At 64.9% G+C, this 57671-nt stretch carries 52 protein-coding genes (2 of these 52 cut by a window edge); 22 read left to right on the plus strand and 30 right to left on the minus strand.

What is annotated here, in order from left to right; translation table 11 throughout:
* On the plus strand, positions 1-858 hold the final stretch of the coding sequence (locus tag HYH08_RS22650) for a hybrid sensor histidine kinase/response regulator (RefSeq protein ID WP_220012036.1). The gene continues 2514 nt to the left of window position 1, outside the view; only the last 858 of its 3372 coding nucleotides appear in the window; its start codon lies off the left edge, out of view; it ends in the stop codon at positions 856-858.
* On the plus strand, positions 842-1768 hold the full coding sequence (locus HYH08_RS22655) for a response regulator (RefSeq protein WP_220012037.1): 927 nt from the start codon (positions 842-844) through the stop codon (positions 1766-1768). Before HYH08_RS22650 ends, HYH08_RS22655 begins: the two co-directional genes overlap by 17 nt.
* 239 nt (positions 1769-2007) lie before the next feature.
* Here the strand turns inward: HYH08_RS22655 and HYH08_RS22660 are convergent, their stop codons facing one another.
* Together HYH08_RS22660 and HYH08_RS22665 are read right to left on the minus strand one after the other, a co-directional pair.
* Entirely contained in the window at positions 2008-3510 is a 1503-nt protein-coding gene (locus tag HYH08_RS22660) for a flavin-containing monooxygenase (RefSeq protein ID WP_220012038.1), read from the minus strand.
* Between the two features lie 125 nt (positions 3511-3635).
* Positions 3636-4391: a S1 family peptidase gene (locus HYH08_RS22665; RefSeq protein ID WP_220012039.1), complete on the minus strand. Its 756-nt coding sequence runs from the start codon at positions 4389-4391 to the stop codon at positions 3636-3638.
* An 87-nt stretch (positions 4392-4478) separates the two neighbouring features.
* On the opposite strand from HYH08_RS22665, the gene HYH08_RS22670 reads away from it, so the two are divergent.
* On the plus strand, positions 4479-5114 hold the full coding sequence (locus HYH08_RS22670) for an HAD-IA family hydrolase (protein WP_220012040.1): 636 nt from the start codon (positions 4479-4481) through the stop codon (positions 5112-5114).
* Between the two features lie 107 nt (positions 5115-5221).
* Here HYH08_RS22670 and mtnA read toward each other — a convergent pair whose 3' ends face one another.
* The 3 genes from mtnA to HYH08_RS22685 form a co-directional block, all read right to left on the minus strand.
* The gene (gene mtnA / locus HYH08_RS22675) at positions 5222-6328 is read right to left on the minus strand and encodes an S-methyl-5-thioribose-1-phosphate isomerase (RefSeq protein WP_220012041.1); all 1107 of its coding nucleotides are present in this window, start codon (positions 6326-6328) and stop codon (positions 5222-5224) included.
* Between the two features lie 13 nt (positions 6329-6341).
* Complete coding sequence (locus HYH08_RS22680) at positions 6342-7220, minus strand: S-methyl-5'-thioadenosine phosphorylase (protein WP_220012042.1); 879 nt, start codon at positions 7218-7220, stop codon at positions 6342-6344.
* Between the two features lie 184 nt (positions 7221-7404).
* A complete protein-coding gene (locus HYH08_RS22685) occupies positions 7405-7677 on the minus strand; it encodes a phosphopantetheine-binding protein (protein WP_220012043.1) in 273 nt (90 codons plus the stop codon).
* A 358-nt stretch (positions 7678-8035) separates the two neighbouring features.
* On the opposite strand from HYH08_RS22685, the gene HYH08_RS22690 reads away from it, so the two are divergent.
* From HYH08_RS22690 to HYH08_RS22705, 4 genes are all read left to right on the plus strand, one after another.
* Positions 8036-9253 (plus strand): acyl-CoA dehydrogenase family protein, encoded by a 1218-nt coding sequence (locus HYH08_RS22690; RefSeq protein WP_220012044.1) that lies wholly within the window; start codon positions 8036-8038, stop codon positions 9251-9253.
* A 39-nt stretch (positions 9254-9292) separates the two neighbouring features.
* Entirely contained in the window at positions 9293-10273 is a 981-nt protein-coding gene (locus HYH08_RS22695) for an amino acid--[acyl-carrier-protein] ligase (protein WP_220012045.1), read from the plus strand.
* 94 nt (positions 10274-10367) lie between these two features.
* A complete protein-coding gene (locus HYH08_RS22700) occupies positions 10368-11243 on the plus strand; it encodes a GNAT family N-acetyltransferase (protein WP_220012046.1) in 876 nt (291 codons plus the stop codon).
* 223 nt (positions 11244-11466) lie between these two features.
* Entirely contained in the window at positions 11467-14334 is a 2868-nt protein-coding gene (locus HYH08_RS22705; RefSeq protein ID WP_220012047.1) for a PAS-domain containing protein, read from the plus strand.
* A 108-nt stretch (positions 14335-14442) separates the two neighbouring features.
* Here the strand turns inward: HYH08_RS22705 and HYH08_RS22710 are convergent, their stop codons facing one another.
* Complete coding sequence (locus tag HYH08_RS22710; RefSeq protein WP_220012048.1) at positions 14443-16137, minus strand: bifunctional diguanylate cyclase/phosphodiesterase; 1695 nt, start codon at positions 16135-16137, stop codon at positions 14443-14445.
* 222 nt (positions 16138-16359) lie between these two features.
* Between HYH08_RS22710 and HYH08_RS22715 the strand changes: the two genes are divergently transcribed.
* Positions 16360-16620 (plus strand): hypothetical protein, encoded by a 261-nt coding sequence (locus HYH08_RS22715; RefSeq protein WP_220012049.1) that lies wholly within the window; start codon positions 16360-16362, stop codon positions 16618-16620.
* 176 nt (positions 16621-16796) lie between these two features.
* Here HYH08_RS22715 and HYH08_RS22720 read toward each other — a convergent pair whose 3' ends face one another.
* Both HYH08_RS22720 and HYH08_RS22725 read right to left on the minus strand, forming a co-directional pair.
* Positions 16797-17195 carry a hypothetical protein gene (locus HYH08_RS22720; protein ID WP_220012050.1) on the minus strand — a complete coding sequence of 133 codons (399 nt, stop codon included), beginning with the start codon at positions 17193-17195 and terminating at the stop codon, positions 16797-16799.
* Entirely contained in the window at positions 17192-18214 is a 1023-nt protein-coding gene (locus HYH08_RS22725) for an NADP-dependent oxidoreductase (protein WP_220012098.1), read from the minus strand. Before HYH08_RS22725 ends, HYH08_RS22720 begins: the two co-directional genes overlap by 4 nt.
* Positions 18215-18319: 105 nt before the next feature.
* On the opposite strand from HYH08_RS22725, the gene HYH08_RS22730 reads away from it, so the two are divergent.
* The gene (locus HYH08_RS22730; protein ID WP_228748011.1) at positions 18320-19225 is read left to right on the plus strand and encodes a LysR family transcriptional regulator; all 906 of its coding nucleotides are present in this window, start codon (positions 18320-18322) and stop codon (positions 19223-19225) included.
* Positions 19226-19505: 280 nt separating this feature from the next.
* Here HYH08_RS22730 and HYH08_RS22735 read toward each other — a convergent pair whose 3' ends face one another.
* The 3 genes from HYH08_RS22735 to mtgA form a co-directional block, all read right to left on the minus strand.
* Positions 19506-20153: a hypothetical protein gene (locus HYH08_RS22735; RefSeq protein WP_220012052.1), complete on the minus strand. Its 648-nt coding sequence runs from the start codon at positions 20151-20153 to the stop codon at positions 19506-19508.
* 158 nt (positions 20154-20311) lie between these two features.
* On the minus strand, positions 20312-20494 hold the full coding sequence (gene rpmF / locus HYH08_RS22740) for a 50S ribosomal protein L32 (protein WP_007598106.1): 183 nt from the start codon (positions 20492-20494) through the stop codon (positions 20312-20314).
* Between the two features lie 167 nt (positions 20495-20661).
* Positions 20662-21336 (minus strand): monofunctional biosynthetic peptidoglycan transglycosylase, encoded by a 675-nt coding sequence (gene mtgA, locus HYH08_RS22745; RefSeq protein WP_220012053.1) that lies wholly within the window; start codon positions 21334-21336, stop codon positions 20662-20664.
* A 140-nt stretch (positions 21337-21476) separates the two neighbouring features.
* Here mtgA and HYH08_RS22750 point away from each other — a divergent pair, with 140 nt between their 5' ends.
* Both HYH08_RS22750 and HYH08_RS22755 read left to right on the plus strand, forming a co-directional pair.
* Entirely contained in the window at positions 21477-22400 is a 924-nt protein-coding gene (locus HYH08_RS22750; protein WP_220012054.1) for a polyprenyl synthetase family protein, read from the plus strand.
* A gap of 249 nt (positions 22401-22649) precedes the next feature.
* On the plus strand, positions 22650-23339 hold the full coding sequence (locus HYH08_RS22755) for a DUF1345 domain-containing protein (RefSeq protein WP_220012055.1): 690 nt from the start codon (positions 22650-22652) through the stop codon (positions 23337-23339).
* A gap of 47 nt (positions 23340-23386) precedes the next feature.
* Here HYH08_RS22755 and HYH08_RS22760 read toward each other — a convergent pair whose 3' ends face one another.
* The gene (locus HYH08_RS22760) at positions 23387-25204 is read right to left on the minus strand and encodes a caspase family protein (RefSeq protein ID WP_220012056.1); all 1818 of its coding nucleotides are present in this window, start codon (positions 25202-25204) and stop codon (positions 23387-23389) included.
* 156 nt (positions 25205-25360) lie between these two features.
* Positions 25361-25798 carry a GFA family protein gene (locus HYH08_RS22765; protein WP_220012057.1) on the minus strand — a complete coding sequence of 146 codons (438 nt, stop codon included), beginning with the start codon at positions 25796-25798 and terminating at the stop codon, positions 25361-25363.
* 92 nt (positions 25799-25890) lie between these two features.
* On the opposite strand from HYH08_RS22765, the gene HYH08_RS22770 reads away from it, so the two are divergent.
* From HYH08_RS22770 to HYH08_RS22790, 5 genes are all read left to right on the plus strand, one after another.
* Positions 25891-26265, plus strand: a complete 375-nt coding sequence (locus tag HYH08_RS22770) for a nuclear transport factor 2 family protein (protein ID WP_220012058.1) — start codon at positions 25891-25893, stop codon at positions 26263-26265.
* A 126-nt stretch (positions 26266-26391) separates the two neighbouring features.
* On the plus strand, positions 26392-27249 hold the full coding sequence (gene bla / locus HYH08_RS22775; RefSeq protein ID WP_220012059.1) for a class A beta-lactamase: 858 nt from the start codon (positions 26392-26394) through the stop codon (positions 27247-27249).
* A gap of 67 nt (positions 27250-27316) precedes the next feature.
* Positions 27317-28927, plus strand: a complete 1611-nt coding sequence (locus HYH08_RS22780) for a Na+/H+ antiporter (RefSeq protein ID WP_228748005.1) — start codon at positions 27317-27319, stop codon at positions 28925-28927.
* Between the two features lie 38 nt (positions 28928-28965).
* The gene (locus HYH08_RS22785; protein WP_220012060.1) at positions 28966-29196 is read left to right on the plus strand and encodes a hypothetical protein; all 231 of its coding nucleotides are present in this window, start codon (positions 28966-28968) and stop codon (positions 29194-29196) included.
* A complete protein-coding gene (locus HYH08_RS22790) occupies positions 29193-29474 on the plus strand; it encodes a type II toxin-antitoxin system RelE/ParE family toxin (protein ID WP_220012061.1) in 282 nt (93 codons plus the stop codon). The genes HYH08_RS22785 and HYH08_RS22790 overlap by 4 nt, the downstream gene beginning before the upstream one ends.
* Before the next feature lie 12 nt (positions 29475-29486).
* On the opposite strand, the gene HYH08_RS22795 is transcribed toward HYH08_RS22790, so the two are convergent.
* From HYH08_RS22795 to HYH08_RS22820, 6 genes are all read right to left on the minus strand, one after another.
* Positions 29487-30308 carry an N-acetylmuramoyl-L-alanine amidase gene (locus HYH08_RS22795; RefSeq protein WP_220012062.1) on the minus strand — a complete coding sequence of 274 codons (822 nt, stop codon included), beginning with the start codon at positions 30306-30308 and terminating at the stop codon, positions 29487-29489.
* Between the two features lie 3 nt (positions 30309-30311).
* Entirely contained in the window at positions 30312-31649 is a 1338-nt protein-coding gene (locus tag HYH08_RS22800; protein ID WP_220012063.1) for a Rieske 2Fe-2S domain-containing protein, read from the minus strand.
* Between the two features lie 199 nt (positions 31650-31848).
* Positions 31849-32745 (minus strand): TauD/TfdA dioxygenase family protein, encoded by an 897-nt coding sequence (locus HYH08_RS22805; RefSeq protein ID WP_220012064.1) that lies wholly within the window; start codon positions 32743-32745, stop codon positions 31849-31851.
* Positions 32746-33012: 267 nt separating this feature from the next.
* Entirely contained in the window at positions 33013-34296 is a 1284-nt protein-coding gene (ispG, locus tag HYH08_RS22810; protein WP_220012065.1) for a flavodoxin-dependent (E)-4-hydroxy-3-methylbut-2-enyl-diphosphate synthase, read from the minus strand.
* Between the two features lie 12 nt (positions 34297-34308).
* Entirely contained in the window at positions 34309-35262 is a 954-nt protein-coding gene (locus HYH08_RS22815) for a DMT family transporter (RefSeq protein ID WP_220012100.1), read from the minus strand.
* 219 nt (positions 35263-35481) lie between these two features.
* Positions 35482-35976, minus strand: coding sequence for a Fur family transcriptional regulator (locus HYH08_RS22820; protein ID WP_220012066.1), 495 nt, complete (start codon positions 35974-35976; stop codon positions 35482-35484).
* A 155-nt stretch (positions 35977-36131) separates the two neighbouring features.
* Between HYH08_RS22820 and HYH08_RS22825 the strand changes: the two genes are divergently transcribed.
* The 3 genes from HYH08_RS22825 to HYH08_RS22835 are packed head-to-tail and all read left to right on the plus strand — an operon-like array spanning position 36132 to position 39345.
* Positions 36132-36614: a MarR family winged helix-turn-helix transcriptional regulator gene (locus tag HYH08_RS22825; RefSeq protein WP_220012067.1), complete on the plus strand. Its 483-nt coding sequence runs from the start codon at positions 36132-36134 to the stop codon at positions 36612-36614.
* On the plus strand, positions 36607-37773 hold the full coding sequence (locus HYH08_RS22830; protein ID WP_220012068.1) for an HlyD family secretion protein: 1167 nt from the start codon (positions 36607-36609) through the stop codon (positions 37771-37773). The genes HYH08_RS22825 and HYH08_RS22830 overlap by 8 nt, the downstream gene beginning before the upstream one ends.
* A 15-nt stretch (positions 37774-37788) precedes the next feature.
* Entirely contained in the window at positions 37789-39345 is a 1557-nt protein-coding gene (locus tag HYH08_RS22835) for an MDR family MFS transporter (RefSeq protein ID WP_220012069.1), read from the plus strand.
* 148 nt (positions 39346-39493) lie between these two features.
* On the opposite strand, the gene HYH08_RS22840 is transcribed toward HYH08_RS22835, so the two are convergent.
* The 6 genes from HYH08_RS22840 to pcaF all read right to left on the minus strand — a co-directional run bounded on the left by HYH08_RS22840 (position 39494) and on the right by pcaF (position 46265).
* A complete protein-coding gene (locus tag HYH08_RS22840; protein WP_220012070.1) occupies positions 39494-40582 on the minus strand; it encodes a phosphotransferase in 1089 nt (362 codons plus the stop codon).
* 49 nt (positions 40583-40631) lie between these two features.
* Entirely contained in the window at positions 40632-42323 is a 1692-nt protein-coding gene (locus HYH08_RS22845; RefSeq protein WP_220012071.1) for a methyl-accepting chemotaxis protein, read from the minus strand.
* 231 nt (positions 42324-42554) lie between these two features.
* Positions 42555-43157, minus strand: a complete 603-nt coding sequence (pcaG, locus tag HYH08_RS22850; RefSeq protein WP_220012072.1) for a protocatechuate 3,4-dioxygenase subunit alpha — start codon at positions 43155-43157, stop codon at positions 42555-42557.
* 1 nt (position 43158) lies between these two features.
* Positions 43159-43860 (minus strand): protocatechuate 3,4-dioxygenase subunit beta, encoded by a 702-nt coding sequence (gene pcaH, locus HYH08_RS22855; protein ID WP_220012073.1) that lies wholly within the window; start codon positions 43858-43860, stop codon positions 43159-43161.
* A 119-nt stretch (positions 43861-43979) separates the two neighbouring features.
* On the minus strand, positions 43980-44873 hold the full coding sequence (locus HYH08_RS22860; RefSeq protein ID WP_220012074.1) for a dioxygenase family protein: 894 nt from the start codon (positions 44871-44873) through the stop codon (positions 43980-43982).
* Positions 44874-45056: 183 nt separating this feature from the next.
* Positions 45057-46265 carry a 3-oxoadipyl-CoA thiolase gene (pcaF, locus tag HYH08_RS22865; RefSeq protein WP_220012075.1) on the minus strand — a complete coding sequence of 403 codons (1209 nt, stop codon included), beginning with the start codon at positions 46263-46265 and terminating at the stop codon, positions 45057-45059.
* Between the two features lie 216 nt (positions 46266-46481).
* On the opposite strand from pcaF, the gene mutS reads away from it, so the two are divergent.
* On the plus strand, positions 46482-49217 hold the full coding sequence (gene mutS, locus HYH08_RS22870; protein ID WP_220012076.1) for a DNA mismatch repair protein MutS: 2736 nt from the start codon (positions 46482-46484) through the stop codon (positions 49215-49217).
* Positions 49218-49356: 139 nt separating this feature from the next.
* Complete coding sequence (locus tag HYH08_RS22875) at positions 49357-50583, plus strand: ABC transporter substrate-binding protein (RefSeq protein WP_220012077.1); 1227 nt, start codon at positions 49357-49359, stop codon at positions 50581-50583.
* Between the two features lie 239 nt (positions 50584-50822).
* Here the strand turns inward: HYH08_RS22875 and HYH08_RS22880 are convergent, their stop codons facing one another.
* Positions 50823-51248: a DUF1330 domain-containing protein gene (locus HYH08_RS22880; RefSeq protein WP_220012078.1), complete on the minus strand. Its 426-nt coding sequence runs from the start codon at positions 51246-51248 to the stop codon at positions 50823-50825.
* Between the two features lie 167 nt (positions 51249-51415).
* Here HYH08_RS22880 and HYH08_RS22885 point away from each other — a divergent pair, with 167 nt between their 5' ends.
* Positions 51416-53632, plus strand: coding sequence for a transglycosylase domain-containing protein (locus HYH08_RS22885; protein ID WP_220012079.1), 2217 nt, complete (start codon positions 51416-51418; stop codon positions 53630-53632).
* Positions 53633-53969: 337 nt separating this feature from the next.
* On the opposite strand, the gene HYH08_RS22890 is transcribed toward HYH08_RS22885, so the two are convergent.
* The 4 genes from HYH08_RS22890 to HYH08_RS22905 form a co-directional block, all read right to left on the minus strand.
* Positions 53970-54809, minus strand: coding sequence for a M48 family metallopeptidase (locus HYH08_RS22890; protein WP_220012080.1), 840 nt, complete (start codon positions 54807-54809; stop codon positions 53970-53972).
* A 216-nt stretch (positions 54810-55025) separates the two neighbouring features.
* Positions 55026-56354 carry a polyhydroxyalkanoate depolymerase gene (locus HYH08_RS22895; protein ID WP_220012081.1) on the minus strand — a complete coding sequence of 443 codons (1329 nt, stop codon included), beginning with the start codon at positions 56352-56354 and terminating at the stop codon, positions 55026-55028.
* 121 nt (positions 56355-56475) lie between these two features.
* Entirely contained in the window at positions 56476-57294 is an 819-nt protein-coding gene (locus HYH08_RS22900; RefSeq protein WP_220012082.1) for an ABC transporter permease, read from the minus strand.
* A gap of 229 nt (positions 57295-57523) precedes the next feature.
* Positions 57524-57671, minus strand: the end of a protein-coding gene (locus HYH08_RS22905) for an ABC transporter ATP-binding protein (RefSeq protein ID WP_220012083.1). The gene runs 650 nt beyond the window's last position; the window shows 148 of its 798 coding nt (coding positions 651-798); its start codon lies off the right edge, out of view; it ends in the stop codon at positions 57524-57526.

Genomic DNA, 57671 nt, shown 5'->3' on the forward strand with positions numbered 1-57671 from the left:
CGTATCTTCGCACCGTTCGAGCGCGGCGCACTTGGTGTCTCACAGCCCCAGACCGGGACGGGCCTCGGCCTGACCATCAGCCGGCTGCTCGCCGGCGTGATGGGCGGCGACATCAAGGTAACGAGCACGGTCGGCGCCGGCAGCACTTTCAAGGTCAAGATCCTGCTGTCGGAGGTCATCAATCCGCAGCGCATCGCGCCAGTGGAGGCGCCGGTCTCCGGCTATCACGGTGCGCGCAAGACCATCCTCATCACCGACGACGACCCCGTGCATCGCGACCTCCTGCGCGAGGTGCTGACGCCGCTCGGCTTCATCCTGCTCAGCGCTCCCGACGGCGCCGGCTGCCTCGCGCTGGCGCAGCATTGCAGGCCCGACCTGTTCCTGCTCGACATCTCGATGCCGGCCATGGACGGCTGGGCTGTGGCGGAAGCTCTGCGCGCGAGCGGCCATCACCAGGCCCGCATCCTGATGGTCTCGGCGAGCGCGCTGGAGGCGCACGGCACGCCGCTGGCGCAGCCTTTCCACGACGGCTACCTGATGAAGCCGATCGACATTCCGCGGCTGCTGGAGACGATCCGTCAGCTCCTCAAGCTCGAATGGCAATACGGCTCGGACGAGATCACGGTGCCGTTCTGGCGGCCGGAGAGCGGATCCAGGCCGCCGGTGCGGCACATCGAGGCGCTGATCGGGCTCGGCCAGATCGGCTACGTCAGGGGTATTCAGCTGAAGTTGGACGAGATCGGCAGCGAGCATCCAGAGCATGCCGACTTCGTCGCCGAAATGCGGTCGCTTGTCGATCGCTTCGATCTCGACACCTACATGGCCACATTGAAAACACTGCATGCTTATGAGCATTGAACCAAAGAAGCGCGACGTCGCGCTCGTTGTCGATGACTCGCCCGAGACGCTACGGCTGCTCACCGATGCGCTCGACGGCGCCGGGATGACGGTGATGGTAGCGCTGGACGGCGCAGCCGCCATGCGCATCGTCGACCAGATCACGCCCGACATCGTGCTGCTGGATGCCGTGATGCCCGGCATTGACGGGTTCGAGACCTGCCGCCGCCTCAAGCGCGATGCCGGCCTTGCCAATGTCCCCGTGATCTTCATGACCGGCCTTGCCGAAACCGAGCACATCGTGCGCGGGCTCGACGCCGGCGGCGTCGATTACGTCACCAAGCCCATCGTGATCGAGGAGATGCTGGCGCGCATTCGCGTTCATCTCGGCAATGCCCGCCTGACCCAGAGCGCGCGCGCCGCGCTCGACGTCTCCGGCCGCTTCCTGTTCGCGGTCGACCGGCAGGGGCATCTGCTCTGGGCGACGCCGCAGGCGCAAAAGCTGCTGGCCGACCATCATGGCGCCCAAGCAGACGATTTCGTGCTGCCGCCATCGCTGCTGCAATGGCTGGAGCAGGCCAAGGGCAAGGGCAGCGCAAAGTCACAAGCCGCGTCCCTGCCCGACAGTCCGCAGCTCCGGTTCTATTACATGGGCGAAACCGCGCCGAACGAGTTCCTGCTGCGGCTGTCCAAGGAGGCCGGCACCGCGCTGCCTCCGGAGTTCACCAGCGAGCTCGGCCTCACCACGCGCGAAGGCGAGGTGCTGGCCTGGCTGAGCAAGGGCAAGACCAACCGCGACATCGCACAGATTCTGGGATTGAGCCCGCGCACGGTCGACAAGCATCTGGAACAGATCTACGCGAAGCTGGGCGTGGAGAATAGAACCGCAGCGGCGGCGATTGCGGCGAATGCGACGCGAAGGAATTCGTGAGCGCACCGTGGATGAGCTGAGCCTCCGTCAGCCCCACAAAGGCTGTCGTCCCGGACAAGCGCAGCGAAGCGGAGCGTAGATCCGGGACCCGTAACCGCAGGGAGAAATTTGTCGAAGACTCGGAGTGATCTTCTCGCCCCATAACCACACCCTGTGGTTATGGGTCCCGGGTTCGCTTCGTGCCCCGGACGACAGTTGAGAGTGTGGCGAGAGCCCCGCAACTCACGCCGACGGGCGCCTCACCCATACACAAACGCCGCGTCATCCAGGTCCGTCTTTGGAATCTCGTCCTTCTCGGTCCAGTAATCCTGGCTGTGCTGCCATTCCGGCTTGTCGCCGCGCTTCGGCAGCAGGTTCATGTTGCGCATGATGTAGCCGGGGTTGAAGTTTTCCGGATCGATCCAGGGCAGGATCGGCATGTTGTGATCTTCCGGCCGCAGCTTGACCTCAACCTTCTTGCTGCCCTTCGCCTTCATATGGGCGAGCAACCGGCAGACGAAGTCCGCGACGAGATCGACGCGCAGCGTCCAGCTGGCGCGGAAATAGCCGAACACCCAGACCATGTTCGGCACGCCCGTGAACATCATGCCGCGATAAGTGACGGTGTCTCCGAACGCGAGCGGCTTGCCGTCGATCTCGAAGGCGATGTCGCCGAGCGCGGAGAGATTGAAGCCGGTCGCGGTGACGATGACGTCGGCCTCGAGCAGCTTGCCGGATTTGAGCTGGATGCCGTTCTCGACGAAGCATTCTATCTCGTCGGTGACGACGGAGGCCTTGCCGCTGGCGATGCCCTTGAACAGGTCGGCGTCCGGCACGAAGGCGATGCGCTGGCGCCACGGCCGGTAGCTCGGCGTGAAATGCGTCTCGACGTCGTAGTCGGGACCGAGCACGGCGCTGATCTGGCCGATCAGCTCCTTCTTCACCTGCTCGGGCTTGGCGAGGCAGAGCTTTGTGAACGCGTCCTGCTCGAAGAGGATCTTGCGGCGAACGATCTCGTGAATCCAAGCCTCATCCACCTGAAGCCGGCGCAACTCCTCGGCAATCTCGATGGCATTGCGGCCGAGCCGGAAGTAGGTCGGCGAGCGCTGCAGCATGGTAACATGCGCGCATTTGTCCGCGATGTTGGGCACCAGCGTTGCCGCCGTCGCGCCCGAGCCGATCACGACGACCTTCTTGTTTGTGAGATCCATATCGTCGGGCCAGGTCTGCGGATGAACGATGCGCCCCGTGAAGCGATCCATGCCCTTCCATTCCGGCGTGTAGCCTTCGGAATGACGATAGTATCCCTGGCACATCCAGAGGAAGTTGGCGGTGAAGACCTTTGCCTCACCCGTATCGGTCGTGATCGCTTCGATGGTCCAGAGATTCTGCTCGCTCGACCAGCTCGCGGAATTGATCTTGTGCTTGTAGCGGATGTGGCGGGCGATATCGTTGTCGTCGATCACCTCTTTCATGTAGGCGAGAATCTCCTCGGCGGTCGCGATGGGCGGCCCGACCCAGGGCTTGAAACTGTAGCCGAAGGTGTGGAGGTCGCTGTCCGAGCGGATGCCGGGATAGCGATGCGTGCTCCAGGTGCCGCCGAACGTCGCCTGCGTTTCGAGGATGACGTAGCTGGTGCCGGGCAACTGTTTTTGGATGTGATAGGCGCTGCCGATGCCGGAGATGCCGGCGCCGACGATCAGCACGTCGAAATGTTCCGTGGCCTGCTGGGTGGTGGCGTGACTGCGAACAGCGACATTCATTGTTGCTTCTATGCCTTGGTTGTTTTTATGGCCGCCCTTGACCGGACGGCGCGTTTCCTCCGCGACGGACATGCTCGCCCATCGCGCTTCCGCATTAAAATGACATAGATCAATTCGCGATCAAACTACAACGTCGCGCCCCAGCTCCGCGCGGTCTGCAAGATCCAGTCGCGATAGAGCGTGAGCGGCGTGACCCCGGTCAACCCGCCGCAACCGGCCGCGCCGTTCGGCCCGGTGGACCAGCTGATGACGCCGACGAGCACCGCGCCGTTCGGCTTGTCCTCGAACACGGGACCGCCGGAATCGCCGGTGCAGGCGCCAATTCCATCGCGAACACCGTTGGTTACGGGATCGACCAGGCGAATCTGCAGCGTGCCAGGCTGCCCCGTGGCAACGAGGCCGGCAAGGCGAATCGTGCCGCCACTCTTGCCGTCACCGCGCACGGTGACGCCGATCCCGGCGATGACGAAGCGGCCGCCGACCTGGATCGGAATATTCGGTGCACCGACCAGCACCGTGGATTTTCCCTTGAGTGGAATTTCCAGTTGCAGCAATGCCACGTCGGCGGTGGCGCGATGTGCCTGCATCGCCTGCATGTTGAAATTCGGATGGATCGCGACGGTGCGCACGTTCAGCAGTAGCGGTGCGCCGTCGGCGCCGCGGTCGACGATCTTGTATTCGGCGCCGGGCTGCACGCAGTGGGCGACGGTCAGCACCAGCTTCGGCGCGATCAGGGTGCCGGTGCAGAAATTGCCGCGCGAGCCGACGATGGTGACGACCGCACGCGCAACGCCATCGCTCTGCGGCGTGCCGCCGCCGACGATGGCGCAAGCCGGAGTCGCGAACAGCGCGACTGCGATGAGAGTTGCAAGCTTCTTCATGGGAACACGCTTCTATCGTCGGCGGGACTGGCCCTTGCCGATAGCGCATGCTAGCCCTCTTGGAAAGGAATTGACGAGGGCGGGATAGTGGCGATCGAGGCTGTGATCTTTGATTTTGGCGGCGTGCTGACGAGTTCACCGTTCGAGGCGTTCAAGCGCTACGAGACGGAGCGTGGCCTGCCCGCCGACATCATCCGGCGTACCAATGCCGCCAATCACCTTGAGAATGCCTGGGCGAGGTTCGAGCGCGCCGAGGTCGACATCGAGACGTTCGACAAGCTGTTCGCCGCGGAGTCACGCGCGCTCGGCGCGGAGGTGCGCGGCCGTGACGTGCTGCCGCTGCTGCAAGGCGACCTGCGTCCCGAGATGGTCGAAGCCCTGAAGCGCATCAAGGCGCAGTTCAAGACCGGCTGTATCACCAACAATCTCCCCGCCAACGCGATCGGCAGCATGACAGGGCGCTCGCTCTACATCGCCGAGGTGATGGTGTTGTTCGACCACGTCATCGAATCCGCCAAGATCGGCCTGCGCAAGCCGGATCCGCGCATCTATCAGCTGATGGTCGAGACGCTGAAGGTCGATCCGAAGAAGTGCGTTTATCTCGACGATCTCGGCGTCAATTTGAAGCCCGCGCGCGAGATGGGCATGACCACCATCAAGGTCGCGAGCGGCACGCAGGCGATCGCGGAGCTCGAGGCGGCGACGGGGCTGAAGCTCGGCTAACTCGTTCTTGCGAGGAGCGCTGCTGTAGCGGGGGGCAAAGCGTAGCGTGCCCACCGCAAGCGGACGGTGGGCACGGCGCTTCCGCGCCTTTGCCCACCCTACGAAACTTACCCCGCTGCGGCAGCAATGCGCTCCGGAAACGCTGCCGCCAGTGAGGCACGATCCGGCTTCAGCACGCCGCGCTCGGTGATGAGGCCGGTCACCAGCCGCGCCGGCGTCACATCGAACGCATAGTTCGCGACCGGGGACCCCTCCGGCACGATGCGCACCGTCTCCAGACGCCCGTCGGCAGTACGCCCGGTCATGTCGGTGACCTCCACGCCGCTGCGCTGCTCGATCGGGATGTCGCGGATGCCGTCATTGACGGTGAAATCGATCGTTGGCGATGGCAGCGCGACGTAGAACGGCACGTTGTTGTCGTGCGCGGCGAGCGCCTTGAGGTACGTTCCGATCTTGTTGCAAACATCGCCATTGGCGGCGACGCGGTCGGTGCCGACGATGGCGAGGTCGACCATGCCATGCTGCATCAGATGCCCGCCGGTGTTGTCGGGGATCACGGTATGCGGTACGCCGTGATGGCCGAGCTCCCACGCGGTGAGCGAGGCACCCTGGTTGCGCGGACGGGTCTCGTCGACCCAGACATGAATCTTGATGCCGCGCTCATGCGCGAGATAGATCGGCGCCGTCGCCGTGCCCCAGTCGACAGTGGCAAGCCAGCCGGCGTTGCAATGGGTCAGCACGTTGATCGTCTCACCCGGCTTCTTCGCCGCGATCGCCTCGATCAGCTTCAGGCCGTTTCCGGCGATGCCGCGGTTGATCTCGACGTCCTGCTCGACGATCTCGTCGGCGCGGGCATAGGCCGCCTCCGCCCGTTCGATCGGATCGATCGGCGCGAGCGCCGTGCGCATCTCATCGAGCGCCCATTTCAGATTGATCGCAGTCGGCCGCGCCACAACGAGCGTGTCGTAAGCGCGCTTCAGGCCGGCGTCGGAGGCATCCTCGCGCATCGCAAGCGCCATGCCGTAGGCTGCGGTCGCACCGATCAGCGGCGCGCCGCGCACCAGCATATCGCGGATCGCGACCGCCGCGTCGTCGCATGACGTCAGCTTTGCAACGACGAACTCATGCGGCAGCCTGCGCTGGTCGATCGCGCCGACCGACCAGCCGTCTCGCTCGCGCCAGATGCTGCGGAAATGCTTGCCGTCGACCTTCATGGCGCTCTGCCTCTCACTTCGCGCGCAGCACGCGGCCGGCCACCGCATCGAGCTTTTTCAACAGCTCGGGATCGCGCGCCTCGGGCGCCGTGATCAGCGCGGTGTCGAGCGCACGGTCCGATCCGATCGGGCACGGCTCGTGCTCGCGCGGAAAATCCTTGGCCAGCCGCGCCACCAGCGCTTTCGCCTTGTCGGCGTTGGACGTCAGCACGCGGATGATGTCCTGCACGGTGACGGCGTCGTGATCGGGATGCCAGCAGTCGAAATCCGTCACCATCGCGACGGTCGCGTAGCAGATCTCCGCCTCACGCGCGAGTTTCGCTTCGGGCATGTTGGTCATGCCGATCACCGAATAGCCCAGCGTCTTATAGGTCATGCTCTCCGCATAGGTGGAGAATTGCGGCCCCTCCATGCAGACATAGGTGCCGCCGCGCGCGATCGCGATGCCCTCGGCTTCGGCCGCCGCCGCAAGATGGATACGCAGCCGCGGCGATACCGGATGCGCCATCGACACATGTGCGACGCAGCCTCGCCCGAAGAACGAGCTTTCGCGCTTGTGGGTGCGGTCGACGAACTGGTCGACGAGCACGAAAGTGCCGGGCGGCATCTCCTCCTTGAAGGAACCGCAGGCCGACAACGAGATCAGATCGGTGACGCCCGCCCGCTTCAACACGTCGATATTGGCGCGGTAGTTGATGTCGGAGGGCGACAGGCGGTGCCCCTTGTCGTGCCGCGGCAGGAACACGATCGGAAGGCCAGCGATGGTGCCACGCCGAAGCGGCGCTGACGGCTCGCCCCAGGGGCTCTCGATCACCTCTTCGTGTGCGCCCTCGAGACCCGGCAGGTCATAGATGCCCGAGCCACCGATGATGCCCAATACCGCTTGCGTCATGCCTGCTCCACCCTGTCCCCTACCTGCGACATGGTTAAGCTATGCCAGTTTTGGGGCGGTTTTGGAACGGGGATGGTGCCGATTGGCGCCATTGCGAGGAGCGCAGCGACGAAGCAATCCAGGCTGCGACTGCGGAGGCAGTCTGGATTGCCTCGCTCGCAATGTCTGAGGAGAAGGGTCCGGCTTAAGCCGCGGTCGCCGGCTGCAGCTGGGTGGCGACCATGCGCTCCAGCGTCTCGATGGACTGGAAGTTCTCCGGCGTGATCTCGGCTTGCGGGATCGTGAAGTCGAACTCGGCTTCGACGCCGAGCATCAAATTGACCATGTCCATCGAGGTCAGCCCGACGTCGACGAGCCTGGCCTGCGGTGTGACATCCGCAGTGAGCGAGTTCTGTTCGAGGATGCCCTTCACCAGCTTGATGATGCGATTGCGCACGTCGGTGTCGAAGGCCTGCATGGTTAAATTCCCATCTGTCTACAAAGGTCGGACCTGTCGCCGGCTACGATGGGCGCGACGGGTCGATCCCACAATGGGCGCGACCATTACTTCATGCTTCTTAGTAAACGATGACTCAGATTGTCTGGATTCCGCCCTTCTTCCAGATCCCTAACGCGATCGCGGAAATACGGGAGATGCAAACAACCGGACCTTAACTGTTCATTCGGAATTGGAGTTCGTTTACCCTCTATTTCATCGACGAATTTGAATTAAATCCGTAGCCTCATCTCACAAGCAAAGAGGGTCGGAGGATCGCTTTACACGGCATCGCGAATGGCGCCGGCGATCCCGAACGACAAACCGGAGGCGGACGAGCATGAACGTGCGTGAAGCAGTCCTCACTGTCGACGAAGCGCAAACGAGCCTGCTCGGGCAGGGTCCCTCTTTGATCGAGCGCGCGGCCCGAACCGCCACCGCGGCGGCCGCCGACGCGGACGGCGTCGATCGCGACGCCCGCTTCCCTCACAAGGCTTTCGACGTCGCGCGCGAGCAGAAGCTGCTCGGCGTCATGATCCCGGTCGAGTTCGGCGGGCTCGGCGCCTCGATCTACGACGTCACCGACATCTGCTACACGCTCGGACGCGCCTGCGCTTCGACGGCGATGATCTACGCGATGCACACGACCAAGGTCGCCTGCGTCGTCAGGCATGGCCACGGCATTCCCTGGATGGAAACCATGATGCGCCGGGTCGCCCGCGACCAGTGGCTGCTCGCCTCCTCCACCACCGAAGGCCAGAACGGCGGCAACATCCGCGCCAGCGCCGCAGCCGTCGATCACGCCGGCGACACCGTCTCGCTGGTGCGCGATGCCACCGTGATTTCCTACGGCGCCGAGGCCGATGGCCTCGTCACCATCGCGCGCCGCGCCACCGAGGCGGCCGCCTCCGACCAGGTGCTGCTGGCGCTCGCCAGGGGCGATTATTCGCTGAAGCAGACCCAGGGCTGGGAAACGCTCGGCATGCGCGGCACCTGCTCGACCGGCTTTGAGCTGAAGGTCGACTGCCCCGCCGACCGCGTCTTCCCGGAGGCCTATGACAAGATCCACGCCCAGACCATGACGCCGTTCGCGCATCTGTGCTGGTCGTCCGCCTGGGCCGGCATCGCCGCCGCTTCCGTCGCTCGCGCGCAGGCTTTCGTCCGCAAAGCCGCCCGCACCTCCGGCGGCCAGATGCCGCCGGCTGCCGCGCATTTCACCGCCGCAAAAATGTCGCTTGCAAAGCTGCGCGCGCTGATCGCGGCGAATATCGACGCCTTCGCCGGCGCCGAGCATGACGAACGTGCGCTCGGTTCGCTCGACTTCCAGTCCGCGATCACGCTGCTGAAGGTGCAGGCCTCCGAGCTCGCGGTCGAGACCGTGATGCACGCGATGCGCACCGCTGGTCTGTCCGGCTATCGAAATGACGGCGAGTTCACGATGGGCCGCCATCTGCGCGACGTGCTGTCGTCGCCGATCATGATCAACAACGACCGCATTTTGGCCAACGCCGCAACCTCGACACTGATGAGCGGCGTGCCGGCAAGCCTTCGCGACTGACCAACAAGAACAATTTTTCAGATAGCAGGACACCATCCCATGAACATTGCCGTCCTCCCCGATTCGCCCGAGACTGCGCCGCAGATTGCGGATCCGCTCGACCATCTCGCCGACAAGCTGTTCCACCGCATGGGCTCGGACGGCGTCTACGCCCGCACCGCGCTCTATGAGGGCGTCGTGGAGAGGCTTGCCGCGCTGATCACCAGCCATCGCGAAGCCGGCACCGAGGCGCTGCGCTTTCCGCCGGTGATGAGCCGCGCCCAGCTGGAGAAATCCGGTTATCTCAAGAGCTTCCCGAACCTGCTCGGCTGCGTCTGCGGCCTGCACGGCACCGAGCGCGAGATCAACGCCGCGGTAAGCCGCTTCGATGCCGGCGGCGATTGGACCAGCTCTCTGTCGCCGGCCGATCTCGTGCTGTCGCCCGCCGCCTGCTATCCCGTCTATCCGATCGCCGCGAGCCGCGGCCAGCTGCCCAAGGGCGGCCTGCGTTTCGACGTTGCCGCCGACTGCTTCCGCCGCGAGCCGTCAAAACATCTCGACCGGCTGCAATCGTTCCGGATGCGCGAATATGTCTGCATCGGCACGCCCGACGACGTCGCCGACTTCCGTGAGCGCTGGATGGTGCGGGCGCAGAAGATCGCGACCGATCTCGGCCTCACCTTCCGCGTCGACTATGCCAGCGATCCCTTCTTCGGCCGCGTCGGCCAGATGAAGGCCGTGAGCCAGAAGCAGCAGCAGCTGAAGTTCGAGCTGCTGATCCCGCTGCGTTCGGAAGAGCAGCCGACCGCCTGCATGAGCTTCAACTATCACCGCGAGCACTTTGGCACGACCTGGGGCATCCAGGACGCCAATGGTGAGGCGGCCCATACCGGCTGCGTCGCCTTCGGCATGGATCGCCTCGCCGTCGCCATGTTCCACACCCACGGCACGGATATTTCCGCCTGGCCCGCCAAGGTCCGGGAAATGCTGGGCTTGCAGCCGCAGATCGCGGCTGACGCTCACGGCGAAGGTTGGCGCTAGAGCATGATCCGAAAAAGTGTGAAGCGGTTTTCCGGAAAGACCACGCTGAAAGACAGACTGTAAGAGGCCGACCATTTCTACGGGCAAGACGAGCGTGATCCACACCAAGGTCCGATGTCGCGAGATCACCGAGTCCGATGTTGAAGCCATCGCGGACTTGCTGACGCGCGGCTTCGTCGGCCGCTCGCGCAATTACTGGATCCAGGGCCTGCGCCGGCAGGCTTTCCGGCCCGTGCCGGAAGGCTATCCGCGCTTCGGCTATATGCTCGACAATGACGGCACGCCGGTCGGCGTGCTGCTGCTGATCTACACGGCGCGCAAGTTCGGCGAAGAAACAGCCATCCAGTGCAATCTGTCGAGCTGGTATGTCGATCCCGCCTATCGCAACTACGCGCCACTGTTGACCAAGATCGCGCAGCGGCACAAGGACGTCACCTATCTCAACATCAGCCCAGCGCCATGGACATGGCCAATCATCGAGACGCAGGGTTTTCGCGCCTATTGCCGCGGCATCTTCTTCTCGGTGCCCGCGCTGGCGCGTGCTCCGCGCTGGAGCAAGATCGAGGTCATCCCGCCCCACGCCAAGACGATCGATGGGCTCACCGAAGCCGAGACCGAGTTGCTGACGCGGCATGCGCGCTACAATTGCCTCAGCCTCGTCTGCCGTACGCCGAAGGGCGCGTTCCCGTTCATCCTGCAACCGGTGCGAATCCGACGCGGCTTCATCGCACCGCCGGCGATGAAGCTGATCTACTGCCGCAACGCCGCCGAATACGCCGCCTGCGCCGGCCGCATCGGCCGGCTGCTGCTGCGGCTCGGCAAGATCGCGGTGGCGGTCGACGCCAACGGGCCGGTTCCCGGCCTCGTCGGTATTTATACCGAGCGGCGCGGCCGCAAATATTTCAAGGGCCCGCATCGGCCGCAGCTCGCCGACCTCACCAATACCGAGCTGGTGTTGTACGGGCCGTAGGCCTTGTGGCTCGGATCGGACGCTGCGCAACTCCGGGCTATGGAACTCGGCCAACTCTGGCGTGCAGACACTTTGAAGCTCACGCGCCAACGCGGGCATCTCTGCATCCCCGGTCACCCTCCGTAAACTACCGCGCTTAAGGGAATTTTCCGCCCTCTTCGCTAGGCTCGGCAGCTGAATTACGTTGCGTTAAGTCTATTGCCGGCGAGACCCTGTCGATCCCATGACGTCGACCCGCGACAACGAACCTGGTGCACGCCACGAAGAGGCTCCGCAGGCCCTGGTCGTGCTCGGCCAGCTTGCGCTCGACCACATGGAACAGGGCGTCTGCGTCTACGACGCCGACAACAGGATCGTGCTGGTCAACCGGCGCTATCTCGACCTGTTCAACATGTCGGCCGAGATCGTGCAGGTCGGCACGCGCTATCGCGACGTGCTCGGCCACAGCGTTGTGCTCGGCAATATCCCGGCAAGCGAAGTCGATGCGCTCTACGCCTCGCGGATCGCATTGATCGCGGCCGGCAAACCCTTCCGTACCCGCCAGACGCTGCCAAGCGGCCTTGTCATCACGCTCGAGCTGAAGCCGCTTCCCGGCGGCGGCTGGATGACGATCTGCGACGACGTCAGCCGCCTCGCCCGGCTCGAGGCGGACTTGCGCGTACAGACCGAGCGCAGCCAGCATGCGCTCGCCAACATGTCGCACGGTCTCATCATGTATGACGCCGACAGCCGCATCGTCGTCTGCAACCAACGCTTCCTCAACCTGTACAACCTCGACCCCGAGATCGTGAAGCCGGGCGTCTCGCACAGTACCGCCCTCGATCACTGGCTGTCGCGCGGCAATTTGCCGGGCATGTCGGCGGACGAATTCCACGAGATGCGGCTGGAGGACGTGCGCGGCAGGAAGGCAAAGACCCTGCTGGTCATGCGCTATGACGGGCGGATGGTGCAGTCGGTTTCCCGCTTCCTGCCGGACGGCGGCTGGGTCACCGTACACGAAGACGTCACCGAGCGGTTGCAATACGAGGAGACGCTGCGGCAGCAGAACGTCCTCCTCGACGCGGCGCTGGAGAACATGGCGCACGGGCTCGCCTTCTACGACAGCGACATGCGCCTGCGCATCTGCAACACCACTTATCGCAAGATCTACCGGCTGTCGCCGGAGGAGACCAGGCCCGGCACGCATCTCGGCGAGCTGATCGAGCGATCGATGGCGAATGGCGCGTTCTCGTCGGAATACACCCCGCAGCAGATCCTGGAATCTGCTCGCGCCCGGATCGCGAGCCGCGATTCGTCTCCGATACGCCGGAACATGACCAACGACACCGTGATCTCGGTGCGCTATTGCGCGCTGGCCGAGGGCGGCTTCGTCGCCACCTACGAGGACATCACCGACCGCGAGCACGCGATCGAGGAGCTGAGCGAGCAATATCGCCGCTTCGACGCGGCGCTGAACAACATGAGCCAGGGCCTGTGCATGCTCGATTCGAGCCTGCGCGTGATCGTCTGCAACCGCCGCTACATCGAGATGTACGGCCTGTCGCCCGACATCGTGAAGCCCGGCGTCTCGATGCGCGAGATCATGGAGCACAGCTGCTCGCTCGGCATCCATCCGAACATGACGGGTGCAAAACTCTATGCCGATTACGTCGAGCGGCTCCGCGAGGGCGAGCACACGCTGCACCGCCATTTGAGCGATGGCCGCATCATCAAGCTCAACCACAAGCGGATGGAGCTCGGCGGCTGGGTCGTCACCTATGAGGACGTCACCGAGCGCCACAAGGCGCAAGCCCGCGTCGCGCACATGGCGCGGCACGATTCGCTCACTGACCTGCCCAACCGCACGCTGTTCCGCGAGAAGATGGGCGAGGGACTGAACCAGGTCGCGATCGCCGGCGGCGCGATGGCTGTGCTGTATTTCGACCTCGACAATTTCAAGACCGTCAACGACCGCCTCGGCCATGCCGCCGGCGACCGGCTGCTGCGCTGGGTCGCCGCGCGGCTGAAGGAGAACGTCGGCGAGCACGACACCGTCGCGCGCCTCGGCGGCGATGAGTTCGCCGTGCTCCAGCGCGGACCGCAGCCGCAATCGGCAGAACGGCTCGCCCGCCGCCTGGTCGACATCATCGGCCATCCGCCGCTGCTGGAAAACCAGTCGGTCCATGTCGGCGTCTCCGTCGGCATCGCGATCGCACCCGATCACGGCCTGGATGCCGACGAGCTGATGAAATGTGCCGATCTTGCGCTGTACCAGGCCAAGGCCAGGGGACGCGGTGTCTATCAGCTGTTCGAGCCCGAGATGGAGGAACAGGCGCGCAGCCGGCACGCACTGGAGCACGATCTGCGCGGCGCGCTGGAGGCCAACCAATTCCATCTGGTGTTCCAGCCGCAGGTGCGGCTCGACACTACCAAACTCACCGGCTTCGAAGCGCTGCTGCGCTGGAAGCATCCCTCGCGCGGCTTCGTCTCGCCGGCCGAATTCATTCCGATCGCCGAAGAGAACGGGCTGATCGTCCCGATCGGCGAATGGGTGCTGCGCACGGCCTGCGCGATGGCCGCCTCATGGCCTGATGTCAGCGTCGCCGTCAACCTGTCACCGGTGCAGTTCCGCTCGCGCGGGCTGGTGACGATGGTCACGAGCGCGCTCGCGGAGGCCGGCCTGGCGCCGCAACGGCTCGAGCTCGAGGTCACCGAGACCGCGCTGCTCGACGACAGCGAGGCGACGATCGGGATCCTGCACCAGCTCCGCGCGCTCGGCGTGCGCGTCAGTCTCGACGATTTCGGCGTCGGCTATTCCTCACTCAGTTACTTGCGCAAGTTTCCGTTCGATCGCATCAAGATCGACCGCTCCTTCGTCGGCACGCTCGGCGAGAGCCCGGAGAGTGTCGCGATCGTCCGCACCATTGCCAGCCTCGGCTCGGTGCTTGGGGTCGAGACGACGGCGGAAGGCGTCGAGACGGCCGAGCAGCTCGACTTCGTCCGCGAATGCGGCTGCACCGCGGTGCAGGGCTATTATTTCGGCAAGCCCTGCCCGGCGGCCGAAGTCGGACGTACGATCGAGACGCTGAACGCAGTCCGCCGGGTGGCCTGAATTTGAAAACAACCCCATGCACAGTAGAGCGGGGATTGATTTCAAAGGAGAAATTCATGGAGGCGGCGGGCGCCGCGGAGCCGCGCGCTTGCCGGTGCCCATGACCGCTCAGCTTGCCGCCGGCAGCGCGCTGTCCGGCGCCGCGCCCCACGGACGCTCGGCCGAGGCGAGGCCGATCAGGCGGCCCTGGATGTAATCGCAGCCCCAGTCGCGCAGCATGCTCGCTGCTTCCTCATCCTGCACCCATTCGGCCACGGTCTTGATGTCGAGGCGGCGGGCGAGGTCGATCAGGGTCTGCACAAAGGCGCGATCGTCGGCGGACCGCGGGATGTTCTGCACGAAGGCGCCGTCGATCTTGACGATGTCCACGCCGAGCTTGCGCAAGTTCCGGAATGAGGTGTAGCCGGCGCCGAAATCGTCGATGGCGATGCGGCTGCCAAAGTTCTTCAGCCGGGTGACGAAGCCGCGGACATCGTCGATGTCCTGGATCGCGACAGTCTCGGTGATCTCGACGATCAGACGTTCGGCAACGCCGGGATGCGCCTGCATGAGCGATTCGATTCCGGCCCACCAGTCCGGATCCATGGTGGTGTCCGGCGAGATGTTGAGGCTGAGACTGACATGCGGCGCCGCCGCGAGTTCGGCAACGACGAGCTCGAGCACGCGGTGATCGACCAGGCGGATCAGACCGAGCCGTTCGGCGACCGGCACGATGTCGGGTGCGAGCAGCACCTGGCCGTCGCCCTGGTCCATCCGCACGAGGCATTCGTGGAAGGCGCGCTCGCGTGAGGCGGCCGTGACCACCGGCTCATAGGCGAGCTTGATGCGGCGCTCGTTCAGCGCGGTGACGATCTCATCGGTGACGCGGATGTTGACGCGGCGCTGCGCATCGCGCGCGGGATCCGGACGCCACGCCGCAAACGAGCCGGCGCGGCGACGCTTGGCGGCGTCCAGCGTCTCATGGGCGCGGTTGACCGCCTCGTCGGTGTTGCGTGCATAGCGCGGCAGGCTCACCGCGCCGATCGAGGCCGTGACCGAGACCGGACCTGATCTGGTCGGCACCACCTCGTCGCGGATGCCGGCGAGGAAACGCTCGGCGGCGACATTCATGTCGTCGATCGTGCAGTTCTTCAGGATCAGGCCGAACTTGTTGCCGGAGAAGCGCCCGAGCACGTCGCCGCCACGCAGGCGTGCACGGATGCGCTTGGCGATATCGAGGATCACGGCATCGGCGACATCGAAGCCGAAGGCGTCGTTGACGCGGGCGAGATGATCGATGCCGACCAGCATGAAAGCTGCGGTCGAGCGGAAACGGCTGGTCTCCTCGATCGCCTCGGCCAGCGCCGCGATCAGATGCGAGCGGTTGAGCTCACCGGTGAGCGGATCGAGCCGGGCTTGCTTGCTCAGCTCTTCGTCGCGGGCGTGGCGCTCATTGTTGATGCGGACGGAGCCGATCGCGCGCGTGGGGCGTCCGTCGGGGCCGGCGAACCAGCGGCCGGTCTCCTCGATCCAGATCACGGGATCGGAGGCGCTCATGCGCACGCCGTACTCGACCCGGTAGGGCGTGCCGTCGGCGCCGTGCACGGCGGAAGTCTGCGCCAGCGCCGCGGTCCGCAAGCCTTGCGCGGGCTCGATCAGCTTGGCGAATTCGGCACCGGTCGCGAACCGCTCGGCGGGGATGCCGGGGAAGACCGCGCCGAGCTGCTCGCCCCAGACGATGACGTCGCTGGCGATGTCCCAGGCAAACACGGCCTGACCGAGCGCGGCGAGGATGTCGGAGGCTTGCGGCAATGCAGGGGTCAAAATCGCCTCGTTTCGGGACAGCGGAGAGTCCTGAGCCGGCACAGGATACGGCCAGATTCGCCCTTGACCCTAGGCAAAGTTGATAAACAATTTGGAAACCACGTTGTGAACGGCCCCGGGAACCAAGCCGGCCCGTCCGGCATAGGCCTTGCGAGTACTGACACGCACCGGCGGCGCGCGTCCCGAAACGCGACAGGCCTCGCCGGATCAACGGTGATTGCGATGTTGGGTACGGATCAAGCAGACGAGACGGCAGGCAGCATGGGCACGGCCCTGGTGCCGATGGTCCCGATGTTGCAGTGGGTGAACAAGGGCCCGTTGCCCCGCCCCAATTCGAGCTTCGTCACCCAGCTCATCGCCAATGCCGAACACGTGCCGCAGACGACCCGGCTCCGCCGTGCCTCCTCCGCGGATGCGCTGTTGGCCTATGGCAGCAGGCGCCCGCTCGGAAGCGTCAGCGCGCGCACGCGGCAGGTGGCTTAAGAGCGATTTGAGGCGCTCCTTGGCCGCTCGGCAGGCTCGAAGTGCTTCCTGGCCACATGTGGTCGTTCGCCGAATTGTTGTGCCGGAAGGGACCGTTCTGCCGACTCGAGCGCGATGCCGAGCGTGATCAGCACTTAGCCGGCGGTAGGCAGCGGCAGCTCAGATTGTGCGCCTGACTATGCCGTCGTGGGCCATGTCCAAGATAGGTGCGAGCGGCCCCGGATCGCCGTGACCCGCAACTCACCTCGGTCAACAGCCTCGGCCAGCGTCCGGCGATAGATGGGGTCGGCGCTGAACAGCAGGTTGAGCCGCAGCGCGGTTGGACCGGTCACCTCAATCACGACGTCCGCTGTTTCGTCAGCACCGACGCCCGTTCGGCAGGCAAGGGCCCCGTCATCAACATCGACACGTAGACCTTGGCAAAACCCATTTTCGAGCTTTGCGCCGTTTATGTATCGCTCGATGATCGACATGCACAGGCTTGGGGGAAGCCCGCGTTGGGCTGCAGCCTTGACGATCTCGTCACCCACCATGTCGAACCAGACGAGGCTGCCCTGCGGCAATTTCCCGGTCACGCGCTGCGTACCGTCAGGACGATTTTGCCCTGGATGCTGCCTTGCATGGCGCGCCCGTGCGCGCGCCATGCCTCTTCCAGCGGGTAGCTGCTGTCCAACACGACACGCACTGTGCCATCCTCAAGCAATCGGCCAGCTTCCGCGAGCTGAGGGCCATTGGAACGAACCTGGGTCGATGAAACGGTAATACCCTGCGCGCGCGCCTGCTCGTGACCGGCAAAGCCGAGCGGGTTGACCAGGAACAGCGCGCCGCCCGGCTTCAGGATGCGCAGGAAGCGCTCCATGTTCACGCCGCCGACAGCGTCGACCACAAGGTCCGCATCACAAACCGACTCATCAGCCGCTTGCCTAGTATAATCTATGAATTGATCCGCCCCCAACTGCTGCATCAACGCCTCGTTCTTGGCCGAGGCCACGGCGATGACGCGCGCACCCTGCCATTTCGCGAGCTGTACAAGGAGGTGGCCAACACCGCCGCTGGCGCCATTCACCACCACCGTCTTGCCGGCGAGCAGCACCGGCTGGTGCGGGTATGGCTGAAACGGGTTGGGCGCATCGTGTCCGACCTCGATCAGAAACTGCCAGGCGGTCAGCAGCGACATCGGGGCGCCGGCCGCCTGCGCATGATCGACCGCGACGGGCTTATGCGCCAGCTCGGACGCCGCGACGGGCACGAATTCCGCATAGGCGCCACTGCCCTTCATCAGGTCTGCGGGGAAGCGCACCATCGAGAATACGGCATCTCCCGGAGCGAAGCCGGTTACGTCATCCGCGACCGCTTCGACCGTGCCCGACACGTCCGTGCCGATGATGAGCGGGAACACCGGGTCGGGACGCCATTCGGGCGGCAGGGCGCGGTAACCGTCGCGCAGATACAGATCGGGCGGATTGAGGCTGGCCGCGTGGACACGCACCAGCACCTCACCCGAGGCGATGGTCGGCTTTGGCGCATCTTCATACGTCAGCACCTCCGGCCCGCCGAACGCATGCAGCCGGACCGCCTTCATCAACTCGCTCATCATCTCGTCTCCGCGCTTGTAGCCGTCATTGCCGAGGAGGTAGCGCGTGGCAGGAAGCTTGATAATGCCGCGGCAACTCGCTTGAGTAGTGCCATGAAGGAACGAATGTCCTTGGACCGCCTCACCGGCCTGATTGCTTTCGCGCGCGCGGGCTCGCTTGGCAGCTATGCGGCTGCGGCTCGTGCGCTCGGGATCACGCCATCGGCGGTCAGCAAGAGCGTTCAACGCCTGGAGCACCAGCTCGGGGTCGCTTTGTTCACCCGCACCACGCGCTCGCTGGCGCTCACCTCCGAGGGACGCGATCTGCATGAGCGTGCTCTGCGCCTGCTTCGCGACGCCGAAGAGATCGAACAGGCGGCGGCGCGTACGCGGTCCGAGCCGGCGGGAATCCTGCGCATCGCCGCCTCATTCCCGGTCGGCCTGCACCTGATCGCACCGATGCTGCCCACCTTTCGCAGTCAATACCCCGCCGTCACGATCGACTTGCGGCTCGACGATCGCCACGTCGACTTGGTCGAAGAGGGGATCGACGTTGCGATCCGTATTGGCGAGCTGGCGGACTCACGGCTGCTGTCCCGCCGCCTCGCGCCATTGCGGCTTTGTGCCTATGCTTCTCCCGCTTACCTCTCCACACGAGGTACACCGCACCATCCGGACGAGCTGGCAGATCATGACACCGTCAACCTGCGGTATCAGAGCAGCGGGCAGCTGTTCCGTTGGCCCTTCCGTATTGGCGAGCGAGAGATCGAGATCGTGCCCGCTTCGGCCATCGTCGTTGACGCGAGCGATGCGGTGATTGCGGCAGTGGCAGCGGGCGGCGGAATCGGCATGGCGGCTAGCTTCGCTGCCGCGCGGTATGTTGCGCGCGGCGAGTTGGCGCCGGTGCTGGCGGCCCACGCCGTGGATGGTGACGCACTCACCGCCCTTTGGCCGGAGAGCCGGCGAGCGAACCCTGCTGTCCGGACATTCGTCTCGGCGCTGGCAAAGCACTCCCAGGCGCCTGCTGCCTGAGCGCAACGCTTGCCAACGGCGACAACCAATAGTCAGCGGCTAGAACTTGTCGAACCTCTATGTCCCACCTGCGCCTGTCGGCGGAGAGCGACCCAATCAACGCCGCTCGTTGGCGAAGGTCTGAACGGCGGCTCCCGTCCAGGCCCGCCAACTGTCTCATGCGCGGAGAGAGGCCCCTCACCCCAAACCCTCTCAGCGCGAGCGAAGCTCGTCGCGGCCCCCGTAAGAACGGGGCGAGGGAGCGCACCGGCGCCGGGGTGACAGAGCTAAGCTCGAAAGATCAGCGCGGCGCGTCGGGAGAGGACGGCGTGCCGTTGCCCGGCTGCAGATGCGGCGAGGGAATTTCCGGCGAGGGTGCGGGGACCGGCTTCGGCGCGGGATGATCCATCAGCACGGATTCGGCAACGGACTGCGCGGAAGGTGCGGGCGGCACCACGGGGGCGGCTTGCGGCGCGGGCACCGGCGCGAACTTGGGCTCGACCGCGGCTTCATCGGCCGGCGGTTCGGCCTGACGCCTGGACTTGCGCGGCACCGGCACTGTGGTCTCGGCAACATAAGTGATGCGGCGGCGCGTGCGCTGGGCGATGCCGCCGAGGAAATCGGCCATCGCGAGCAGCACCAGCAGGAAATAGGTGGAGTTGCCGAATTTGGGCCACATCACGAATTCGGCCGCGGCCGCGCCGAATATGATCAGCGACAGCAGATGGTCCATCAGGAATTTCGATCCGGGCCGCGCGCCTTTGACCACCTCGAGCAGCAGCAGCAAGATACCGAGCGCCAGCATCAAATCGGCGAGCGTGACCGGCCAGGCCTCGCCCGTGATCATCGGCACCTTGAACAGCACGTCCGTGAACGACACGCTGGGCATCAGGAAGGCGATGATGTTGTAGACCGCGAGCGGAATCAGGAGCAGCGGGAAACCGACCATCGGCGAAATGCCTTCTCGATCAAGATATCCAGACAGAACAATGCAGCGGCGAAGCATTCGCTCCGCCGCCGTCACCGTCATATCTCATGGGCTGGCCGAAATCAGGCAGGTCACGTCATCCTGATTGAGGATAACCCTGCCCGGAGAAGAGTCCGACCTCAGGACTCTTTCTTCTTCAGGACCTGACGGCCCTTGTACATGCCGGTCTTGAGGTCGAGATGGTGCGGACGACGGAGCTCGCCGGAGTCCTTGTCTTCCACATAGGTCGGCTTCTTGATGGCGTCTGCCGAGCGGCGCATGCCACGGCGCGACGGCGAAGTTTTTCGTCTCGGAACGGCCATTTCAATATCCTCTAGGGATTGGTGTTTCCAGGCATCGTCCGCAAGGGACGGCTCAGCACCCGCAATACGAGGCGAGCTGAATGCCGATCAAGGCCGGGCTTATAGAGGAAGGCTGTCCGTAAATCTAGGCTCTTGGGCCGGAAAATATGCCCGAAAAGGGCCCGAAATCAGCGATTTTCCCGCCAGCAGGTCAAAAGCGAGTTCGCCTGCCCCCGCGCCATGTAGGTCGCCGCCAGGCGCCGCACGCCCGGCCCGGGGGTGCGGGCGCTGCGTTTGACCGGATTCGGCAGGATCGAGGCCAGAAGCGCCGCTTCCCGGGGCGAGAGGTCCTCGGCTGATCTGCTGAAGGCATAGGCGCTGGCGGCCTCGACGCCAAACTGGCCCTGCGGGCCGAGCTCGGCGATGTTGAGGTAAATCTCGAGAATTCGCGCCTTCGGCAGGACGAGATCGATCCACAGCGCCAGCGGGAATTCCAGCGCCTTGCGGACGAAATCCCGCCCCTGCCAGAGGAACAGGTTTTTGGCGACCTGCTGGGTGATGGTGGAGGCGCCGCGGAACGGGGTGCCATCCTCCTTGGCGTCGTCGATAGCTTCGCGCAGCGCGCCCCAGTCGATGCCATGGTGCTTGCAGAAATGGGCGTCCTCCGCCGCCACCACCGCGCGCGGCAGATAGGGCGACATCGCCGCGAGATCGATCCATTCCCGCTGCATCGGCGCGCCTGTCAGCGAACGCCAAGCCATCAGTGTCGAAACCGGATGGCCAGTGCGGTAGAACGGCGTGATCACATAGGGCGCGAGCACCACGATCGCGAACACGACCAGCAGGATTTTGACGATGCGCAAATCGGCCTTTCCACGGATCCCGGCATTAAGTCTGTGATAATTCGGGCCTTTTCCAGCACTTTTTAGGCCTTCCAAACGATTGACTGGGGCGGGCGCATAAAGGATTGTCCCGCCGAATTTTAGTTCTGGAGCCCTTCTTGATGACCGGCACGTCCCCGTCCGATTTCGCCAAACGTCTGGACAAGACCGCTGATGATACCGAGGCCCTGCTCGCCCGCCTGCTGTCGGACGACATCCTGCACGATGAGATCGCCCGGCCCAAGCGACTGATGGACGCAATGCGCTATTCGAGCCTGAACGGCGGCAAGCGTCTGCGGCCGTTCCTGGTGGTCGAGAGCGCCGCCGTGTTCGGTGTCTCCCGCGAGGCCGCGCTGCTCGTCGGCGCCGCGCTCGAATGCATCCACTGCTATTCGCTGATCCATGACGATCTGCCGGCGATGGACAATTCGGACCTGCGCCGCGGCCGCCCCACCCTGCACAAGAAGACCGATGACGCCACCGCGATCCTCGCCGGCGACGGCCTCTTGACGCTCGCCTTCGACATCGTCACCCGCGACGAGATCCATCGCGACGCCAATGTTCGGCTGCTGCTGACGCGCGCGCTGGCGCGCTGCGCCGGCATCGGCGGCATGGTCGGCGGCCAGATCCTCGATCTCGCCGGCGAAGGCCGCTTCGGCGGCAACGAGCCGATCGACGTCGCCCGCATTCAGCAGATGAAGACCGGCGCGCTGTTGCGCTTCGGCTGCATCGCCGGTGCGATCCTCGGGCAGGCCTCGCAAAAGGAATATCAGGCGCTCGATGATTACGGCCGCGCGCTCGGCGAAGCCTTCCAGATCGCCGACGATTTGCTCGACGTCGAGGGCGATGCGGCAGCGCTCGGCAAGCCGGCCGGCGCCGATGCCGCGCTCGGCAAGACCACGTTCGTCACCCAGCTCGGCATCGACGGCGCCAAGCAGCGCGTCCGCGACCTGCTGGCGCGCGCCGACAGCGCGGTGTCGATCTTCGGCGAACGCGCCGCCGTGCTGCAGGCCGCCGCGCGGTTTGTGGCCGAGCGGAAGAACTAGCAGCTGCGGGCTCCCTCACCTCTCCCGCTTGCGGGAGAGGTCGGATCGCGACAGCGATCCGGGTGAGGGCTCTCTCCTCTTGGGGGTTCTCGACTGCGGAGACACCCTCTCCGTAGCCGATGCTTCGCATCGGCGTTCTAATTTTAAGAACGGCGGCCGAAGGCCGCCTACCCCTCCCCCGCAAGCGGGGGAGGGAGCGCACCTGCGATGCGGCAACGACGAGAGTTGAGCGAGAGGGCCGGAGCCACCATGGCCACTGACAAAGACGATCCCGTCCTCGTCCGCTTCCGCAAGATGTCGCGGCCGGTGCGGCTGATCTATGCGCGGCCGCGAACCTTCATCGCGCTTGCTGCCGGCATCCTGGTCAGCCTGTTGCTGCCGGGCTCGCATCGGCTGGTGACGCGGCTCCTGTTCGGCTGGGATGCGCTGATCGCGGTCTATCTCGTGCTGGTCTATGCGATGATGCTGTGCAACGACCATCTGCATATCCGCCGCGCCGCCGCGATGCAGGACGACGGCCGCTTCGTGATCCTGCTCGTGACGGCGATCGGCGCGTTCGCAAGCATCGCGGCGATCATGTCCGAACTCGGCACGCCGCATCGCGGTGTGTTGGAGCTGAGCATCGCCATCACCACCATCGCGCTGTCCTGGGCCGCCGTGCACACGACTTTTGCGCTGCATTACGCCCACGATTATTACAGAGGTGCCAAACCGGGCGGCCTGCAATTCCCGAGCGGCGACAAGGACGATCACGCCGATTATTGGGACTTCGTCTATTTCTCGTTCGTGATCGGCATGACCGCACAGGTCTCGGACGTCGGCATCTCCGACAAGATCATCCGCCGGACCGCCACCGCGCACGGCATCGTGTCCTTCATCTACAACACAGCCTTGCTGGCGCTCACGGTGAACATCGCGGCGAGCGCGATCTCGAGCTGATCTGCCCTTCCTGCTTTCGCAGGGGCGAGAGGCACAGGTCTCCGGCGCTAATTACACACCTCGACATTGGCGTCGTTGGCCGGGCCGCCGCCGCCGCGATATTCGAGATGACAGCCCCGATTGACGGCGCGGCAGACACCGCCGTTGCTGCAGTAAACCTGTCCGCTGCTCGACGCACGACCGCCCGCCGCGGCAGCAGCAATGCCGGCAGCGGCACCATAGCCGCCCGCCGCGCCGCCAGCCTGCCGGCGCTGCCGCGCGGGACGCTCATCGCTGTCGTCACGCTTCGCAGTCGCAGGCTTGGCCGGCTTGGCAACGCGCTGCTTCTCGCACTCATTGTCGTCGTTGATCGCATAGCCTTCACGGCAGACGATCTTGCTGCACTTGTCGCCGTCAGCCTTGAAGCCGTGCTCGCAGACCAGCGGACAGACCCGCGACGGCTTGGCCTTGACCGCATCGAGCGCGTCGGTGCTTGCCACCTTCACGTCCAACTTGGTGCCGGCATAGCGGTTGAACTGCGACAGCGAGCGCTGCGAGGATGTAGTCCAGTTGCCGTCGGCAGCACCCGAGAAGCAGCCGACGCGGCCGAGCTCTGTCTGCACCGAACGGGTGAGATCGGCCGGTTTCGTCGCCGGCGTCAATGACGCGACGCTGGTCCCGGCCGGGGCCGCCGTGCTGGCCGGCGCGGCATTCGGCGCGGCGGCGGCGAGATTGACGCGCTGCTGTTCAGCGGCGGCCGCCTGCTGCTGCGCCTGCTCCTTGGCTTTCTGCGCAGCAAGCTGGGCCTGCTCGGCGGCCTTGGCATCAGCCGCAGCCTTGGCCTGCGCTTCCTTCTGCGCGCCGAGGGCAGCGAGACGATCGCGTTCGGCCTCGGCTTGCCTCGCTTTTTCGGTCGCGGCCGCATGAGCCTGTTCGGCGCCGATCTTTTCGAGCTGGAGCTTGGCAAGGCTTGCATAAAAACCATCAGCGTGCTGCGCGAGGAAGGCTTCCCACGCCGCCCTGTTGCCGACCTGAAGCGCGAGCTCGTAGTCGCGGCGGATATCCGCCTGCGGGTTCGCCACAGGTGCCGCGGGCGCGGCAGCCACGACCTTGACCGGCACCAGCGGCACGTCCTCGCCGCCGAGAGAGCCGTAGACGAACGGCTCCTGCTTGTTGCCGGTCGATTTCAGCACGTCGTCGCGGACGAAGCCGAAGGCGCGGCGGACGTCGAGGCCCGGCGTCGTCAGGTGCTTCGTGAGCGCGACCGTGAAGGGGCTGTTGGCGCCGTCACCGTCCTGCGCCGTGAAACCGGCCTTGGCGGAATAGGCGATCAGCGTATTGGGACTGGACGGCTCGACCTGGGCGAGGCCGCGACCGATGCCGCGCGATGCAAGGGTACGCTTCATGGTCTTGCCGAACGGATTGTCACGGCAAGCATCCAGAATCACGAGGCGCAGCTGTTTTGCGGGCTCGACGGCGACCAGGATGCGGTCGAGTGACAGCGCCTCGTCATAAACGTCGGTGTCGCGCTCGAGCCTGGCATCGACAGGGATCAGATAGTTCGAGCCTTCGACCTCGATGCCGTGGCCGGCATAATAGACCAGGGCGATATCGGCATCGCGGGTCGCATCGGCGAAGTCGCGCAGCACGCGCCGCGTATCGAGGGCCGACAGATCATGTCGGGAATCGACGATATCGAAGCCGGCATCCTTCAGTGTCTTTGCCATCACCGCGCCGTCATTGACGGGATTGGCGAGCAGTGGTGCGTGTTGATAGGCCGAATTGGCCAGCACCAGCGCGACGCGCTTTCCGGCGAAGGCAGGCGCAGCGCCAAACAGCAGCGCGGCGGCGAGGAAAAGCGGACAAAGCCTGAGCAGGTTGCGCATGACACGACTTCCGAAGTTCTTTGAGGCCGCTTTAGCAGGACCGGCCACCGGCGCTTGTGATGGAGGTCACAAGACGGCACCGAGGCCAGGCCGAGAGATCCTCTCTATTTGTCGCGCCAGCGCGGCAGGGGTTCGCCGATACAGGCGCGGGTTCCCTTAGCCGTCCCCGACATGTCCCCGGTGCTGTGGCAGATCGTCCGTAATCTCGTGCCAGGGCGCCTTCGAGCCCACGAAAATATGGGCGCTCGGCCGAATCGAGGGCACATCGACCAGGGTTCCCATGGCGACATGGACCCATTTTCCCTCGCGTACACGGGAATAAAGCAGCGAGCCGCAGTGGGCGCAGTGGGCGCAGTGGGCATCATGGGTGGTGTCGTCGCCGTAGATGAGGCGCTGATCCTCGCCATGGACGATACGGAGCTTGTCCTGCGGAATCCCGGCGAATGGCTTGAAGGCCGAGCCGGTGGTGCGGCGACAGTTCGAGCAGTGGCAGTTCATCGCATAGGCGAACGCGTCGGCAACCTCGTAGCGGACGGCGCGGCAATAGCATTCGCCGGTGAGGATGCGGGCGTTCGAATTGTCCGATACGGTCATGGCGGTGCCTTCGCATAGGGCCGACACACCCATAGCGCATTTCGATGTGTACGACTAAGTTCCGCCCGAGCCATCAGCCAAAGGGAGGACCCATGAGCCCAAAACATTCGAGCGTCGAAGCGGTCGTGCAAACCTATTTCGACGGACTTTACGAGGGCGATGCCGACAAGCTCGGTGCCGCCTTTCATCCGTCCGCAGATCTGCGCTGGGTCGAGAAGGGCGAACTGAAGATTCTGACCGTGCCGGACTGGCTCGCCTGGGTCCGCAAGCGTCCCTCCGCCAAGGCCGAAGGCAAGCCGCGCGACGATTTCATGGTCACTATCGACCGGTCCGACGAAAACACTGCCTTCATCAAGGTCAAATGCCAGCTGCCGCCGCGCTTCTTCACGGATTATCTGGTGGCGATGAAGCTCGCCGACGGCTGGAAGATCGTGTCGAAATCGTACAGGTATGATTTGAGAGAGTGAGGGGGCGCTTCTGCAAGAACAATGACGGTGGGACTCGCGGAGAGTCCCCATCACCCGTATCGCGCCTATCGATGCGATACGGCCTCTCCCCGCAAAGCGGGGAGAGGCGAAGAAAAGAAAGACCCCATGCCACTCGATCGCCGTTCCCTGCTCGCCTCGCTTGCCTACATAGCAGCCTCCCCTGCGCTCGCAGCGGAGGCGCCACAAGAGCTCGAATCCTACGAACGTGACAGCGGCGGGCGGATCGGCGTCTACGCGGAAAACCTCGCAACCGGCGCAAAGCTCGCATGGCGTGCCGACGAGCGCTTCGTCATGTGCTCGACCTTCAAGGCTTCGCTCGCGGCTAACGTGCTCGCGCGGGTCGACCGCGGCGAGGAGCAGCTCGCAGCCGTGATCCCCTACGGTAAGGCCGATTTGCTGGACTACGCGCCGGTCGCCAAACAGAATCTCGTCGCCGGCAAGATGTCGGTCGGCGAGATGTGCAAGGCCATCGTCGAGCTCAGCGACAACACCTGCGCCAATCTGCTGCTGGCGCGGATCGGCGGCCCCAAAGCACTCACCGCATTCTGGCGATCGGTCGGCGACACCACATCACGGCTCGACCACAACGAGCCCGAACTCAACCGTTCGCCGCCCGGCGATGTCAGGGACACCACGACGCCGGCGGCGATGGCCGGCAATCTGAAGCGGCTGGTGGTGGGCGAGGCGCTGTCGCCGGCCTCGCGCGCCCAGCTCACCGAATGGATGGTCGGCTGCAAGACCGGTGCGAACCGGCTGCGTGGCGGCCTGCCGGCGAGCTGGAAGATCGGCGACAAGACCGGCAACAACGGCAAGGACGCATCGGGCGATATCGCCGTCGCCTGGTCCAAACCGGAGACGCCAATCCTGATCGCGGCCTACACCCAGGGCGGCACGCCGACCGCAGCACAAATCGAGGCCGTGTTCGCGCGCATCGGACGCATGGTGACCGAGCGGCTGGCGTAAGGCCGCCGCATCGACCTCATGTTGACCTCATGTTGACCTCTTGGCCGCTTCCGGGCCAAGAGAGGCCATGATCGCAGCGAAATTCCAGACCTTTCTCATCTTGCTCGCGGTGCTGGCGGGCACGGCGCTCGTCGCCCGCCGTTTCAACATCGCACCTGCCATTCTGCTGATGCTGTCGGGCGTCGGCCTTGCCTTCGTGCCGGGCATGCCGCCGGTGGAACTGCCGCCGGAGCTGGTGCTGCTGATGGTGCTGCCGCCGTTGATCTATTCGGCGAGCGTCGCCATGAGCTGGCGCGAGTTCAGGAACAATCTGCGCCCGATCGGGCTGCTCGCGGTCGGCGCGGTGATCTTCACCGCGGCGCTGGTGGCCGCCGCCACGCATTATCTGATCGGCCTGCCCTGGACCGTCGGTTTCCTGCTGGGCGCCATCGTCGCCCCGCCCGATGTGGTCGCCCCGCTCGCAATCGCGCGCCGGCTGAACCTGCCGCGCCGGCTCGTCGTCATCCTCGAGGGCGAAGGGCTCGCCAACGACGCCACCGCGCTGATCCTCTACCGCTTCGCGCTGGCCGCCATCATGGTCGGCCATTTCTCGCTGTCGATGGCAGCCGGCGAATTCGTCCTGATCGTCGCGAGCGAGATCGCTTTCGGCATCGGCGTCGGCTGGCTGTCCCTGCGCTTGCGAAAATGGTCACGGGATCCGCAGGTCGAGCTGACGCTGTCGCTGATCACGCCTTACGTCTCCTACTGGCTGCCCGAACATGTCGGCGGCTCCGGCGTGATCGCGACCGTGGCCTGCGGCCTCTATGTCAGCTGGAACGGCCCGCTGCTGATCTCGTCGGCGACGCGCCTGCAAGGCATCTTCTTCTGGGATCTCATCATCTACCTGATCGAGGGCCTGCTGTTCCTGCTCACCGGCTTCCAGATGCGCGCGCTCTACGAGAAGTCGAAGACGTTCCCACTCGACGACATCCTGGTCGCCACCGCCGTGGTGCTGACGATCATCGTGGTCGCGCGTTTCGTCTGGCTTTATCCGGCGACCTATCTGCCGCGGATCCTCTCCAAGTCGCTACGCGCGCGCGATCCGTCGCCGCCCTGGCAATGGCCGTTCGTGCTCGCCTTTACCGGCGTCCGCGGCGCGGTGTCGCTGGCGGCGGCGCTGGCGCTGCCGTTCACGCTGCCTGACGGCAATGCTTTCCCCTATCGCGACCTGATCCTGTTCGTCGCCTTCGGCGTCATCTTCGTCACGCTGATCGGTGTCGGCCTGACGCTGCCGCCGGTGGTGCGCTGGCTCGGCGTTGCAGAAGCCGGCCGCAGTGAGCATGTTGCCGAGCACGAGGCCGAGATCGCCGCACGCCGCCAGGCCCTCGATGCTGCGCTGAAATCGCTGGACGCGCTGACCGCGGAGAAGGAGATCTCCGATGAGGTGATGCGGCTGCTGCGCGCCCGCCATGACATCCGCGTCAACCAGCTGCCCGACTCGCTCGATCCCACCCACCACGACGTCTCCGCCGCCGGTACTGCCCTGACCCGCGAGTTGATCGCGGCCGAGCGCAAATTCATCCACGACCTCCTGCGCGACGGCCAGATCACCGACGAGACGCGGCGGCGGATCGAGCGCGATCTCGATCTGGAGGAGGCGAGCCTGGCCAACAGGGAGTATCGGGGGATGCCGCTGTAGCGCGTGCATCTTGTCCCACTATCTGCTAATATCTCCAAATGACAAAGGAAGCCCTCGAGATTCTGCTCGAACGCGTGTCGGCCTGGCCCGAAGAGGCTCAGGAAGAGCTGATGCGATCGCTGACCGACATCGAGAACAGACATCTCGGCATCTACCGTCTCAGCGACGACGAACGAAATGCCGTACGTCGCGGCTTGCAGGATATGCGTGATGGGCGGCTGGCAAGCGACGAAGCAGTCGCCGCGGTCTTCAATCGCTACAGCGCATGAAAGTGCGCTGGTCCGAAAGCTCGCTTTCGGACATCGACGATATATTTTCTTACATTCACGAACGCAATCGCACAGCTGCAGCCGCGGTGGTGGAGCGCATCAAGGCCGTTGCCAGCCTGCTCCAGGATTTTCCCGAGGCTGGCCATCTCACCGACGAGCCCGGCGTGCGCATGTTCCCGACCGTTCGCTATCCGTATCTTGTGTTCTACACGATCAATACATCTGATGCCGAGGTCGTGATCCTCCATGTGCGCCATGGAGCTCAAGAACGGCCCTAGATACCCTGCAATCTACCGCTTCCCGCAAAACTCCCCCACGCCGGCGGCAACAGCCGCCGCGATCAGCTCCTGCCGCTCCGGCGAGTTCATCGCCATTTCCTCGTCGCGATTGATGATCGAGCCCGCCTCGAGCAGCACCGCAGCACTCTGCGTCTGCGACAGCACGACGAGTCCGTCATAGCGGTAGACGCCGACATCCTTGTCGAGCAGCTGGCGCCGGTAGCGGCCCATCACCGGCAGTGTGTATTGGCTCGCATAGTGCAGGCCCTGCTCCTTCAGCTGCCGGCCGATCATCCTGGCCAGCATCAGGCTGGTCGCGAAGTGCGGGTTGCGTTCGGAGACGAACAGCGAATGGCCCGAGAAGCGGTCGCTGAAATAGCTCGGCGCGCCGTCGAATTCCCAGGTCTCCAGCAATTTGTCCGGCACCGAATCGTGATGGACCGACAGGAACAGTTCGGCCTGCCCGTCATTGGCGGCGCTGACACGCTTGACGAGGCTCGGACGCGCCTTGCCGTCCGTGACCAGCAGGCGGGCTGCGGCAAAGCCCGCGGATTTGAGTTTCGCCGTGATGAGTTTTGCCAGATGGAAGTTGAAGCCGAACTCCGGATCGTTGCGCGCGCTGAGCGCGCCGTAGGACTCCGGGGTATGCCCGACATCGACGACGATCCGGAATTTCGGCGCCTCGCACCTGGCCGGCGGCGGCTTCACCCCGGGTTTTGCAATCTTTCGCACGACCGCGGCCTCGCCGGCGCCAACCGGTGCCCATGACGACAGCAGCACCGACGCGATGAGCGATGCAACGAGAGCTGTGATGATGCCCCGCGCCCGCAACAAGCCCTACTCCGCTGCCGCGACCCTGGGACGCCCGACGAAGCCCGCGACATCGCCAAAACGTTCCAGCATCACCGCCGGCAGGTCCTTGGCCTTGCTGGTGACGCAGGCGCCGGAGCGCACCGCGTAGCGGTCCTGATGCGCAGCCTGTGGCGGCGGCTCGCCCTCTTGAAGCGCGCGCGCCAGCTCCATCACGGTTTTGCGAAAATGCATGATGCCGAGGTCGGTCGGGCCGAGATGCTCGCGGGTGCGGTCGGCGATCGGGCCCTGGCTGTCCTGCACGGCGGCGTCCTGCTCGGAGACGCCCTTGATACCGGTGTAACTCTTGGTCTTCTGGAGCTTGCGGTCGATCAGATAGTCGTTGCCCTTGTGGCGCAGCGGCACGTAATTATCGTCGACCTCCGCGATCACGCCGTTGCCGCGGTCATAGGCCTCGCGCTCGGCTTGCGTCAGCGGCCGTTCCGGATTCCAGGCATAGGTGTAGATCCAGCAATTGGTGTCGGTGACAGGCACGAAGGTCTGGCCAAAGATGTTCTCGCCCGGCATCGCGCTCGGCGCATAGGCGTGGAACGGCATCAGGAATTGCGCGATGCGCCAATAGATGTTGTCGCTGCCGGTGAGCCGGCCGCCGGCGATGGTCAAGCCCGCCTCGTGCGGAGCGACCTTGATCACGGGGCGCGGGTCCTCCGCGATCCAGCGCATATGGTCGCTCGACATCCGCGCGATCGGATTCACAAAATGCTTCTTGATGTCCAGAATTTCGTTCTCCTCCTTGTCGAAGGAGAGATGGGCAAAGGTGAAATGCGCGGTGTCGATCGAGCCTTCCAGTGCCTGCACCCAGTTGCAGTCCTGCCATTTCTTGCTGACGTAGCGATGCGATTCCGGCAGCAGCGCCATTTCGAGATCGGGCAATTCCGGCATGGCTTCAAGCGGGCCCATATAGGCCCAGATCATCTCGCCCCATTCGCGCACCGGATAGGATTTGATGCGGATGAGGTCCTTGGCGTTGAGATCGGGATAGGACGTCGGCATGTCGACGCAAGCCCCATCCGTGTCGAACTTCCAGCCGTGATAGACGCAGCGGATGCCGCATTCCTCGTTACGCCCGAGCCAGAGATTGGCGCCGCGATGCGGGCAATATTGATCGATGACACCGACCACGCCGCGGGAGTCGCGGAAGGCGAGCAGCTCTTCGCCGAGGACCGTGATCTTCTTCGGCTCGCCGTCGGGCTCAGGTAGTTCTTCGGAGAGAAGGACAGGGATCCAGAACCGCCGCAGCAGTTCGCCCATGCCTGTTCCGGGGCCCGACTCGGTCAGGAATTTGTTGTCCTCGGCGCGGAGCATGGCTGACCCTCCCGATTTGTTTTCAGGAAGATTGACGCGAGAAGGGGAAAGCGTCAACGCAAGAGACGGTCGTGTCCCGGGACGCGGCGCGGCATGAAATGACGCGACGCAGAGCCGGGACCCAGCTTGCCGTGACAATGGGCCCCGGCTCAGCAGCGCATCACTGCGTGCTGCGCCGCGTCCGGGGCACGAGAGCGATCTAAACAGGCCTCTCCCCCTTCACCGTCACGCGCGTCCCCGACCGCGTGTGCGGCCAGTAATCCCACATCGCGCGGTGCTGGGTGCAGCGGTTGTCCCAGAAGGCGATGGCGTTCTCGGTCCAGCGGAAGCGGCACTGGAACAGCGGATTCTCGGCGTGCTGGTAGAGATAGGCGAGCATCGCGTCGCTCTCGTCGCGCGGGATGCCGTTGATGTGGCGGGTGAAGCCGCGGTTGACGTAGAGCGCCTTCTTGCCCGTGACCGGATGCGTGCGGACCACCGGATGCTCGGCGTTCGGATAGGACGGACGATCGTCGACGCCGTAATTGGCGTAGAGGCCGCGATAGATCGGCTCGCCGTCGTGCAGTGCGGTTAGACCGTCCAGATAGGTCTTCATGCGGTCCGACAGCGCCTCGTAGGCCGCATACATGTTGGCGAACAGCGTGTCGCCGCCGCGCGACGGGCATTGCTTGATGTAGAGGATCGAGCCCATCGGCGGCTCGACATCGCAGGACACGTCGGAGTGCCAGCCCTCGCCATTGGCGCGCGGCGAGTTCTTGTCGGCATAGATCTTCATCAGCGCCGGGTCTTCGTCCTCGTGAGGCGCTGCGGGATGGACATGCAACTCGCCGAACTTGCGGCCGAAGGCGAGGTGCTGCTTCGGCGTGATGGTCTGGTCGCGGAAGAAGATGACGAGGTTTTCCGCGAGCGCGCGGTGGATCTCATCCATCTGCCGGTTGGAACGGCTATCGCCATCGACGAGCGCGCCGATGTCGACGCCGGAGATTTCCGCACCGATGATGGGGGTGAGCTTTTCGACCGCGATGGTCTCATAAGGCGCGCCATCCTCGGTCGTGTGGCGATAGCGCGGGCCCTGCTTGCCGGCCAGTGAGCTCATGGGCGTTGTCTCCCGATCATTGTTGATTGGGAGGCATCGTAGCGCGCGACGATAGATGTGCAATCCGCACTGCAAACACAGCTGTCGTCCCGGGGCGCGCGGAGCGCGAACCCGGGACCCATAGCCACAGGATTGGGTTTTGCGACGACTCGGAGTGACAGTCCGTCATAGCCACGATGTCCTGTGGCTATGGGTCCCAGATCTGCGCGCGCTCGAGGCGCGCTTGTCCGGGACGACAGCGCAGTGTGGGGCGCTAACGGAGTGAGCCTACTCCGCCGCGGTCACCGGCACCTTGGCGCCCTGGCCGTAGCGCTGGTCGATGTAGTCGATCACCAGCGCCTTGAAGTCGGCCGAGATGGTCGGGCCGCGCAGCGTGCGGAACTTCTTGCCGTCGACGAAGACGGGCGCGGCCGGCGCTTCGCCGGTGCCGGGCAGCGAGATGCCGATATTGGCGTGCTTGGATTCGCCGGGGCCGTTGACGATGCAGCCCATCACCGCGACGTTGAGCTCCTCGACGCCAGGATATTTCGTCTTCCAGTTCGGCATCTCGTCGCGGATGAAATCCTGGATCGAGCGCGCCAATTCCTGGAACGTGGTCGAGGTGGTGCGGCCGCAGCCGGGGCATGCCGCGACCAGCGGCACGAAGGTGCGGAAGCCCATGGTCTGCAACAGCTCCTGGCCGACCTGCACCTCGCGGGTACGGTCGCCGCCGGGCTCCGGCGTCAGCGAGATGCGGATGGTGTCGCCGATGCCCTGTTGAAGCAGGATGCCGAGCGCGGCGGAGGACGCGACGATGCCCTTCGAGCCCATGCCGGCTTCGGTGAGGCCGAGATGGATGGCGTAATCGGAACGCGCGGCGAGATCCTGGTAGACCGCGATCAGATCCTGCACCGCCGACACCTTGGCGGAGAGGATGATGCGGTCCTTGGGCATGCCGAGCTCTTCGGCGCGCGCGGCCGAGAGCAGCGCCGACTGCACCATCGCCTCGCGCGTCACCGCACGCACGTCCCGCGGGTTGGCGGAGGCGGCGTTCTCGTCCATCAGCTTGGTCAGCAGCTCCTGGTCGAGCGAGCCCCAATTGGCGCCGATACGGACCGGCTTGTTGTTCTTGTTCGCGATCTCGATGATGTCGGCGAACTGGGTGTCGCGCTTGTCCTTGAAGCCGACATTGCCGGGATTGATGCGGTACTTCGCCAGCGCCTCGGCGCAGGCCGGATAGGCCGCGAGCAGCTTGTGGCCGATATAGTGGAAGTCGCCGATCAGCGGTGTGGTGATGCCGCGCTTGGCGAGACCGTCGCGGATGTGCGGGACGGCAGCCGCAGCCTCCTCGCGGTCCACGGTGATGCGGACCATCTCGGAGCCGGCGCGCGCGAGCGCTGCGACCTGGGCGATGGTGCCGTCGATATCGGCGGTGTCGGTGTTGGTCATCGACTGCACGACGATCGGCGCGCCGCCGCCGACGGCGACGTTGCCGACCTTGACCTGGGTGGTGCGGTGCCGGGGCGCGGGGCCCGCGATGTCGGAATCGAGGGGGTTTTCGAGCTTGTTCATGGGGTCCAAATATCAGGTTTTGGTGACGTTCAGCAATGCATCACGCGGCGCCGCAGCCGATTGGCTCGGACGGTTAACCAGAAAAAGCCCAGCAATTACAAGGACCGCGGCGACCCCGAATGTCAGGCTCAAGGTGTCGTGCATGATGAAATAGCTACCCACCACGCCAAACAAAGGGGTGATGAAGGTAAAAGCCGACAATTTGCTGGCCGAATAGGTCTTCACCAGCGCGAACCAAAGCGTGAACGTGGTTCCCACCACCCAGATCGCCTGGAAGGCCATCAGGCCGAGGGACAGCGGCGACGGAGTATGGGTGATGGTCTCACCAAACAGATATGCCGCCACCCCGAGGACCGGGATCGAGGTCGCGACCTGATAGCCTAGGGCTTTCTCCGGTGCGACGAAGCGCAGCCGGGTGCCCTTGGCCACCAGTGTGGTTGCCGCCCATAGCCCGGCACCACCGACGATCATGAGGTCGCCGAGCAGGACGTGCGAATCGACATTGGGCTGCGGCACGCCGATCGCGAGCGCGACGCCGGCAAAGCTGATCGCCAATCCCAGCCATTGCGAGGTGCCGAGCCGCTCGCCGAGCACCTGGTAGGAGCCGAGCGCGACGAAGAACGGGGCGGTGTAGAGGAACACCACCGCGCGCGAGGCGGAGGTGAAGCGCAGCCCCTGGAAGATCAGCACGAATTCGATGCCGAACATCAGCCCGGCGATCAGGCCCGGCTTCCACGTGCCGTCGCGCTCGAAGAATTTGACGCCGCGCAAAGTGCCGATGATGAACAACACCGGCAGTGCGCCCATCGAGCGGATCATCGCCTGGAGCATCGGCGGAACATCCGGCAGCACCAGCTTGATCGCGATCTGATTGAAGGCCCAGGTCAGGCACAGCATCAGCATCAGGGCGATGGCGCCGGCACTGAGGGGCCGCGCGGCGGATGGGTTGGCTTGAGGTGCGGACATGTCTTCCCGGATACCGGCTTTGCGCCGTTGTTGGTTGATTGACTCAGACGGCGGGCGGTTCACCTCTCCCCAGCGGGGAGAGGTCGATTTGCGGAGCAAATCGGGCGAGGGGGCGCAGGCCCCATGAGAGAGTGAAACCCCTCACCCGCGCCTGCGGCGCGACCTCTCCCTTTGGGAGAGGTGAACACCACCGTTGTTGCTCGAGTTGATCCCATCTCTTTAAGAGGCTTTCTGGCAATGGGTGCAGATGCCCGTGATCTCCACCACGGACAGCTTGGGGGCGAAGCCTGAGCTGCGCGCCGCGGCGTTGAGGTCGCTGGCGAAGGACGCTGACGACATCTCGCCGACGAGACCACATCGCTCGCAGATCAGGAACGCCACCGCCGAGGTCGAATCATGGTCGTGGGCGGCGCAGGCGAGATAGGCGTTGCGGCTCTCGATGCGATGTACGAGGCCGTTGGCCATCAAGAAATCGAGAGCGCGATAGACCGTGATCGGCGCTGGCCGCGCCATCGATTTTGCCAGTTCGTCGATCACCTCATAGGCGCCGAGCGGGCGGTGGCTGGAGAGCAGTGCCCCCAGCACCTGACGACGGATCGGCGTGAATTTCTGCGCGCGCTGCACGCAGACCGCTTCCGCATGCGCCAGCGCGTCCGCTGTGCAGCGGCCGTGATCGTGGTCGGGCGCGGGAAAAGCCGGCGTTGCGAAGGTCATTCGGCCCGCCTTCTAGCACTTCGGCGATGGAACCCAAAGCGCCACGGGGGAACGGCTGCCAGCCATGTTCCTGCTGCGGGACAGCGTCCCGTTAACCCGCCATGAAATAATCATAAGCTTGCTTATTATATGCCAGCTTATTGGAGACCAAGCTTATGACCCGCGGGTCTGTCGACCAGAACTTCCTGTTCACGCTCGGCGAGCTCTACCGGCTCTTGCGCGTCTATGCCGACAAGGAGGCCTCGCGCTTCGGCATCACCCGCGCGCAATGGGCCGTCCTGGCCAAGGTCGAGCGCAGCGAGGGCATGAAGCAGTCGGAACTCGCCGAGCTCCTGGAGATGCAGCCGATCACGCTGACGCGGCTGATCGACAAGCTCTGCGACAGCGACTGGATCGAGCGCCGCAGCGATGCCTCGGACCGCCGGGTCAAACGCCTGTACCTCAAGAAGGCCGGGCGGCAGCTGCTCGGCAAGATGAGCGGCCTCAAATCAGAACTCACGGCGAACGCACTCGACGGCATCAGCCCGGCCGATGCCCATCGTCTCCTCACCCAACTCGAAACCATCAAAGAAAACGTGCGCAACGCGATCCAGGCCTCCGGCGCGGAACAAGCACGTAAGGAGCAGCGCTATGGCTGATCAGGTTCTCAAATTCCAGCCCGAGCAGAAGATCGACAGCGGCAAGCCGACCAAGAAGGCCGGCGCCGATCCGCGCCGCCGCTTCGTCGCCGGCCTGCGCCGCTATCGCCGCTTCCTGCTGATGGTGGTGCTGCCCATCGTCGTCGCCATCGGCGGCGTCACCTTCTACCTGCATGGCGGCCGCTATGTCGGCACCGATGATGCCTATGTCGGCGCGCAGAAAGTGCTGGTGACGCCCGACATCTCCGGCAAGATCGAGAAGGTCGTCGTGAAGGAAGGCCAGCTCGTCAAGCAGGGCGATGTGCTGTTCGAGATCGACCCCGTGCCGTTCCGCCTCGCGGTGGACGAGGCCAAGGCGCAGCTGATGCAGGCGCAGACGACCTATGACAACCTCCGTGCCAACATCAAGATTTACGGCGACATGCTGGGCCTCGCCCAGCAGGGCGTCGACCTGAAGCAGCGCGACGTCGAACGCAAGCAGGCACTGGTCAAGAACAGCTTTGGCTCGCAGCTCGACCTCGACAACGCCTCGAACGCACTGGTCACCTCGGGCTCGATCGCGCAATATGTCAGGCAACAGATCTCGGCCGCCAAGACGCAGCTGCTCGGCGACACCGACCTGCCGCTGGAGAAATTCCCGCCTTACGCGCAGGCCAAGTCCAAGCTCGAAAACGCCGAACGCAATCTCGACCACGCCGTGGTACGGGCCTCGATGAGCGGCGTCGCGACCCAGGTCGAGCAGATCCAGCTCGGCCGCTACGTCGCGGCGGGCACGGCGGTGTTCTCCATCGTCGACATCGCCCATCCCTGGGTCGATGCCAATCCGAAGGAGAGCGACCTCACCTACGTCACCGAAGGACAGCCCGTCACGCTCGAGGTCGACGCGTTCCCGAACCACATCTTCAAAGGCAAGATTGGCTCGCTCTCGCCGGGTACCGGCGCGCAATTCGCGATCCTGCCGCCGCAGAACGCCACCGGCAATTTCGTCAAGGTGGTGCAGCGCGTGCCGATCCGGATCTATTTCGACGAGAGCGACAAATACGTGAAGAAGCTGAAGGCCGGCATGAGCGTCTACGCCACCATCGATACCGGCCACCAGCGCTCTCTCGCCGCGCTGCTCGGCCTGTCGGCGACGGCAGGTCAGGACAAAGAAGACTAAGGCGAGGCTGATCCGATGTCCGGCCCCAATGCCAGCTTGATGGTCCCCGGCCTGCGCCGGAACATGGTGACGATCTGCGCCATGACGGCGACCATCATGCAGGCGCTGGACACCACCATCGCCAACGTCGCGCTGCCCTACATGCAGGGCACGCTGTCGGCCTCGCAGGACCAGATCAACTGGGTGCTGACGTCCTACATCGTCGCCGCCGCGATCATGACGGCGCCGGTGGGCTGGATCGCCAACCGCTTCGGCCGCAAGCGCATCTTCATCATCTGCTCGGCCGGCTTCACGCTGGCCTCGGTGCTGTGTGGCCTGGCGCAGGACATCAACCAGATGGTGCTGTTCCGCCTGCTGCAAGGCGTGTTCGGCGCGGCGCTGGTGCCGCTGTCGCAATCGGTGATGCTCGACTATTACACGCTGCAGGAACGCGCCACCGCGATGTCGATCTGGGGCATGGGCGTGATGATGGGCCCGATCATGGGTCCGTCGTTGGGCGCCTGGCTGACCGAGAGCTATTCCTGGCACTGGGTGTTCTTCGTCAATCTGCCGTTCGGCGCGATCACCGTGCTCGGGCTCAGCATCTTCATGGACGAGACCGACAAGAATCTGAGCCTCAAATTCGACTGGTTCGGTTTTGCCGCGCTCGCGGTCGGCATCGGCGCACTCCAACTCGCGCTCGATCGCGGCGAACAGCTCGACTGGTTCCAGTCGGTCGAGATCGTGACCGAGTTCGTGATATCCGGGATCGCCTTCTATTACTTCTTCGCCCACTCCTTCACGACCTCGCGGCCGTTCATCCAGTTCGCGTTGTTCAAGGACCGCAACTTCCTCACCGGCTGCATCTTCATGACGGTGATGGGCCTCGTGCTGTACTCGACCATGGCGCTGGCCTCGCCCTACCTCCAGAACGTCATCGGCTACCCCATCATGACCGCCGGCGGCCTGCTGGCGAGCCGCGGCTTCGGCACCTTCTTCGCCATGATGATGGTCGGCCGCATCATGAAATACATCGAGGCGCGCACGCTGATCATCTGCGGCCTGACGCTGACGGCGGCCTCGCTGTTCCAGATGACCGGCTGGACCGACCAGACCCAGGTGCCGGAGATCATCATCGTGAGCGTGATCCAGGGTTTTGGCTTCGGCCTCGTCTTCGTGCCGCTCTCGACCGTGTCGTTCCTGACGCTGCCAAACCATTTGCGCACCGACGGCACCTCGATGCTGACGCTGCTGCGCAACGTGGCAAGCTCCGTCGGCATCTCCATCGTGATCGCCGAGCTGACGCAGGGAACGCGCAGGACCTACGCGATCCTGTCCGAGCACATCAATCCGTTCAATCACGCGCTCCAGATGCCCGACGTGCGCGGCATGATCAATCTTTCCACCGACGCCGGCCGCGCCATGGCCGACCGAATGGTCAGCGTGCAGGCGCAGATCATCGCCTTTGCGCACGACTACATGCTGGTGATGGTTTTCATCCTCTGCACCATTCCGCTCGCGCTGATGATCGGCTCGACCAAGGCGACGCTGAAGAAGCAGACGGCCGGGCCTGAACATGCGGTGATGGAGTAGCTGAAAGCTCTCTTGTCCCGGGCGCGGTGCAGCGCAAAGCGGTGCGCCGCAGAACCGGGACCCAGTTCTTTCTTGACGCGGATCGATGGGCCCCGGCTCAGCAGCGCACCACTGCGTGCTGCGCAGCGTCCGGGGCACGAGAGTGTTGCTACAACAACTCCTCGCAGCCGAGATCATCGACAGCCATCATTATCCGCTCCAGATTGTTCCACCAGATGACCGGCGGCAGGTTGATGCTCCACATCCACACCGGCTTGGTGATGTGCCAGAGCACCGACCGGCGATAATCCTGGTCGAGCGCACCGCGGGTGTAGCCGGCCACCCCGTGCGCGAGCAACGCCTCGTGATATCGATTGAGCAACTCGCGCTCGAGCGCCTGCCGGCGCTCTGGATACCATTGCATCGCCATCATGTAGGCGAGGTCCGAGGCCGGCACGTTGATGCGCCACTGGTCGAAGTCGAAAATGCGCACGGTATCGACGACACCGGCGCGGGGCAGCATGAAATTCCAGATGTGGGCGTCGCCGTGAGTGATGCTGAGATGGCGCCGCGAAAAATAGCGCTCGGAGAGGCGGGCCGACTGATCGATGAGTCGGCGATAGAGAATGCGTCGTTCCTCGCTCAGGCGATCGCCAAGCAGATCGGCGAAGCGATCGTAATGGCCTGCGAAAATCTCCGTACGCTGTGCGCTCTCTTCGGGGCTCACCCAGGTGCCGACGGTGTCGCCCAGGCTGGCGTGGTCCCACCACGCTGCATGCCAGCCTGCGAGGGTCGTGACGATCGCTGTCGCCTGATTGCGTGACGGCGGCAGCGGCCACTGCGTCGCGATCTCGTGGCTGTCGGTGAGGTCCTCGAGCAGGAGATGCCAGTCCGTGCTGTCCTCGTCGAAGCGGCCATCGAAACAGCGTGGCACCAGCCCCGCGGGCATTTTCGGTGAGAGCTTCGCGTAGAAGTCCACCTCGTGCCGGCCGCCATTCGCGACCGCCTTGGCGAAATTGGGATGCGGCGTCTTCAGAATCAGCGTCTGCGGAGAACCGGCGGACTCTCCGACATAGCGCAGGCCGAGCCGGGTGATGCGTGACACGAGGACATCGCGCTCATCCAGCACCTTCACCTCGCGCACGGCGCCGGCGTCCAGCGCGCCGGCCTTGCGAAGTGCAGCCGTGAGGTAAGCGGGTTCGGCGATCGCCCGTAGTTGTGGAGGTGTCATAGCCATGAGGCCCCTGCCCCGCGCCATACTGCACGATCACAAGTCCGGGCACCAGCGGTCGGCCGGATACCCGGCTTTATGCTGCCGCGGTCGAATCGCGCACGGTCCGGACCACGACCGACCGCAGCTGTTCGAGATTGGCCGCCATGCCCGTGATCGCCTGCCTGACCTCCGCGGCGCGCTCGTTCACCGAGGCGGCGTCGCGGCTGACATTGGAGATCTTGGCCGAGACCTCCTTCGCGGCGGACGCCGATTCGGAGATCGAGCGCGAGATCTCCCGCGTCGCAGCGTCCTGCTGCTCCATGGCTGCTGCAACCGAGGTCGCGACGCCGTCGATCTCGACGATGTGGCCTCCCATGGTCTCGACCGCGTCGACCGCGGCCTGCGTCGAGGCCTGGATCTCGGCGATCAGCCGGGTGATCTCCTCGGTGGATTTCGCGGTCTGGTCGGAGAGCGATTTCACTTCGGCGGCGACCACGGCGAAGCCGCGGCCGGCCTCGCTGGCGCGCGCCGCCTCAATGGTGGCGTTGAGGGCCAGAAGGTTGGTCTGACCGGCGATGCCGCCGATGAGGTCGGAGACTTCCGCGATCTTCTTGACCGATCCGGCCAGCGCCTGGATGGTCGAGCGGGCCTGCTCGCGGCCGGCGACCGCCGATTTGGTCACCGTCGAGGTCCGCGCGACCTGGCTCGCGATCTCCCGGATCGAGGCGCTCAACTGCTCGGCCGCGGCCGAGACGCTTTGCGAGCTGCCCAGCGCCTGGGTGGATGCGGAAGCAACCGCCTGCGACTCCGCGGACAGCGACCGGGCGATCTCGGACAGGCTGGAGGCGGCGCGCTCCACACCTTGCGTCGCCGCACTCGCGGTATCGACCGAGCGGCCGGTCTCGCGCTCGACGGTCTCGGCCATCTGGTGCAGGGCGCCGCGCTTGGCGAGCGCCGCTTCCTGATCCTTGCGCAACTGATCCTCGCGCAAGCGGGAATTCTCGATCGCGCCCTGTTTGAACACCGATAGCGCGCCGGCCATCGAGCCGACCTCGTCCTGCCGGTGCGCGAACGGTATGTCGGCGGCGAGATCGCCGGTCGCGAGCTTCTGCATCGTGTCCGTCATGCGCACGATCGGGCGCACCACGCCAAGGGCGACGCCGAGCAGGCCCGCGGCAATGAAGGCCAGGACGGCGGCGGAGACGCCGAGCAGGATATAGAGCATCGCGCTGTCGCGATCCGCGGCCAGCTTCTCCATGTCGGCGTTCTGCTTGTTGGCGCTCTCGACGATGGCGTCGATGACGGAGCGATGCGCGGTGTAGGCGTCCTTGAGTTGCGCATAGGCGCGCTCGGCGGCAGCCGCGTCCTTGGCCTTGAGGGCCGGCAGGAGCTGATCGGACAGGAGCTTCCAGAACTTCTGCACCTCGGCATCGGACTTCGACACCAGGGCCGTCTTCAAATCGGCCGAGAGGCTGGAGGCGGTCCAATAGGCCTTGCGCTCGTCGTAATCCTTGCGGAGCTGGACCAGGCGCTCGCCGTGGGCGGCCAGCTGCTCCGGCTCGCGCATCGCCAGCGTCGCTTCGAGATAGGCCTCGATGACATATTCGGGCGGCGGCAGGATGTCCGCGATGAGGTCGTTACCGAGCTTGATGTCGGAATACAGCGGGCCGCCGACCTTGAGCTCGCGCAGCGCATAGAGGCTGGTGGAGACGACCGCGGTGAAGCCGATGGCGATCACGATGCCGAACGCAATGATCGCGGAAGACAACGACAGGCGGATTTTCATGGGGCGTTCCCGGCGCGAATCAATTCCGCATCGACCCTAGATCGACCCGGTAAATACGGGATTGCCTGGAGGCTGAGCGACGTTGCGGAAAACTCCGCAAGACTACGGATTCGCGCGCAGGATGATTTGGTTTTGGGTCAGCGACGCTGACGCACGGACACGAAGGTCGATCATCCATGCGCTACGTGAGAAAAGCGTGCCAGCGACTGACGCCGCCGGCACGCCCGTTTTTCAGACGTCGAAGAACACCGTCTCGCTGTCGCCCTGCAAATGCAGGTCGAGGCGATAGACCGCCTTGCCGGCCTCGCGCACGGCGATCAGCGTGGCGCGGCGATCGGCCGGGACCAGCGCCAGCACGGGATCGGCGGCGTTGCCGGCCTCGTCGCTGAAATAGATCCTCGTATAGAGATGCCGCAGCATGCCGCGACCAAACACCGCGACGAGGATGTGCGGGGCCTGCGGCTTGCCGTCGGGATCGGGCACCGCGCCGGGCTTGATGGTGTCGAAGGAATAATTGCCGTCCTTGTCCGTGCCGCAGCGGGCAAAGCCGCGGAAGCTGGCATTTGGCAGCGCACGCTTGTCCTGCGGGTCGGCGAAACGGCCTTGCGCATCCGCCTGCCAGATCTCCAGCATGACGTCCGGCACGACGACGCCGTCGCCGTCGAACACGCGGCCCTCGATGCGGACGCGATCGCCGGTGACATCAGGCGTCAGCGTCGAGCTGGTGAAGGCGTCATTCCAGGCGTACTCGCCGGTCGGCGTCAGGCCATATTTGAAGAACGGGCCGACGGTCTGCGACGGGGTGATCCCCTCGGGCTTCACGGAATCCTGCACGTTAATGGTTCTCCATGGGCGTGGCGTTCTTGCCGCGCAGCACGATGTCAAAGCGGTAGCACAGCGCCCATTCGGGCTGGGTGTTCTCGAGGTCGAACGACGACACCATCCGCGCCCGCGCCTTCTCGTCCGGCACCGAGTTGAAGATCGGGTCGAACGGAAACAGCGGATCGGCCGGGAAATACATCTGCGTCACCAGCCGCGTGACGAAGGAATGGCCGAACACCGACAGATGGATGTGCGCCGGACGCCAGGCGTTGTGGTGATTGCCCCAGGGATAGGCGCCGGGCTTGATCGTCACAAAACGGTAGTAGCCGGCAGAATCGCTCACGGTGCGGCCGGCGCCTGTAAAGTTCGGATCGAGCGGCGCCGGGTGCTGGTCGCGGACGTGGACATAGCGGCCGCAGGAATTGGCCTGCCAGATCTCCACCAGCGAATTCGCGACGCCACGGCCATCCTCGTCACGGACATGGCCGTGCACGATGATGCGCTCGCCGATCGGCTCGCCGCTATGCTGAGTGGTGAGATCGGCATCGCCCGGACGGACCGTCTCGTGGCCGTAAACCGGGCCGGTCAATTCCGCCAGCGTGTGGCGCATCGGGATCAAGGGCTTGTTCGGCGCGCGCTTGACCGAGCTCTTGTACTCGGGCGACAGCGGCAGCGGATGTGCCTTGTTGCTGTCCGTGGGATAGACGAATGTCATGGGCGAACTCCTCCCCGGCCATTCTGGTCCGGCCGGTCAACGCTTCTCCCCGATCATTATAGAATATAACTAATCTAGGGAAGCGGGTTCGGCGGCGTCCTGCGCCCGTCAGGATCGCCTTATTTGATCGGCGCCCGCGGCAGCACGGCCTCGCCGGCTTCCAGGTGGTAGGTGTGGTCGAGCGAATACCAGGGCGTCGTTACGTCCGGCGCGGCCGGATGCGGCGTGTCGTGACGCACGAACTTGCCGATCAGCGCCTGCGTCACGCCGAACTGCACGTCGCTGTCGATATGGGGATCGTTGGGATCGTAGACCTGCGAGATCAGCACCTTGAAGCCGGGCTTGAAGATCAGGGCGTGCAGATGCGCCGGACGATAAGGATGCCGGCTCTGCGCCTCCAGCAGGCGGCCGACCACGCCATTGGTCGGAATGGGATAGCCGACCATCATTACTGAGCGGAAGGAAAAGCGGCCGTCCTCCTCGGTCGTGAACTTGCCGCGCAGGTTCATGTCGGCCTGCTCGGGGTCCTGATTCTCGTAGAGCCCCACCGGCGAGGCGTGCCAGACATCCACCTCCGCGCCCGCAACGGGACGACCGTCCTTGTCCACGACACGGCCATTCACGAACAGCGGCGCGCCGGGCGTTTCCGAGCGCACGATCGAGCCGCCGTTCTCCACCCGCGGCGAGTTCAGCCGCCAGAACGGGCCGAGCAGCGACTGATCGGTTTCGGTGTTGCCGTGATCGCCATTGTTGAGGAGACACACCAGCGGCGAGACGCCGAGTGAGCCCGCCATCAGCACGACCTCGTTATGCGTGTCGGTGGTCAGTTTCCCGAGCTCGGCGATGATGGCCGTCGCATCGCGAAACTCCTTCTCGGTCAGCCTGACATCGCGGACGAAGCCGTGCAGATGCTTGACCAGCGAGATCATGATCTGCCGCAGCCGCGGATCGGACGTCCGCTCCATCACCGCAAGGACCGCAGCCGTGACGTCCTGCTCGCGCGCGATGATCATGCATGTCTCCCAGCCGTCCGGACTCTTCGCCTCTCCCCGCGTGCGGGGAGAGGCCGGAATTTGCGAATAGCAAATTCCGGGTGAGGGGGACTCTCCGCGAATCCAACTGTCACCGTCCTTGCGGAGAGCCCCCTCACCCCAGCCCTCTCCCCGTAAGAACGGGGAGAGGGAGAGGAGAGACCGTCAGTTCAGCTTCTCAATCGCGACGGCCACGCCCTGGCCGACGCCGACGCACATGGTGGCGAGCGCGAGCTTGCCGCCGCGCTTTTCCATGCCGTGAGCGGCGGTGAGCACGAGGCGCGCACCGCTCATGCCGAGGGGATGGCCGAGCGCGATGGCGCCGCCATGCGGATTGACGTAGTCGGCATCGTCAGCGACGCCGAGCTGACGCATGCAGGCGATACCCTGTGAGGCGAAGGCTTCGTTGAGTTCGATCAGGTCGAAATCGGTGATCTTCTTGCCGAGGCGCTCCATCAGCTTGCGGGTCGCGGGCACCGGGCCGATGCCCATGATGCGCGGCGGCACGCCGGCCGATGCGAGGCCGAGGATGCGGGCTCGGGGCGTGAGGCCGTGCTTCTTCACCGCGGCTTCGGAGGCGAGGATCATCGCGGCAGCGCCGTCATTGACGCCTGAGGCATTGCCGGCGGTGACGGTGCCGGGATTGCGCACGATCGGCTTCAGCTTGGCGAGGCCCTCGAGTGTGGTTTCGGGGCGCGGATGCTCGTCCTTGTCGATGGTGATGGGGCCGGCCTTGCCGCCTGGAATGGTGATCGGGGTGATCTCTTCGGCGAAATAGCCTGATGCGATCGCCTTGCCGGCGCGCTGCTGCGAGCGGATGGCGAAAGCATCCTGGTCGGCGCGCGAGACCTGGAATTCCTCGGCAACGTTCTCGCCGGTCTCCGGCATCGCATCGACGCCGTACTGCGCCTTGAGCAGCGGATTGATGAAACGCCAGCCGATCGTGGTGTCGAAGATTTCAGCGGACCGCGAAAAAGCTTCCTGCGCCTTGCCCATCACGAACGGCGCGCGGGTCATGGATTCGACGCCGCCGGCAATCGCCAGCTCAATCTCGCCGGAGCGGATGGCGCGCCCGGCCGCACCGACCGCATCGAGACCGGAGGCACAGAGGCGATTGAGGGTCTGGCCGGGAACCGAATCCGGCAGGCCTGCCAGCAACAGCGCCATACGCGCGACGTTGCGGTTGTCCTCGCCGGCCTGATTGGCACAGCCGAAGAACACTTCGTCCACCTGCGCCCAGTCGAGATTGGGATGCTTGGCCATCAGCGCCTTGATGGGGGCTGCGGCCAGATCGTCGGCGCGCACCTTGGCGAGCGAGCCGCCGAAACGGCCGATCGGGGTCCGCACGGCATCGCAGATAAAGACGTCACGCATCGTTGTTCTCCCTGAATGCCGCGGTCCGGCCAAAATTCTTCAATGTCGGCGGAGTTTTAGGAGGGCGCCCGCGGCAGGTCAATTGACGGTTTCGCGCGCGTTCCGAGGGGCGCGTACGCCGCCGACGCATGCCGCGGTGCGGACAACGTGGAAAACCTCCCCGATCAGGCCAAAGCGATAGGAGCAGGGGGCGAAATTTTGTAGGTTGCGCCGCCCATGACAATGCAACAGCCGATCCCCGTTCCGCCTCCCGACGAAGCCTCCGCAGCGCCGGAAACCGCCGCGCGCGTTACGCCGATGATGGAACAGTACCTGGAGATCAAGGCGGCACATCAGGGCCTCTTGCTGTTCTACCGGATGGGCGATTTCTACGAGCTGTTCTTCGAGGACGCCGAGATCGCCTCGAAAACGCTCGGCATTGTCCTGACCAAGCGCGGCAAGCACCAGGGCAACGACATCCCGATGTGCGGCGTGCCGGTCGAGCGCTCCGAGGATTACCTGCACCGCCTGATCTCGGCCGGCCATCGTGTCGCCGTCTGCGAGCAGACCGAGGATCCCGCGGCGGCAAAGGCGCGCGGCAACAAGAGCGTGGTCCGGCGCGGCGTGGTGCGGCTGGTCACCCCGGGCACGCTGACTGAGGACACGCTGCTGGATGCGCGCGCCAACAACTACCTGCTGGCGATCGCGCGCGCCCGCGCCTCGGGCGGCGGCGACCGCTTCGGGCTTGCCTGGATCGACATCTCGACCGCCGAATTCACCGTGCTGGAATGCTCGAACGGCGAACTCGCCGCGACGCTGTCGCGGATCAATCCGAACGAGGCCATCGTCACCGACGCGCTCTACAACGACAGCGAGCTCGGGCAGACCCTGCGCGAGCTGCCGGCGGTGACGCCGCTGACCCGCGACGTCTTCGACGGCGCCACCGCCGAGAAGCGGCTGTGCGATTATTTCGCCGTCGCGACCATGGATGGCCTGGCGCAACTCACGCGTCTCGAAGCCACCGCTGCCGCCGCCGCCGTCACCTATGTCGACCGCACCCAGGTCGGCAAGCATCCGCCGCTGTCGCCGCCCGCACGCGAAGCCTCCGGCGCGACCATGGCGATCGATCCCGCCACCCGCGCCAATCTGGAGCTGACCCGGACGCTCGCCGGCGAGCGCCGCGGCTCGCTGCTCGACGCGATCGACTGCACCGTGACCTCGGCCGGCTCGCGTCTGCTGGCCCAGCGGCTGGCGGCGCCGCTGACCGAGGCGCCCGCGATCGCCCGGCGGCTCGATGCCGTCACCGCCTTCGTCGCCGACTCAGCCACGCGCGAGGACATCCGCAGCATCCTGCGTGGCGCACCCGACATGTCGCGGGCGCTGGCTCGTCTTTCGGTCGGCCGCGGCGGCCCGCGCGATCTCGCGGGCCTGCGCGACGGCATCATCGCCGCCGACCAGGTGCTGGCGCGACTCGGCGAGCTCGACCAGCCGCCGCAGGAGATCGCGGCCGTGATGGCGGCGCTCAAGCGCCCGTCACGCGACCTCGCCGCCGAGTTTGCCACCGCGCTCGACGAGCAATTGCCGCTGATCAAGCGCGACGGCGGCTTCGTGCGCGCCGGCTATGAGCCCGCGCTCGACGAAGCCCGAAACCTGCGCGATGCCTCCCGCCTCGTCGTCGCTTCGATGCAGGCCCGCTACGCCGACGACACGGGCGTGAAGGGCCTCAAGATCCGCCACAACAACGTGCTCGGCTATTTCGTCGAAGTGACCGCGCAGCACGGCGACAAGCTGATGTCGGCGCCGCTGAATGCGACCTTCATCCATCGCCAGACGTTGGCCGGACAGGTGCGCTTCACGACGGCCGAGCTCGGCGAGATCGAAGCCAAGATCGCCAATGCAGGCGACCGCGCGCTCGGGCTTGAGCTCGAGATCTTCGAGCGGCTCTGCGCCAAGGCGCTGGATATCAGTGATGACCTGCGCGCCGCGGCGCAAGGTTTTGCACTGCTCGATGTCGCGACGTCACTGGCCAAGCTCGCAGTCGACGAGAACTATGTGCGGCCGGAGGTCGATGGCTCGCTCGGCTTCGCGATCGAGGCCGGCCGCCATCCCGTGGTCGAGCAGGCCCTGAAGCGCAATGGCGAGCCGTTCATTGCCAATGCCTGCGATCTCTCGCCGGCGCCGGGCCAAAAGTCCGGCCAGCTCTGGCTGCTGACCGGTCCAAACATGGCGGGTAAGTCGACCTTCCTGCGTCAGAACGCGCTGATTGCGCTGCTGGCCCAGATCGGCAGCTTCGTGCCGGCCGCGCGCGCGCGGATCGGCATCATCGACCGCCTGTTCTCGCGCGTCGGCGCCGCCGACGATCTCGCCCGCGGCCGCTCCACCTTCATGGTGGAGATGGTCGAGACCGCCGCGATCCTCAACCAGGCTGGCGAGCGTGCGCTGGTAATTCTGGACGAGATCGGCCGCGGCACCGCGACCTTCGACGGCCTCTCGATCGCCTGGGCCGCGATCGAGCATCTGCACGAGAGCAACCGCTGCCGCACCCTGTTCGCGACGCACTATCACGAGCTGACCGCGCTCTCGGCCAAACTGCCGCGGATGTTCAATGCGACGGTGCGGGTCAAGGAATGGCAGGGCAATGTCGTGTTCCTGCACGAGGTGCTGCCGGGCTCGGCCGACCGCTCCTACGGCATTCAAGTGGCAAAACTCGCGGGCCTGCCGCCGGCCGTGATCACCCGCGCCAAGTCGGTCCTCTCCAAGCTGGAGGCACAGGACCGCGGCCAGACCGCGCGGGCCCTGGTGGACGATCTGCCGCTGTTCGCGGTGCCCTCCCGCGCGGCGGCTGAAGCCGCAGCGCCGACCGAGGCCGAGCTGCTGATGGAAGCCGTGAAGGCGCTGCACCCCGACGAGATGTCCCCGCGCGAGGCGCTGGATGCGCTCTATGCGTTGAAGGCCAAGCTGCCGAAGCAGTGAACGGCGCTGTAGGGCGGGCCAGTCGTACTGCCACACAGACACCCACCTTGCGTTGCAGCAACCGTTCCTCCACACTCGCCCTCAGCGGTGACATCCAGCCGGATCGATCACCTGCAATAACAAACTGAGGAAATTGCCAATGAGGAACGGGATACTGCATCTGGCCACAGCAACGGCGCTGACCCTGGCGCTGTCGGTCTCTGCGGCCAGTGCCCAGAAGAAATATGATCCGGGCGCGAGCGACACCGAGATCAAGGTCGGCCAGACCGTGCCGTTCTCCGGGCCGGCCTCGGCCTATGCGTCGATCGGCAAGACCCAGGCCGCCTATTTCAAGATGATCAACGACCAGGGCGGCATCAACGGCCGCAAGATCAATCTGATTCAGTACGACGACGCCTATTCGCCGCCAAAAGCGGTGGAGCAGGTGCGCAAGCTGGTCGAGAGCGACGAGGTGCTGCTGACCTTCCAGATCATCGGCACGCCGTCGAACGCGGCGGTGCAGAAATATCTCAACTCCAAGAAGGTGCCGCAGCTGTTCGCAGCCACCGGCGCCTCGAAGTTCACGGACCCGAAGAACTTTCCTTGGACCATGGGCTACAACCCGAACTACTTCGTCGAAGGCCGCATCTACGGTCAGTACATTCTCAAGGAATATCCAAACGCCAAGGTCGGCGTGCTCTACCAGAACGACGACCTCGGCAAGGACTATCTGAACGGCATCAAGGCCGGCCTCGGCGACAAGGCCGCCAAGATGATCGTGACGGAAGCATCATACGAAGTCTCCGATCCGACCGTCGATTCGCAGATCCTCAAGATCAAGGACGCCGGCGCCGATCTGTTCTTCAGCGCGACCACGCCGAAGCAGGCGGCGCAGGCGATCAAGAAGATCGCCGAGATCGGCTGGCATCCGGTGCAGATCGTCGACATCAATGCCACCTCGGTCGGCGCGGTGATGAAGCCGGCGGGGCTCGAGGCCGCCAAGGGCGTGATCAGCGTCAATTACGGCAAGGACCCGCTCGACCCGACCTGGAAGGATGATGCCGGCCTGAAGAAGTATTTCGACTTCATGGCGAAGTACTATCCTGACGGCGACAAGGATTCGAACTTCAACACCTACGGCTACGGCACCGCGCAGCTGCTCGCCCACGTGCTGCAGCAGTGCGGCGACAATCTGACGCGTGAGAACGTCATGAAGCAGGCGGCGTCGCTGAAGGACGTCACCGGCGACATCGCCTTGCCCGGCATCAAGGCCAACACCTCGCCGACCGACTACCGCGTCAACAAGCAACTTCAGATGATGAAGTTCAACGGCGAGCGCTGGGAGCTGTTCGGTCCGATTCTGGAGGATGCGGGCCCGGCGGGTTAATGGATGTTGAACTCCCACAGCAATCGGCGGCCTCGCGGCCGCCGATTTTTTGTCTCGCTGCACAAACCCATCACCGTCACCCTGAGGTGGCCGCCTCTTCGGCGGCCCTCGAAGGGCGACGGCCCGGCTGGCGGCCGCGCGGACACATCTGGGGCCGTTCATCCTTCGAGGCTCCCGGCGCGATGCTTTGCATCGCGCCACTCGCACCTCAGGATGACGGGGAGAGAGCCGCGTTCGCCCTACTCCGGTATCTCCCCAAAACTCTTCCCCACCGGCAACACCGCGTGACGGATCAGGCGCGAGTCCTCCACCGCGGCCTGACGGTGCTTGACGGCCTCGCGATAGACAGGATCGCGGATCATCTCGACGAAGGAGGCGACGCTGGGATATTCCGCGATGAAGCAATGGTCCCAGCGTTCGTCCTGCGGGCCGATCAGCATCAGCTCGAACCGCCCCTGCCAGACGATGCGGCCGCCGAGGCGTTCGAACACCGGACCGCTGTCGCGGCCATAGGCCGCATAGGCTTCCGCGCCGCTCACCTTGCGGCCGTCGGGATAGGCCGCCTCTTTGCGCAGGCGCACCAGATTGAGCATGTGGATCGGACCGGGGCGATCGTTGTCCCGGAATTGCGCAAAGATCTCCTTGGTCGGGTCGATGTGGCCCATGAATGTTCCCTCGTGTTTTGTGGCCGCGATCCTAGCTCCGGCGGCCCGCAAGCGGAACTGCGGCGGGCGAATGCCCCATGTCCTAATCGCGCGTTAACGTCCGCGTAACGGGGCCTTAAACCCCGACCGCTAGCGTGCGGCGGGGCGGGCTGACCGGGCGTTTGCGTATGGGGTTGGGTAAGAAAAAGGGTGGGCGGAAGGAGCCGTTGTTCGGCTTGCCTGCTGCGCTCGCCGATCTGCGCCTGACGGCAGCGGACCGCATTCCCGGCGGCGGCGACGACAAGCCGAAAAAATCAGCCAAGCGCAAGGCCGAACCTGCCGACGACGAGCCGCCGCGCGAGCGCAAGGCACCGGCCAAGAGCAGCGGCGCCAAGCGCCGGCCAAAAGCCGGCGGCTTCAGCCTTGGCCGCCTCCTCTATTGGGGCGCGGTGCTCGGCCTGTGGGGCGTGATCGCCATGATCGGCCTCGTGATCTATGTCGGCGCGCATCTGCCGCCGATCCAGTCGCTGGAGATTCCCAAGCGCCCGCCGACGATCCAGATCGTGGGCATCGATGGCAGCGTGCTCGCCCAGCGCGGCGAGATGGCCGGCGCCAATATCGCGCTGAAGGATCTGCCGCCCTATCTGCCCAAGGCCTTCATCGCCATCGAGGACCGCCGCTTCTATTCGCATTTCGGCATCGACCCCGTCGGCATCATGCGCGCGCTCGTCACCAATCTGCTTCATCGCGGCGTGTCGCAGGGCGGCTCGACGCTGACGCAGCAGCTCGCCAAGAACCTGTTCCTGACCCAGGAGCGGACAATGCAGCGCAAGCTGCAGGAGGCCGAGCTGGCGATCTGGCTGGAGCGCAAGCACTCCAAGGACGAGATCCTGGAGCTCTATCTCAACCGCGTCTATTTCGGCTCCGGCGCCTATGGCGTGGAAGCCGCCGCGCAGAAATATTTCGGCAAGTCGGCGAGGGCCGTCACCGTCGCGGAAGCCGCGATGCTGGCCGGCCTCGTCAAGTCGCCGTCGCGCCTTGCGCCGAACCGCAACCCCGAAGGCGCGGAGGCGCGCGCGAAAGTCGTGCTGACGGCGATGGCGGATGCGCAGTTCATCACCGACGCGCAGGCACAGGCCTCGATCGGCCATCCCTCCTACAACGTGAAGCCGGCCGGCGCCGGCACGGTCAACTATGTCGCCGACTGGATCGGCGAGGTGCTGGACGATCTGGTCGGGCAAATCGACGAGAGCATCAAGGTCGAGACCACGATCGATCCGAAGCTGCAGAGCGTGGCGGAATCGGCCATCATCGACGAACTCGCAGCCAAGAGCGTGAAGTTCAATGTCAGCCAGGGCGCGCTGGTGGCGATGACGCCCGACGGCGCCGTGCGCGCCATGGTCGGCGGACGGAACTATTCCGAGAGCCAGTACAACCGCGCGGTGACCGCGAAGCGCCAGCCGGGCTCCTCGTTCAAGCCGTTCGTGTACCTGACCGCGCTGGAGCAGGGCCTGACGCCCGACACCGTCCGGCAGGACGCGCCGATCGAAGTCAAGGGCTGGAAGCCCGAAAACTACACCCATGAATATTTCGGCGCGGTGACGCTGACCCAGGCGCTGGCGATGTCGCTCAACACGGTCGCGATCCGCCTGGGCCTCGAGGTCGGGCCGAAGAACGTCGTGCGCACCGCGCACCGGCTCGGCATCTCCTCGAAACTCGAGCCGAATGCGTCGATCGCGCTCGGCACGTCCGAGGTCTCGGTGGTCGAGCTGGTCGGCGCCTATGCGCCCTTCGCCAATGGCGGTTTTGCAGCGACACCGCATGTGGTGACGCGGATCAGGACGCTCGGCGGGAAGCTGCTCTACATGCGCCAGCCCGACGAGCGCAACCAGGTCATCGACCCCCGCTATGTCGGCATGATGAATGCGATGATGCGGGAGACGCTGATCTCGGGCACCGCCAAGAAGGCGGAGATCCCCGGCTGGCCGGCGGCCGGCAAGACCGGCACCAGCCAGGATTATCGCGATGCCTGGTTCATCGGCTACACCGCGAACCTCGTCACCGGCGTCTGGCTCGGCAATGACGACAACGCGCCGACCAAGAAGGCGACCGGCGGCGGCCTGCCTGTGGAAGTGTGGTCGCGCTTCATGAAGGCGGCGCATGAGGGCGTGCCGGTGGCGGCCTTGCCGAGCTCGCCGGGCGGCTGGGGCCTGTCGAACCTCGCGCAGGCGGCCTCGCAGGTGTCGCCGCCGACCGTGATAGCACCCCCACCAGGACCGGGCTCCGCGCCGGTGAGCAATGGCGGCTATCGCGCGCCACCACCGACGCGGGCGAATGTGCGGCCGGAGGCGGCCGCGGGGCTCGATGGCTGGTTGATGGACCGGCTGTTTGGCGGGAACCGGTAAGGCCCCCACGACACCAATTTCGAAAACAACCCCATGCACAGTAGGCAGCGGCTTGCAGCGTGACGTGGGGGTCGATTGCTCGAAGCGCTTGAGGCGGCGAGGCAAATTGCGCGCGCGGCGCAAGCGTCGCGAATGCGGCGAGAATCGAGCGAAGCGCTGAACGTCGTCTCACTCTCAGTGTCGTCCCGGCGAACGCCGGGACCCGTACCGCGTGATCTATCGACAGCGAAGAGTAGCAGTACCGGATGACTGATCTTCGCCAAACTTCTCCCTGTGGTTATGGGTCCCTGCTTTCGCAGGGACGACAGAGAGTGTTGGGCTGGCCCCGAGGCTCTAACTAATCCTCGACCCCATACCGGTGCAGATCATTCCCGTACGTGTCGAGCCACTTCTTGGCGCGCTCCATCGAGGGGCAGACCTTGCCGCAGACGCGCCAGAACCGTGCCGAGTGGTTCATCTCGACGAGATGGGCGACCTCATGCGCGGCGAGATAGTCGAGCACGAAGGGCGGGGCGAGGATCAGGCGCCAGGAGAACGACAGCGAGCCGGCCGAGGTGCAGGAGCCCCAGCGGCTGGACTGGTCGCGGATCGAGAGGCGCTTGACCTTGACGCCGAGCTCGGCGGCATAGGCTTCCGCCGAACGCTGCAGATCCTTGCGCGCCTCGCGCTTGAGGAAGTCGCTGACGCGGCGATCGACATGATCGAGCCCGCCGGCAACGCAGAGGATCTTCTCGCCGCTATCGCGCGTCTCGGTCCACACCGTGCCGCGCTGGCCGGCACGATGAACAATGCGATGCGGCGTGCCGCGAAGCGGTATCACCGTGCCAGGCTGGAACGGCGCAGCCTTCGGCAAACGGCCGAGGCGCGCCGCGATCCAGGCACCGTGACGCGACGCGAAGTCCTTGGCTTCGGCGAGCGTGCCGCGCGGCGGCATGGTGAGGATGGCTTCGCGATCGCTCGGATGAATTCGGAGCGTGTAGCGGCGCGCGCGGCGGTGCCGGCGCAGCCGGATCGCAAAAAACTGCGATCCGTGGGTGATGACGAGGGTCTTCGGTTCGTGGGGCCGCCGATAGAGGAGTGCGCGTGTGGCCATGTCTGTCAGTCCGGGGAGCAGGAGTTCGCCCGGATTCTGCCATAACCGCCGCCAGGGAAAGCGCTCGGCGCAAAAACAAATCATTTGCCCAATATACAGGGGTCAGGCGTCCGGGAGACCCTACAGACTGGGGTTGGAACCGGCTTTTTTCGCCCCCGCTGGACGCATGCGGCACCCCCAAGGGGTGAGGGATGACTCACTCCTAGAGCGCTACCTGATTACCTCGAATCTGGCGGGAACTAGGCCCACCGGAACCGGCCGGAAGGTCCCGATTTTTGGCGGAAAAGCCGAAAACGAAGCTTATTCAGCCGCAAGCGCCCGCATCGAGCTCGGATTCGCAGCGGAGACCATGAAATCATGGATGCGCGGCACGATTTCCGACTTGAAGCGCGAGCCGTTGAATACACCGTAGTGTCCAACGCCCTTCTGGACGTAATGGACGCGGCGATGATCGGGGATCGAGCTGCACAGCGTGTGCGTTGCTTCGGTCTGACCGATCCCGGAAATGTCGTCGTTCTCGCCTTCAACCGTCATCAGCGCAACGCGCGTCACCTTGGAGGGATCGACGCGCGTTCCACGATGGGTCATCTCGCCCTTGGGCAGCGAATGTTTCACGAACACGGTGTCGACGGTCTGCAGGTAATACTCGGCCGACAAGTCCATGACAGCGAGATATTCGTCGTAGAACTCGCGATGCTTGTCGACCAGATCGCCGTCACCCTTCACCAGGTTGGCGAACAGGCGCTTGTGGGCGTCCATGTGCCGATCAAGGTTCATGCTGATGAACCCGTTGAGCTGGAGGAAGCCCGGATAGACGTCGCGCATCATGCCCGGATGCGGAAATGGCACCTTGGTAATGACGTGGTTGCGGAACCAGTCGATGCCGCGCTCCTGCGCAAGGTTGTTCACCGCGGTCGGATTGCGGCGGGTATCGATCGGGCCGCCCATCAGCGTCATCGACGTCGGCACGAACGGATCTCGGCGCGCCTCCATGAGCGAGACCGCGGCGACGACGGGCACGGAGGGCTGGCACACCGCCAGCACATGGGTGTTGCCGCCGAGGACGTGCAGCATCTCGATGACGTAATCGATGTAATCGTCGAGATCGAAGCGGCCTTCGCTCAAGGGCACCATGCGGGCGTCAGCCCAATCGGTGATGTAGACCTCATGCGCCGGCAGGAAGGCCTCGACCGTGCCGCGCAGCAGGGTCGCGTAGTGCCCGGACATCGGGGCGACGATCAGCACGCGCGGCTGCGGGCTGCGCAGCGGGCGGGTGAATTTGCGATCGAAATAGAGCAGCCGGCAAAACGGCTTTTCCCACACCGAGCGGACTTCGACGGGAACGCGGATGCCGTTGACCTCGGTGTCGTCAAGACCCCATTCCGGCTTGCCGTAGCGGCGCGTGGTGCGCTCGAACAATTCGCAGGCCGCGGCGACGGACTTGCCGACCTCGGTGCGAGACCATGGATTGAGGGGATTCTGAAACAGCAGCTTGGTCGCGTCGGTGATCGCGCGGGCCGGATTGAGAGAGGCGTGCCCCATCTCGTACATCCAGTACATCGGCGTGGTCAGGACCGGGCTGCCTTCATTCGCCTGGAGCGGTACGCCGCCAAACTCACCAATCGGCATGATCAAATTCCTCTTCGCATCGCAGCATACTGCCGAATGCGTAATATTGCGTCAATGCATGGTTCCGTACATCTACGTAGCCAATACCGTTAAACCAGCCCGAATCCACGAGAAAGTGACGTTATTCGCCGCCCGACAGCAGCGCGCCGTGCGTCTTGGCGCTGCGCAAAAGGGCAAGGAATGCCCAAAAAGAAGCAACCAGCAGACCAGCGTTGATGGCCAACGCCTCCAGCATCAGATCGATCCGGAAGGTGTTGTCGATCAAGAGCGCGCGCATGCCTTCGAACACGTAAGTCGGCGGCAGCGTCCAGGCGACGACCTGCAGCCAGGCCGGCAGCACACTGACGGGATAGTAGATGCAGGCGAGCGGCATGATCGCGAACATCAACGTCCAGACGATGCTCTCGGCGCCGAGGCCGTTTCGCAAGACGAGACCGGAGACGAAAATGCCGACCGACCAGCTGGTGAAGATCAGATTGCAGAAGAAGGCGACCAGCGGCAGGCCGAGCGCATAGACATTGAAGTGAAACAGCACCAGCGCGATCAGCGTCATCGGGATGATGCCGATCGCCAACCGGATCAGGCTCATCACCATCAGCGACAGCAGGAACTCGATGGGCTTCAAGGGGCTCATCATGAGGTTGCCGAGGTTGCGCGCCCACATCTCCTCCAGGAAGGAGATCGAGAAGCCGAGCTGGCCACGGAACAGGATGTCCCAGAGGATGACGGCGCCGATCAGCGTGCCGCCGGCCCGCGCGAAGAAATTGGAATTTTGCGCGATGTAGTACTGGATAAATCCCCAGGTGATGATTTGGAGTGCCGGCCAGTACAACAGCTCGAGCAGCCGCGGCCAGGATGACAGCAGCAAGTACCAATAGCGCAGGATCATCGCGCCGATGCGGTGCGGGGAGATGCCGCGGTGGAGGGTGAGGTCGGTCATTGTGGTGATCCGTGGCGCGGATGGAGCGAAGCGCAATCCGGGGTGCCGCACCAACCACGCACACCGCCGTCATCCTGAGGTGCAAGCCTTGCGATGCGGACCGCATCGCAAGGCTTGCCTCGAAGGATGGGCCACACACCCTTGCGGCTCATCCTTCGAGGCGCGCGAAGAGCGCGCACCTCAGGATGACGGCGGTGCGCGAGGATAGGGCAATCATGGAGAGCCCCCATCACCTCACCCCCTCCTTCGCCCCGTTCGCCCGGCCGCGCGCAACATCGAGAAACACCTCTTCCAGCGTGGTGCGTTTGTAGCGGGCCATGATGGCGGCGGGCGTATCGTCGTCCTCGATGCGGCCGCGTTTCATGATGATGACGCGG

The sequence above is a fragment of the Bradyrhizobium sp. BR 10289 genome (assembly GCF_019455385.1).
Lineage (GTDB): Bacteria > Pseudomonadota > Alphaproteobacteria > Rhizobiales > Xanthobacteraceae > Bradyrhizobium.

Bases quoted from the DNA above. Each gene is read 5' to 3' on its own strand.
- HYH08_RS22655 (WP_220012037.1), top strand. From the start codon at position 842: ATGCTTATGAGCATTGAACCAAAGAAGCGCGACGTCGCGCTCGTTGTC.
- HYH08_RS22660 (WP_220012038.1), bottom strand. From the start codon at position 3,510: ATGAATGTCGCTGTTCGCAGTCACGCCACCACCCAGCAGGCCACGGAA.
- HYH08_RS22665 (WP_220012039.1), bottom strand. From the start codon at position 4,391: ATGAAGAAGCTTGCAACTCTCATCGCAGTCGCGCTGTTCGCGACTCCG.
- mtnA (WP_220012041.1), bottom strand. From the start codon at position 6,328: ATGAAGGTCGACGGCAAGCATTTCCGCAGCATCTGGCGCGAGCGAGAC.
- HYH08_RS22680 (WP_220012042.1), bottom strand. From the start codon at position 7,220: ATGACGCAAGCGGTATTGGGCATCATCGGTGGCTCGGGCATCTATGAC.
- HYH08_RS22685 (WP_220012043.1), bottom strand. From the start codon at position 7,677: ATGCAGGCCTTCGACACCGACGTGCGCAATCGCATCATCAAGCTGGTG.
- HYH08_RS22690 (WP_220012044.1), top strand. From the start codon at position 8,036: ATGAACGTGCGTGAAGCAGTCCTCACTGTCGACGAAGCGCAAACGAGC.
- HYH08_RS22695 (WP_220012045.1), top strand. From the start codon at position 9,293: ATGAACATTGCCGTCCTCCCCGATTCGCCCGAGACTGCGCCGCAGATT.
- HYH08_RS22705 (WP_220012047.1), top strand. From the start codon at position 11,467: ATGACGTCGACCCGCGACAACGAACCTGGTGCACGCCACGAAGAGGCT.
- HYH08_RS22715 (WP_220012049.1), top strand. From the start codon at position 16,360: ATGTTGGGTACGGATCAAGCAGACGAGACGGCAGGCAGCATGGGCACG.
- HYH08_RS22725 (WP_220012098.1), bottom strand. From the start codon at position 18,214: ATGAGCGAGTTGATGAAGGCGGTCCGGCTGCATGCGTTCGGCGGGCCG.
- HYH08_RS22730 (WP_228748011.1), top strand. From the start codon at position 18,320: ATGTCCTTGGACCGCCTCACCGGCCTGATTGCTTTCGCGCGCGCGGGC.
- HYH08_RS22735 (WP_220012052.1), bottom strand. From the start codon at position 20,153: ATGGTCGGTTTCCCGCTGCTCCTGATTCCGCTCGCGGTCTACAACATC.
- rpmF (WP_007598106.1), bottom strand. From the start codon at position 20,494: ATGGCCGTTCCGAGACGAAAAACTTCGCCGTCGCGCCGTGGCATGCGC.
- HYH08_RS22750 (WP_220012054.1), top strand. From the start codon at position 21,477: ATGACCGGCACGTCCCCGTCCGATTTCGCCAAACGTCTGGACAAGACC.
- HYH08_RS22755 (WP_220012055.1), top strand. From the start codon at position 22,650: ATGGCCACTGACAAAGACGATCCCGTCCTCGTCCGCTTCCGCAAGATG.
- HYH08_RS22760 (WP_220012056.1), bottom strand. From the start codon at position 25,204: ATGCGCAACCTGCTCAGGCTTTGTCCGCTTTTCCTCGCCGCCGCGCTG.
- HYH08_RS22765 (WP_220012057.1), bottom strand. From the start codon at position 25,798: ATGACCGTATCGGACAATTCGAACGCCCGCATCCTCACCGGCGAATGC.
- HYH08_RS22770 (WP_220012058.1), top strand. From the start codon at position 25,891: ATGAGCCCAAAACATTCGAGCGTCGAAGCGGTCGTGCAAACCTATTTC.
- bla (WP_220012059.1), top strand. From the start codon at position 26,392: ATGCCACTCGATCGCCGTTCCCTGCTCGCCTCGCTTGCCTACATAGCA.
- HYH08_RS22780 (WP_228748005.1), top strand. From the start codon at position 27,317: ATGATCGCAGCGAAATTCCAGACCTTTCTCATCTTGCTCGCGGTGCTG.
- HYH08_RS22785 (WP_220012060.1), top strand. From the start codon at position 28,966: ATGACAAAGGAAGCCCTCGAGATTCTGCTCGAACGCGTGTCGGCCTGG.
- HYH08_RS22790 (WP_220012061.1), top strand. From the start codon at position 29,193: ATGAAAGTGCGCTGGTCCGAAAGCTCGCTTTCGGACATCGACGATATA.
- HYH08_RS22800 (WP_220012063.1), bottom strand. From the start codon at position 31,649: ATGCTCCGCGCCGAGGACAACAAATTCCTGACCGAGTCGGGCCCCGGA.
- HYH08_RS22805 (WP_220012064.1), bottom strand. From the start codon at position 32,745: ATGAGCTCACTGGCCGGCAAGCAGGGCCCGCGCTATCGCCACACGACC.
- ispG (WP_220012065.1), bottom strand. From the start codon at position 34,296: ATGAACAAGCTCGAAAACCCCCTCGATTCCGACATCGCGGGCCCCGCG.
- HYH08_RS22815 (WP_220012100.1), bottom strand. From the start codon at position 35,262: ATGTCCGCACCTCAAGCCAACCCATCCGCCGCGCGGCCCCTCAGTGCC.
- HYH08_RS22820 (WP_220012066.1), bottom strand. From the start codon at position 35,976: ATGACCTTCGCAACGCCGGCTTTTCCCGCGCCCGACCACGATCACGGC.
- HYH08_RS22825 (WP_220012067.1), top strand. From the start codon at position 36,132: ATGACCCGCGGGTCTGTCGACCAGAACTTCCTGTTCACGCTCGGCGAG.
- HYH08_RS22830 (WP_220012068.1), top strand. From the start codon at position 36,607: ATGGCTGATCAGGTTCTCAAATTCCAGCCCGAGCAGAAGATCGACAGC.
- HYH08_RS22835 (WP_220012069.1), top strand. From the start codon at position 37,789: ATGTCCGGCCCCAATGCCAGCTTGATGGTCCCCGGCCTGCGCCGGAAC.
- HYH08_RS22840 (WP_220012070.1), bottom strand. From the start codon at position 40,582: ATGGCGCGGGGCAGGGGCCTCATGGCTATGACACCTCCACAACTACGG.
- HYH08_RS22845 (WP_220012071.1), bottom strand. From the start codon at position 42,323: ATGAAAATCCGCCTGTCGTTGTCTTCCGCGATCATTGCGTTCGGCATC.
- pcaH (WP_220012073.1), bottom strand. From the start codon at position 43,860: ATGACATTCGTCTATCCCACGGACAGCAACAAGGCACATCCGCTGCCG.
- HYH08_RS22860 (WP_220012074.1), bottom strand. From the start codon at position 44,873: ATGATCATCGCGCGCGAGCAGGACGTCACGGCTGCGGTCCTTGCGGTG.
- pcaF (WP_220012075.1), bottom strand. From the start codon at position 46,265: ATGCGTGACGTCTTTATCTGCGATGCCGTGCGGACCCCGATCGGCCGT.
- mutS (WP_220012076.1), top strand. From the start codon at position 46,482: ATGACAATGCAACAGCCGATCCCCGTTCCGCCTCCCGACGAAGCCTCC.
- HYH08_RS22875 (WP_220012077.1), top strand. From the start codon at position 49,357: ATGAGGAACGGGATACTGCATCTGGCCACAGCAACGGCGCTGACCCTG.
- HYH08_RS22880 (WP_220012078.1), bottom strand. From the start codon at position 51,248: ATGGGCCACATCGACCCGACCAAGGAGATCTTTGCGCAATTCCGGGAC.
- HYH08_RS22885 (WP_220012079.1), top strand. From the start codon at position 51,416: ATGGGGTTGGGTAAGAAAAAGGGTGGGCGGAAGGAGCCGTTGTTCGGC.
- HYH08_RS22890 (WP_220012080.1), bottom strand. From the start codon at position 54,809: ATGATTTGTTTTTGCGCCGAGCGCTTTCCCTGGCGGCGGTTATGGCAG.
- HYH08_RS22895 (WP_220012081.1), bottom strand. From the start codon at position 56,354: ATGCCGATTGGTGAGTTTGGCGGCGTACCGCTCCAGGCGAATGAAGGC.
- HYH08_RS22900 (WP_220012082.1), bottom strand. From the start codon at position 57,294: ATGACCGACCTCACCCTCCACCGCGGCATCTCCCCGCACCGCATCGGC.